Source organism: Streptomyces albofaciens JCM 4342 (genome assembly GCF_008634025.1).
Taxonomy (GTDB): Bacteria; Actinomycetota; Actinomycetes; order Streptomycetales; family Streptomycetaceae; genus Streptomyces; species Streptomyces albofaciens.
Window position 1 is genome coordinate 2,071,369 of sequence record NZ_PDCM01000002.1, and the last position, 57,671, is coordinate 2,129,039.

Here is a 57,671-nt window from a genome sequence, read left to right on the forward strand (position 1 = left end):
CCGGATCGGCGTGGCCAACTACTTCGCGGCGGCGCTGGTGCTGCCGTACGGGCCGTTCCACGCCGCGGCGGAGGAAGTGCGGTACGACATCGAGCGGCTGACCGACCGCTTCGGCCTCGGCTACGAGACGGTATGCCACCGGCTGAGCACCTTGCAGCGGCCGCGACGGCGCGGGGTGCCGTTCTCGTTCGTACGGGTCGACCGGGCGGGCAACATGTCCAAGCGGCAGTCCGCCACCGGCTTCCACTTCTCGCGGGCGGGCGGTACGTGCCCGCTGTGGAACGTCTACGAGGCGTTCACCGCGCCCAGCCGCATCCACGTGCAGATCGCGGCGATGCCGGACGGCCGCCGCTATCTGTGGACGGCGCGTACGGTCACCCGGCACCGGGGCGGCTGGGGCGATCCGGGCAAGACCTTCGCCATCGGCCTGGGCTGCGAGATCCGGCACGCGTCCCGGCTCGTCTACTCGGACGGGCTGGACCTGGACAACGCCGCCGCGGCCACCCCGATCGGCATGGGCTGCCGGGTCTGCGAACGGCTGGAGTGCCCGCAGCGGGCCGTGCCGCCGCTCGGCCGGGCGCTGCTCGTCGACGAGAACCGCAGCACGTTCGTGCCGTATCCGGTGCGGGAGGAGTGAGGCCGGCGGCCGGCCCGTACCGGAAGGGCCGACGGCCCGGACCCAACGGCCGACGCCTCGGACGACCGGCGGCCAACGCCTCGGACGACCGGCGGCCGACGGCCCGGACGCCCGGAAGACCGGCCGGCCGCTCTGGACTTACTAGGACGTCCAACTATATGTTCGTGGGCACGGCCCGCGGTGCAGGGAAGCCGGTGCGATTCCGGCGCGGTCCCGCCACTGTGACCGGGGAGTGCGACGCCGAGCAGGACGCCACTGACGCGAACGCGTCGGGAAGGCGGGCGGCGCGCGGTGATCCGGAAGCCAGGATACCGGCCGCGGGTGTTTCTTCCGTGTTGTCCACGAGGATGGAGCAGACACGCATGGCACCGGTGCGTACCCACGGCCCAGGTGATCCGGCCCGGCCCGCGGCGCCGCCCGCGGACTGACGGTTCCACGCCTTTCGCGTCCCACGGCCCCGCCGCCCGCCGCGCGCCAACCGCGCCGCTCGCGCGCCCGGCCGTGCCATCCCCGGGTCCCACCTGACGAGAGCAGGCTCCCCATGGTCCGAGAACTGACCCATTTCATCGGCGGCAGGCACACACCGGGAACATCGGGTGCTTACGGCGATGTGTACGACCCCAACACCGGCACCGTGCAGGCCCGCGTCCCCCTCGCGGACCGGGCCGAGACGACGGCCGCGGTCGCCGACGCGGCAGCGGCCCAGCCGGAGTGGGGCGAGTGGAACCCGCAGCGGCGCGCCCGGGTGCTGCTGAATTTCCTGCGCCTGGTCGAGGGCGAGCGGGAGTCGCTGGCCCGACTGCTGTCGAGCGAGCACGGCAAGACGGTTCCGGACGCGCACGGCGACCTCCAGCGCGGACTGGAGGTGGTGGAGTTCGCCGCCGGGATCCCGCATCTGCTCAAGGGCGAGTTCACCGACAACGCCGGGACCGGCATCGATGTGCACTCGCTGCGCCGCCCGATCGGCGTGATCGCCGGGATCACCCCGTTCAACTTCCCCGCGATGATCCCGCTGTGGATGGCCGCACCGGCCCTGGCCTGCGGCAACGCGTTCGTGCTCAAGCCGTCCGAGCGGGCGCCGTCGGTGCCGCTGCGGCTGGCCGAGCTGTTCCTGGAGGCGGGCCTGCCGCCGGGCGTCCTCAACGTCGTGCACGGCGGCAAGGAGTCGGTGGACACGCTGCTGGAGGACCCGCGCGTCGGGGCGCTGGGCTTCGTCGGCTCGACGCCGGTCGCCGCGCACGTCTACGCGACCGCCGCGGCGCACGGCAAGCGCGCCCAGTGCTTCGGCAGCGCCAAGAACCACCTGGTCGTGATGCCGGACGCCGACCTCGACCAGGCGGTGGACGCGCTGGTCGGCGCCGGGTACGGGTCGGCGGGCGAGCGCTGCATGGCGGTCTCGGTCGCCGTACCGGTGGGCGAGGAGACGGCCGAGGCGCTGGTGGCGCGGCTCAAGGAGCGGATCGGCGCGCTGCGCGTCGGCCGCAGCGACGACCCGCACGCCGACTTCGGGCCGCTGGTCGGCCGGGACGCGCTGGACCGGGTGCGCGCGTATGTCGATCTGGGTGTCGCGGAGGGCGCCGAACTGGTCGTGGACGGGCGGGACTTCACCCTGCCCGGCCACGAGGACGGCTTCTTCGCGGGCGCCTCGCTCTTCGACCGGGTCACCCCGGACATGCGCGTCTACCAGGAGGAGATCTTCGGCCCGGTGCTGTCGGTGGTCCGGGCGGCGGACTACGAGGAGGCGCTGCGGCTGCCCACGGAGCACCCGTACGGCAACGGCGTGGCGATCTTCACCCGGGACGGGGACACCGCGCGGGACTTCGGCCGCCGGGTGCACACCGGCATGGTCGGCGTCAACGTCCCGATCCCGGTGCCGGTCGCGTACCACACCTTCGGCGGCTGGAAGCGGTCCGGCTTCGGCGACCTGAACCAGCACGGCCCGGACGCGATCCGCTTCTGCACCCGTACCAAGACCATCACCTCGCGCTGGCCCTCCGGGGTCAAGGAGGGCGCGAGCTTCACCCTTCCGACGATGGGCTGAGCCGATGAGCGTCATGACCACCGCCACCACGGCCGCCGCGCTCACCCCGGACCAGCTCGCCATCGTGGAGACGACGCTGGACTTCGCGCAGGAGCACATCGCGCCGCACGCCGTGGCCTGGGACCGGGACAAGCACTTTCCCGTGGACGTGCTGCGCAGGGCCGCCGCGCTGGGGCTCGGCGGGATCCACGTACGGGAGGACGCCGGCGGCTCCGCGCTGAGCCGGGCGGACGGCGTGCTGGTCCTCGAAGTGCTGGCCACCGCCTGCCCGTCCATCGCGGGCTATCTGTCCATCCACAACATGGTCGCCTGGATGATCGACCGGTACGGCGACGAGGCGCAGCGCGCCCGCCGGCTGCCCGGCCTGTGCTCGATGGCGGACCTGGGCAGCTACTGCCTGACCGAGCCGGGCGCCGGGTCCGACGCGGCGGCGCTGCGCACCCGCGCGGTCCGCGACGGCGACGGCTATGTCCTCACCGGCGTCAAGCAGTTCATCTCCGGCGCCGGGACCTCGCGGGTGTACGTGGTGATGGCCCGTACCGGCGAGGAGGGTCCGGGCGGCATCTCCGCGTTCGTCGTCGAGCGGGACGATCCGGGGCTGTCGTTCGGCCCGGACGAGAAGAAGATGGGCTGGAACGCGCAGCCCACCCGGCAGGTGATCCTGGACGGGGTGCGGATTCCGGCGGACCGGCGGCTCGGCGCGGAGGGCGACGGCTTCCGGATCGCGATGAGCGGCCTGAACGGCGGCCGCCTCGGCATCGCCGCCTGCTCCCTCGGCGGCGGGCAGAGCGCCCTGCACGCGGCGCAGGCGTACCTCGCCGACCGGGAGGCGTTCGGCGGCCGGCTGCTGGACGCGCAGGCGCTCCAGTTCCGCCTCGCCGACATGGCCACGGAGCTGGCCGCCGCCCGCGCGCTGGTGCGGCAGGCGGCCGAGGCGCTGGACCGGGGCGATCCGCAGGCGCCGCAGCTGTGCGCGATGGCCAAGCGGTTCGCCACCGACACGGGCTACTCCGTCGCCGACCGCGCGCTGCAACTGCACGGCGGCTACGGCTACCTGAGTGAATACGGCATGGAGAAGATCGTCCGCGATCTTCGCGTCCATCAGATCCTGGAAGGGACGAACGAGATCATGCGCCTGATCGTGGCCCGCGGGCTGACCGGGGCGGGGGCCGCCCGATGACCGACGACTGCGTACTGCTGCGGACCGAGGGGCGGACGGCGTACGTCACCCTCAACCGGCCCAAGGCCCTCAACGCCCTCGACCACACCATGGTGCGCCGCATCGACGCGGCCCTGGCCGAGTGGGAGCACGACCCCGCCGTCGAGACCGTGGTGATCACCGGCGCGGGCGAGCGCGGGCTGTGCGCGGGCGGCGACATCCGTGCCATCCACGAGGACGCGCGGTCCGGCGGCGGCGCGGCGTCCGCGGCGTTCTGGCGCGACGAGTACCGGCTCAACGCCCGTATCGCCCGCTTCCCCAAGCCGTACGTCGCCGTCATGGACGGCATCGTGATGGGCGGCGGTGTCGGCGTCTCGGCGCACGGCAGCGTACGGATCGTCACCGAGCGGTCCGGGGTCGCCATGCCCGAGACCGGCATCGGCTTCGTACCGGACGTCGGCGGAACGTACCTGCTGGCGCTCGCGCCCGGGGAACTGGGCACCCACCTGGCGCTGACCGGCGCGGCGGTGGGGGCCGGGGACGCGCTGCTGTGCGGGCTCGCCGACCACTTCGTCCCGTCGGAGCGGGTGGCGGGGCTGGTGGCGGACCTCGCCGCCGCCCCGGTGCCCGAGGTGCTGCCCCGGTACGTACAGGAGGTGCCGGGAGGCGAGCTGGCGGCCCACCGGGAGTGGATCGATACCTGCTACGCGGCCGGCACCGTGGAGGAGATCGTGGACCGGCTGCTCGGCAGCGGCGTCCCGGAGGCCAAGGAGGCCGCCGAGACGATCCTCGCCAAGTCGCCGACCTCGCTGAAGGTGACCCTGGCCGCGCTGCGCCGGGCCCGCGGGCTGGGGCCGCTGGAACGCGTCCTGGACCAGGAGTACCGCGTCTCGTGCGCGGCGCTGTCCGCACCGGACCTGGTCGAGGGCATCCGCGCCCAGGTGATCGACAAGGACCGTACGCCGCGCTGGTCCCCCGCCACCCTCGCCGAGGTCACGGACGAGGACGTGGCCCGCTTCTTCGCGCCGCTCGGCGACGACGAGCTGGGGCTCGCCGGCGGCGCCGGTACGCAGGAGGTGCCGTGGTGAACGCGGAGGCACGTACCGGAAGCGACGCGCCCGTCACGGTCGGTTTCGTCGGCCTCGGCAACATGGGCGGGCCGATGGCGGCGAACCTGGTCAGGGCCGGTCACCGGGTGACCGGTTTCGATCTCGTGCCGGAGGCACTGGCGGCGGCCGCCGGGGCGGGCGTGGCGCCCGCCGATTCGGCGGCCGCGGCCGTGGCGGACGCGGACGTGGTGATCACCATGCTGCCCGCCGGACGCCATGTCCTGGCCCTCTACGAGGACGGCGGGCTGCTCGCGGCAGCCCGCCCCGGCACCCTGTTCGTCGACTGCTCCACCATCGACGTGGCCGACGCCCGCGCCGCCCACGAGGCCGTCGTACGCGCGGGTCACCAAGGGCTGGACGCACCGGTCTCGGGCGGCGTGGTGGGCGCCGAGGCCGGCACGCTGACGTTCATGGCGGGCGGCGGGGCTGCCGAGTTCGCGCGGGCCGAGCCGCTGCTCGCGGCGATGGGCAGGAAGGCGGTGCACTGCGGCGCGGCGGGCGCCGGACAGGCCGCGAAGATCTGCAACAACATGATCCTCGGCATCTCGATGATCGGGGTCAGCGAGGCCTTCGTCCTCGGCGAGAGCCTGGGCCTGTCCCATCAGGCCCTGTACGACGTGGCGTCCACGGCGAGCGGGCAGTGCTGGGCGCTCAGCGTCAACTGCCCCGTGCCGGGCCCGGTGCCGGCCAGCCCCGCCAACCGCGACTACCGGCCCGGCTTCGCCGCACCGCTGATGGCCAAGGACCTGGGCCTGGCCGCGAACGCGGTCCGCGCGGGCGGCGTACAGGCCGAACTCGGCCTGCGCGCCGCGGAACTGTACGCGGCGTTCGCCGAGGGCGAGGGCGCGGCCGAGGACTTCTCCGGCATCGTACGGGCCATCAGGAAGCGGTCCGACGGCACACCCGGAACCCGGCGAACCGAACAGAATGGAACGACCGCATGAACGACGGCATGAACGACCGCATGACCGCCACCGACCCGGCCGCCGCCGCCGCCGAGACCCAGCCGTACGAGACGATCCTCGTGGAACGCACCGGCCGCACCGCACTCCTCACCCTCAACCGCCCCAAGGCGCTCAACGCCCTCAACCTCCAGGTGATGAACGAGGTCGTGGCGGCGACCGCCGAGCTGGACCGCGACCCGGACATCGGCTGCATCGTCATCACCGGCTCGCCGAAGGCCTTCGCGGCCGGGGCCGACATCAAGGAGATGCGGCCGCGGTCGTACATGGACATGTACCTCGGCGACTGGTTCACCGCCTGGGACCGGCTGGGCGATCTGCGCACACCGACCGTCGCGGCGGTGGCCGGGCACGCCCTGGGCGGCGGCTGCGAGCTGGCCATGCTCTGCGACATCCTGCTCGCCGCCGACACCGCGGTCTTCGGCCAGCCCGAGATCAAGCTCGGCGTGATCCCCGGCATCGGCGGCTCCCAGCGGCTGACCCGCGCCGTCGGCAAGGCCAAGGCGATGGAACTCTGTCTGACCGGCCGCACCATGGACGCGGCGGAGGCCGAACGGGCCGGTCTGGTCTCCCGGATCGTGCCCGCCGCCGACCTGCTGACCGAGGCCCGCGCCGTCGCGCAGAAGGTGGCGGCGATGTCCGCGCCGGTCGCGATGATGGCCAAGGAGGCCGTCAACCGCGCCTTCGAAACCACCCTGGCCGAGGGCGTCCGCTTCGAGCGCCGCCTGTTCCACGCGGTGTTCGCCACCGAGGACCAGAAGGAGGGGATGACGGCGTTCGTGGAGAAGCGGGGGGCGGAGTTCCGGCACCGTTAGGCGCGCGGCCGGTCGCCGCCCGGCCGGAAGCCACTCGTCCCAGGTGCGGTCCGGCTAGGGTGATCCTCTCGAAAGCCCGGATGCGGTACCGCAGTTGGAGACAGGCGAGGGGCCGATGGAAGCGCGAGAGACGACGTTCGAGCGGCTGATCCAGGGGGACAACCAGTTCCAGATCCCCCTGTATCAGCGCACCTACAGCTGGGACGCGACGGACCACCAGCGGCTGTGGGACGACCTGTTGCAGCAGACCGTCGTGGGCGGCGACGACGCGCCGGCCGGACACTTCCTCGGGTCGCTGGTGCTCGACCCCCGCGCGCCCCTGCCGGACACGGTCCAGCGGTGGGTGGTCATCGACGGGCAGCAGCGGCTGACGACGCTGATGCTGCTGGCCTGCGCGATGCGCGATCACGTGCGTGCCTTCGACGCCGGGAAGGCGGATCTCGTCCACCGCCGGTACCTGGTCAACGAGGAGGACTACACCGGGCTCGACGCCTACCGGCTGCTGCCGACCCAGGCCGACCGGCCGTCGTACCTGGCCTGTGTGGACAGCGATCCCACCGCCGGCGGGGAGGACAGCATCGGTGCCGCCTACCGGTTCTTCCGGGCCGCACTCGCCGAGTACGACCCGGTCGGCGAGTGGGACGCCGTGCGCCACATCGACCAGGCGCTGCGCCACCGGCTGACCCTGGTGACGATCACGGCCGGGCCGCAGGACAACGCCTTCCGGATCTTCGAATCGCTCAACAACACCGGCAAGTCGCTCAGCCAGGCCGACCTGCTGCGCAACTACGTGTTCATGCAGCTGCCGACCCTCGGCGAGCAGGTGTACGACCGCGTATGGCTGCCTCTCCAGACCGAACTCGGCCCGGACCGGCTCACCACGCTCGCCTGGCTCGACCTGGTGCTGCAGGGGCAGCCACGGCTGACCAGCAGTGAGGTCTACGAAGGGCAGCGGCGCCGGATGGGCCGGATCGTGGCCGCGGAGGGCGAGGAGGGGCTGCGGGAGGACCTCGTCCGGCTGCGCCGTCTCGGTCATCTCCTGCTGCGGGTCTTCGAACCCGACCGGGAGACCTGCGCGGAGCTCCGGGCGGCTCTGACGCGGCTCGCGCAGTGGGGAGGCGAGGCGCACTACCCGCCCGCGCTGCACGTGCTGGACCAGGTGGACCGGGGCGAAACCGGGACCGCGCAGGCTGTCGAGGCCCTGACCTGCGTGGAGAGTTTCCTGGTCCGGCGCATGATCTGCCGTGAGCCCTCGCACAGTGTCCGGCAGCTGCTGGCCACCGTTCCGTCGGGCCTGGAACGGGACCGGCCCCTGCCCGAAGCGATACGCCGCTTCCTGTCCGGGCCGCGGCGGGGCTGGCCACGCGACGAGGAACTGCGCGAGGCGATCCGTACGCAGCCGTTCTACTGGCAGGGCAGCGGCCGCCACCGCTCCTACGTCCTGCGGCGGTTCGAGGAGGACTACGCCTCTCCGGAACCCGTGGACTTCTCCCGCGCCTGGGCATCGATCGAGCACGTCCTGCCGCAGCGGGCGGGACAGGAGTGGCTGGCCATGCTGGCCGAGGACGCCGAAGAGGGGGAGCGGGCGGAGGAGCTGCACGAGGCACTGGTGCACACCCTGGGCAACCTGACGCTCACCGGCGAGAACGGACGGCTGTCCAACCATCCGTACGAGCGCAAGCAGCAGATCCTCGACCGGAGCGCGCTGCGCATGAACCGGGAGATAGCCGCCGCCGGCCGCTGGGGGCGCCGCGAGATCCTGGACCGTGCCGAGCGCCTCGCCGACCGGGCGGTGCGGATCTGGCCGGGGCCGCTGGCCGCCGGCGACCCGCGCTCCGACGAGCGGTCGGAGTGGCAGCGGCTGCGGAAGGTGCTGGCAGGCGTTCCGGCCGGGAAGTGGACGGCCTACAAGGATCTCGCCACGGTCACCGGAGCGGGTTCGCCGCAGACCGTCGGCAGCTACCTGGCCAAGCACGCGGATGTGGCGAACGCGCACCGCGTACTGACGGCCGACGGCACGTCCTCCCCCGGGTTCGCCTGGTTCGACGGCCGTACGGAGTCGCAGCAGGAGGCGCTGGAACGCGAAGGCGTCCGGTTCAGCGGGACGGTGGCCGACGCGGGGCAGCGGCTGCTCCTGTCCGAGCTCGCCGCGCTCGCCGGGCTCGACGCTCCGGAAGGGAGCGCCGAGGAGTCGGCAGTGCGGCACCCCGATGCCCCTGCCGACCGGGCGGAGAACTTCGCCAGGCTGCTGCGTGCCCACCAGCCGGATGTCGCGGACGATTTGCTGACCTGGCTGGGCAAGTGGGAAGCACAGGGCGGCCGGCTCCAGTACGGTGCCGCCGCGGAGACCAGCTGTGCGCCCGCGCTGCGGGAGGGAAGGGGCCCGCAGGGCGGCATCTGGCCGGTGAGCGTGTACCCGCGTTCGGGAACCGTCGAGGTCGTCTTCGAATACCTTTCCGGCCGGGAGCCCTTCACCCGGATCGGGCTGCTGGCCGAACTGCGCGACCGGCTGCGGACGATCCCCGGCGTGGAGCTGGCCGTGCCCGACGAGGAACTGACCCGGCGACGGCCGAATTTCCCGCTGGGGGCGCTGCGCGGTGAGGGGCTCGTCATCTTCGCCGAGACACTGGAATGGTTCCGGCAGCAGAGCCTGTGACCTCCGCGGAACCGGTGACATCCGCGGGGGCGGTGGGCGTCCCGCTCACCGCCCCCGGTACAGCTCCTTCGCGATGATCGACCGCTGCACCTCCGTCGCCCCCTCGTAGATGCGCGGCGCGCGGACCTCGCGGTAGAGGTGTTCGAGGAGGTGGCCGCGGCGCAGGGCGCGGGCGCCGTGGATCTGGACGGCGGTGTCGACGGCCTGCTGGGCGGTCTCGGTGGCCAGGAGTTTGGCCATCGCGGAGCGCTTGGCGATGTCGGGGGCGCCGCTGTCGTACGCGGTGGCCGCGGCGTGGACGAGGAGGCGGGCGGCCTCGATGCGGGTGGCGGTCTCGGCGAGCTGGTGGGAGACGGCCTGGAGGTCCTTGAGGGGGCCGCCGAACGCGGTGCGGTCGGCGGCGTGGGCCAGGGCGGCGTCCAGGGCGGCCTGGGCCATGCCGACGGCGAAGGCGCCGACGCTCGGCCGGAAGAGGTTGAGCGTGCGCATCGCGACGCCGAAGCCGCGGTCCGGTTCGCCCACCATGTCGTCGCGGGTCACCGGCACGCCGTCGAAGACCAGGGTGCCGATCGGGTGCGGGCTGAGCATGTCCAGCGGGGTACCGGACAGGCCTGGGCGGTCGGCGGGGACCAGGAAGGCGGTGATGCCGCGGGACCCGGGGCCGCCGCCCGTGCGGGCGAAGACGGTGGCGAAGTCCGCCTCCGGCGCGTTGGAGATCCAGCACTTCTCGCCGGTCAGCCGCCAGCGTCCGGCGTCCGGCGGGCCGTCCGGCTCGGCGGCCAGGGCGAGCGCCCCGGCGTCCGAGCCCGCGTCCGGCTCGCTCAGCGCGAAGGCGGCCACCGCGCGGCCCGCGACCACCTCCGGCAGCCAGCGCGCCCGCTGCCGCTCCGTACCGGACTGGACGACGGGGTACGTGCCCAGGCCCTGGAGCGCGAGCGCGGTCTCGGCCTCGGTGGACTCCTGGGCCAGGGACTCCCGCAGCAGGCACAGGTCGAGGGCGCGTACCGGCCCCTCGACGGGGAACAGGCGGCGCAGCAGGCCGAGTTCGCCCAGGGCGGCGACCAGCGGGCGGTTCACGCGGCCCGGCTCGCCGCGGTCCGCCAGCGGGCGCAGCCGTTCGGCGGTCAGCGTGCGCAGTTCGGCGCACCACTTCTGCTCCTGGGGCCCCAGCGCGAATGCGGTCACGGGCGGCTCCCTCGTCTCGGGCCCGGGGGCTGCCGGGCGGTTCGCTCGGGTCCGTACGGCGCCGTCGGCCACCGTGCCGTGTACCGGCCGCGCCACCGGACCGTATTGCGCTCTGTTGACTGCCGTCACGAACACGTTACGCTGACGGCGGACCGGCACGGCAGTACCCGGGCAGCACCCGGACGGACTTTCCCGCGACTGACCGGCACTTCTTGTCCGGCGACTGGTTCCGTTCGTCCCCGCCGTCGTCCGCAAGGGGGCACACCGGCATGGAACTGACGCCGTCGGCGCACGTCGACACCTTCGCCCGCGACCACCTCCCCCCGGCCGGCCGGTGGCCGCGCCTCACGGACCTCGGCTACCCGGACCGCCTCAACTGCGGCGCCGAACTCCTCGACGCCACCGCCGAGCGGTGGGGTCACGGCCGCCCGGCCTTCCGGGACGCGGCCGGCACCGTGTGGACGTACGGGGAACTGCGCGCACGCGTCAACCGCATCGCACGCGTGCTCACCGACGACCTGGGCGTGCTCCCCGGCCACCGGGTGCTGCTGCGCGGTCCCACCACTCCTCTGCTGGCCGCCTGTTGGCTGGCCGTGATGAAGGCGGGCGCGGTGGCCGTGACCGTGCTGGCCACCCAGCGTCCGCGGGAGCTGGCCACCGTCTGCGGGCTGGCCCGGGTGGGGCACGCGCTGTGCGATGTGCGGGCGATGGACGACCTGGTGGCCGCGGGGGTGCCGGGGCTGCGCATCACCCCGTACGGCGGGGACGGGGCGGACGACCTGCTGCGGCGTGCCGAGGCCGGACCGGCCGCGTACGAGGCGGTGGCGACCGCGGCCGACGACGTGGCGCTGATCGCCTTCACCTCGGGGACCACCGGGCGGCCCAAGGGCTGTATGCACTTCCACCGCGATGTGCTGGCCATCGCCGACACCTTCTCCGCGCGGGTGCTGCGTCCCACGCCGGACGACGTGTTCGCCGGGAGCCCGCCGCTCGGCTTCACCTTCGGGCTCGGCGGGCTGGTGGTCTTCCCGCTGCGGGCCGGCGCCTCGGCGTACCTGGCCGACTGGGGCGGGCCCGGGCAACTGCTGGGCGACATCGCGCGGCACCGCGTCTCCGTGCTGTTCACCGCGCCGACCGCCTACCGGGTCATGCTGCCGAAGCTGGCCGCGCACGACGTGTCCTCGCTGCGGCGCTGTGTGTCGGCGGGCGAGAACCTGCCCGCGGCGACCTGGCGGGAGTGGGAGCGGGCCACCGGGCTGCGCATCATCAACGGCATCGGCGCCACGGAGCTGCTGCACATCTTCATCTCGGCCGCGGACGAGCAGGCCAGGCCGGGCACGACCGGGCTGCCGGTGCCGGGTTTCGAGGCGCGGGTGGTCGACGCGGACGGCCGGCCGGTGCCGGACGGGACGCCTGGGCTGCTCGCGGTGCGCGGCCCGACGGGCTGCCGCTACCTGGCGGACGAGCGGCAGCGGGAGTACGTGCGCGACGGCTGGAACCTGACCGGCGACACCTATGTCCGGGACGCGGACGGCTACTTCAGCTATGTGGCACGGGCGGACGACATGATCATCTCGGCCGGGTACAACATCGCCGGGCCGGAGGTCGAGGACGCCCTGCTGCGCCATCCCGATGTCGCCGAAGCGGCGGTGGTGGGGCGGCCCGACGCGGAGCGCGGCCAGGTGGTGGTGGCCCATCTCGTCCTGCGGCAGGGCGTTCCGCGCGGTCCGGAAGCGGTCGCGGAGCTGCGCGAGTTCACCAAGGCGGCCATAGCGCCGTACAAGTGCCCGCGCGAGATCGTCTTCCACGACGCGCTGCCCCGGACGGCGACCGGCAAGCTCCAGCGCTTCCGGCTGCGCGGCGGCGGCACGGGCAGCCCGGACCGTACGCCGTGACCGGCCCGGCCGGTGACAGCGGCCTGGGACACCGCCGTACCGCGCCCCGGCGGCTGCGGCTACGATCGCGCCCGGAGCGGCCACGGCCCGGCGGCCGTCCGTGCGCGCCCCCGTGCGCGGGGGCCGCGGACCGGAGCACGACAAGGCGGGAAACGACCACGTGAGCGACCAGCACGCGCAGCGCACGCCGCGGTCCCTGATCGTCACCTTCTACGGTGCGTACGGGCGCGACGGCGGTGGCGGCCCCGGCGAGGTGCCCGGCCCGGTGCCGGTCGCCGCGCTGATCCGGCTGCTCGGGGCGCTCGGCGTCGATCCGCCGTCGGTGCGCTCGGCGGTCTCCCGGCTCAAGCGGCGCGGCCTGCTCGTCGCCGCCCGTACGGAGGCGGGGGCCGCCGCGTACGGGCTCTCGGAGGCGGCGCACCAGCTGCTGGACGACGGTGACCGGCGGATCTACGGCCGGCCGGACCCCGGCCCTTCGGACGGCTGGGTCCTGGCCGTCTTCTCGGTGCCCGAACAGGAGCGGCACAAGCGGCATCTGCTGCGCTCCCGGCTGGCCCGGCTGGGCTTCGGCACCGCCGCGCCGGGGGTGTGGATCGCCCCGGCCCACCTGTACGACGAGACCCGGCACACCCTGGACCGGCTGCACCTCTCGGCGTACGTGGACCTGTTCACGGGCACGCATTCCGGTTTCGAGCCGACCGCCGACGCGGTGGCCCGCTGGTGGGACCTGGACGCGATCGCCGCGCGGCACCGCGCCTTCCTCGACGACCACGAACCGGTGCTGCGCCACTGGTCGAGCCGCCGTCCCGTACCGCCCGAGGCGGCGTACCGCGATTACCTGCTGGCGCTGGACGCCTGGCGCCGCCTCCCGTACGCGGACCCCGGTCTGCCCTCTCCCCTCCTGCCCGAGGGCTGGCCGGGCGGCCGCGCGGCGGACGTCTTCGGCCGGCTGCACACCGAACTGCGGGCGGCCGGCGCGCCGTTCGTGCGGGCCGCGGTGAACGGGGGCCGGGCGGCCGCCACCGCCTGAGGCCGGGGTTCAGCGCTTCCTCGGGTGGGCCGCGGCGGCGGCCATCGGGCGGGGCCGGGCAGCGGCGATGGTCGAGACGACGTCCTTGAAGGAGCCGCACATCCGGGTACCGGCCACCGCCGCCAACTCGCCGAAGCTGCCCACCCCGTACGTGACCGCGACCGGCTCCATCCGGGCGGTGACCGCCATCCGCATGTCGCCGACCGTGTCACCGACGTACGCGCTCTCCCAGGGCGCCACCCCGAGGTCGGCGGCGGCCCGCAGCACCATCTCCGGGTGCGGCTTGCCGCGCCGGACCATGTCCTGGGTGATGACCGGGCCGAGCAGATCGCGGATGCCGAGCACGTCGAGCAGGGCCTCGGCGCTGCGGGTGCCCTTCGAGGTGGCCACGGCCAGTTCGATGCCGTGCGCGCGCAGCGCCGACAGCCCGGCGGCCACCCCGGGGAAGAGCAGGCGGGGGCCCTCGCGCAGCACCTCGTACGCGAACAGCTCGCGGTAGCGGCCGATCGCGGCCACCACGGTGTCGTGGTCCTCCGGCATGCCGAGCAGCTTGCCGAAGGCCGGGCCCGGCGGCTTGCCGATGGCGGCGGCGGCCTGCCGGGGGGTGACCGGACGGCCGTGTTCGGAGGCGACCTTGACCAGCAGCCGGCTGATGGCGGGGAGCGTGTTGGCGAGGGTCCCGTCGAGGTCGAAGACGGCGGCCTTGATGGTCTCGCCGACCGTGGCCCGCGCGGCGCCCCCGGGACGTGGCACGGCTCCCGCTGAATCACGCATTGCTCGACACCTTCCGATTCCTGATGGGTCCTGTGCAGCTGTGGGTCCGGTCGGCGTCCGGGACGCCGACCGGACGCGGGAAGACGTGCCGGCCGCGACCGCGCGGACGGCGGGGATCGGGCCGTGGCACACCGGTGTCCGGAAGTGGCGTGCCGGCACCGGAGTGACGCCTCCGGAAGGAGCACGTTCCATGGTTCGCCTTCGCAGATTTAAAAACCGTCTGCGCTGTTTGTCAATGCGTCCCACCGGGGTGCACCCGGAGCACGACAACGTTCCATGTCGGCCCGGGGGCGGCGGAAATGACGGGGCGTTGTGCGATCAACAAACCCCCTGACCTCTTCTGCACCACAGAAATGCATGAGCACCACACGCCACTCATCAGTTCAGTTTTCGAACCGCATGGTTGGTTTTGTATGTAGACTGCGGCGCGTCCACAGCCGGACTAGAGACAGGACGGACACTGTGCCGACGCAGCATCGAGCGATACAAAGCCGCCAGGCCCTCATCCGGTCGGCCGCCCAGACGTTCATCGAGAAAGGCGTGCCCGCCGCGGGGATGACCGACATCAGCCGCCGCGCCCGGCTGAGCAAGGGAGCCCTCTACTTCCACTTCGCGTCCAAGGACGACCTCACCCTCGCGGTCCGCACCGAGGCCCTGAACGCCGTGGGCGAGCTGGAGGACGAACTGGCCCGCGCGCCGCACCCGGCGCCGGTCGCCGTGCGGGACTTCGCGATCGGGCTGCTGGGCCGGGTGGACACGGATGTCGTCGTACGGGCCGGGCTCCAGCTGCGTCCGGAGACCGCGCCGGGGATCGCCCGGCCGGAGCTGCGGCAACAGTGGTACGAACTGTTCCTGGAGAAGGCCACGGCCGACCGGGCGGCCGGGAAGCTGCCGCCCGGCGACGACCCCCGGCGCTCCGCGCAGCTGCTGACCGCGCTGGTCGTGGGCCTGCTGCACCTCGGCCAGGAGGACCGGACGTGGTGGGACAAGGACGTGATCACGGACATCTGGGCGCGGTTGCTGCCCGGCGGGACGGGGACGACGGAGGCGGGGACGGGCGGCGGACGCGGCGCGCCGGGCGCGGACGGCTCGGCGGGGACGGACGGTGCGGCGGGTACGGACGGTGCGGCAGCCGGGGATGCGGTCGCTTCGACGCCGGCCGGAGAGACCGCCCGGTAGCCCGTGCCCGAACTCCCCCATCCATTCCCGCGGCAGGTCCGAATGGCCGGAGAGGGAAACCTCGCGGAGCACCGCCTCGCCGCAGCCGGGCGGCGCTCAGCCGCTCGGCGGTCCGGCCAAGGCGGCCCGGCTGCGGGTCCGCGCGGCGCCCTATCACCAACCGCTTTTCAATACCGCATGGTTGGCTTTTTTAAGCTTTCGAAAATAGACTGACAGACCGGGCTCGTAAGGTTGCCCCCGGTACAGCAACTCCCCCCGAGAGCAAACGGAGGATGATCGGTGGTCAAGCAGGAACGCGCAGTGCGCACTCGACGCGCCGTCCTCGAAGCGGCGGCCCAGGTCATCGGCACACGCGGGTACGAAGCGGCCACGATGGCGGAGATCATCCAGCGGGCCGGCGTGACGAAGGGCGCCCTGTACTTTCACTTCGCCTCCAAGGACGCCCTGGCCCGGGCCGTCATCTCGGAACAGACCGATCCGTTCATTCCGCAGGTCAGCGACTCCCGGCTGCAGGACGCCATCGACTTCACGCACCAGGTGGCGGTGGCGCTGCGCGACGATCCGCTGCTCCAGGCGGGCACCCGCATCGCCGTCGAGACGACCTTCAGCGACGACCCGCTGGTCCCGTACCAGGCCTGGATCGACATCATCACGAAGATGTTCACCGACGCCCGGGAGAACGGGGAGCTGCTTCCGGCCATCGCGCCGGAGCGGGCCGCGGAGTTCTTCGTCTCGGCCTACATGGGCATCCAGCTCTTCTCGCACGCCGCCAGCAACCGTAACGACCTGCCCGAACGGGTCACGGCCCTGTGGAAGCACATCCTTCCCGGACTGGCCTCGCCGGGTGCGATGAGCCACCTCGATCCGCACGGCCGCGCGGTACGGACCGCGGCCTGACCGCAACTCCTCGCGCCCGGCCGCACGTTGACGTGCGTCCGGCGCGCCGCCATGCTTGCCGCGCACCCTCTCCGGGCGGACGGCGCCGCCCGGCGCACCGCCGCGCACCACCGGTGCCCCGCTTCGCGACCTCCGCACAAGAAATCCCGTGGAAGCACTGGAAAACAAACCATCCGGTTTGTATCTTAGTCCGCGTTGGTCCGCCGCCGAGGCTCATGCCGTCCGAGCGGAGTGAGCCGCCATATGGGAGGGAACTCGCATGGTCAGCGCCACGCTCACCGCGCCGTCCACCGCAGCAGACCGTCGTCCGCACACCGGGCGGGAGCACATCAGCCTGACCGATCTGCCGCCGCTGACGACGACCGTGCCCCGGCAGTATGTACACCGGACCGCGATTTCCGAGGTGTTCCTGACCGACTGGCGCCGCGCGGGGACCGATACCTGGGTGGTGAGCGCCCAGTGGCCGCGGGCCCACAGCTTCTACGGTCCGGTGGACGGTCTGCACGACCCGATGCTGCTGGTCGAGACGATGCGGCAGGCCAGCATCCTGCTCAGCCACGTGGCGCACGGCGTGCCCCTGGACCACCCGATCATCTGGCAGGACCTGCACTACTCACTGGTTCCCGAGGCCCTGCGCGTCGCCGGCACGCCCGCCGAGATAGAACTGCACATCACCGACCACGACTTGACGTACCGCGGCAAGCGGCTGGCCAGCGCCCGGCAGACGTACCGTGTCCTGCGCGACGGCACCGAACTGGCCGCCGCCGAGCTGACTTTCTCCTGCCACAGCCCTGCCGTCTACCGCCGCCTGCGCGGTGAATACAGCGACCTCCAGCGGGCCAACGACCGCAGGCTGGAGCCTGCCGAGCCGGTGGCGCCGCCCCTGGTGGCACGCGACCGTACCGCCGATGTGGTCCTCTCCCCCACCGCGCGCGCCGACCGCTGGCAGCTGCGGGTGAACACCGCGCACCCGGTGCTCTTCGACCACCCCGTGGACCACGCGCCCGGCATGCTGATGGTGGAGGCCGCCCGGCAGGCCGCGCACGCCGCCGCGGGCCCCGGCTTCTCGCTCCCCGCCGAGCTGGACTGTTCCTTCCACCGCTACGGCGAACTGGACGCGCCGTGCTGGGTCGAGGTGGCCACGGCGGGCCGTGACGCGCGGGGCCGCCTCCTCCTGGACATCGACATCCAGCAGAACGGCCGGTCCGTTTTCACCGCCCGTACGGCGAGCCAGTCCATCCGCTGAACCGACGCCCGGGGCGGCGCACGACGGGCTGCCCGGGGTTCCGCCCCTTCACTCAGGAGCTCCGCGCCGGAGGCTGTGCGACGCTGCCGTCCGTGCCTCACTTCCCCTTCAGGGAACGGAAGGGAAGCCGCCGCCCCGCCTGGTGATGAGCAAATGATGTGGAGCAGGGACGCGCCTGGCGCAACCGGCCAGGCGCGTCCCTGCGCGGGGGAACCGAGCGTGGTGCGGAATGCCGGGCCCAGGACGCGCCCTCCGCCACATCACCCCAGCGTGAGCCGCGGCTTGGGCGCATCCGTGCGGCCCGTGGGCGGCGTGCGGCTCCCTGCTCGGTACGGGAGGGGCCAGGGCGCGCCGGGGCCCGCGTAATCCTGTTCGGCGGCGGCGTGCAGGGTCCAGTGCGGGTCGTACAGGTGGGGGCGGGCCAGGGCGCACAGGTCGGCGCGGCCTGCCAGGACGAGGGAGTTGACGTCGTCCCAGGAGGAGACGGCGCCCACCGCGATCACCGGGACGCCGAGCCGGTTGCGGATGCGGTCGGCGAACGGGGTCTGGTAGGAGCGGCCGTACTCGGGTTGTTCGTGGGGGACGACCTGGCCGGTCGAGACGTCGATGGCGGCGGCGCCGTGGGCGGCGAAGGCGCGGGCGATCTCGACCGAGTCCTCGGCGGTGGTGCCGCCTTCGGCCCAGTCGGTGGCCGATATCCGTACGGTCATGGGCCGGTCGTCCGGCCAGACGGCGCGGACCGCGTCGAAGACCTCCAGCGGGAAGCGGAGCCGGGCCGCGAGGTCGCCGCCGTAGGCGTCGGTGCGGAGGTTGGTGAGCGGGGAGAGGAAGCCGGAGAGCAGGTAGCCGTGGGCGCAGTGCAATTCGAGGAGGTCGAAGCCGGCGCGGGCGGCGGAGCGGGCGGACGCGGCGAACTGATCGCGCACGGCGGCCAGTTCGGGCTCGGTCAGGGCGTGCGGGACCTGGTTGACGCCGGGGCGGTACGGGAGCGCGGAGGGGGCCACGACCGGCCAGTTGCCCTCCGGCAGCGGCTGGTCGATGCCTTCCCACATGAGGCGGGTGGAGCCCTTGCGGCCGGAGTGCCCGAGCTGGACGCCGATGGCGGTGCCGGGCGACCCGGCGTGCACGAAGTCGGTCACGCGGCGCCATGCCGTCTCGTGCTCCGGCGCGTACAGGCCGGTGCAGCCGGGGGTGATGCGGCCCTGGGGGCTGACGCAGACCATCTCGGTCATCACCAGCCCGGCGCCGCCGAGGGCGCGGGCGCCGAGGTGGACGAGGTGGAAGTCGCCCGGTGTGCCGTCGCCGTCGGCGCTGTACATGTCCATCGGGGAGACCACGACCCGGTTGCGCAGGGTCAGGCCGCCGAGCCGGAAGGGGGTGAACATGGGCGGGGTGCCGGGCGGGATGCCGGCCTCCTCCTCCACCGCCGCGACGAAGGCGGGATCGCGGAGCCGCAGGTTGGCGTGGGTGACCCGGCGGCTGCGGGTGAGCAGGTTGAAGGCGAAGCGGCGGGGCGGCTGGTCGACGTACTCCGCCAGTTCCTCGAACCAGGCGAGGCTGGCGCGGGCGGCCCGCTGGGTGGAGGCGACGACGGGCCGCCGCTCGGCCTCGTACGCGGCCAGCGCGTCCGGGAGGGCGGGGTTCTCCTCCAGGCACGCGGCCAGCGCGAGGGCGTCCTCGACGGCGAGTTTGGTGCCGGAGCCGATGGAGAAGTGGGCGGTGTGCGCGGCGTCGCCGAGCAGGACCGTGTTGCCGTGCGACCAGCGGTCGTTGACGACGGTGCGGAACGCGGTCCAGGCGGAGTTGTTGGAGCGCAGCGGGCGGCCGCTCAGCGCGTCGGAGAAGATCTTGGCGCACCATTCGGCGGACGCGCGCTCGTCGCAGCGGTCCAGTCCGGCGCGGCGCCAGACCTCCTCGCGCATCTCGACGATGACGGTGCTGGCGCCGTCCGGCTGCCCGGGGCCGGACTCCCCGCGGGCGTACGGATAGCCGTGCAGCTGGACGACGCCGTGCTCGGTCTCGGCGATCTCGAAGCGGAACGCGTCCAGGGCGAAGTCGGCGGCGAGCCAGATGTAGCGGCAGCGGTGGGTGGTCAGGCGCGGGCCGAAGACGTCGGCGTGCGCGGTACGGGTGCGGCTGTGCACGCCGTCGGCGGCGATGACCAGGTCGTGGCTCGCGGCGAGTGCGGCGGCGGGCGGGGCCTCGGTGCGGAAGTTCAGCCGTACGCCGAGGGAGCGGCAGCGCTCGTGCAGGATGCGCAGCAGCGTACGGCGGCCGAGGGCGGCGAAGCCGTGGCCGCCGGAGGTCAGGGTGCGGCCGCGGTGCACGATGTCGATGTCGTCCCAGCGCACGAACTCCCGCCGGAGGGCGCGGTAGACCTCCGGGTCGGCGTGTTCGATGCCGCCGAGGGTCTCGTCGGAGAGGACGACGCCGAAGCCGAAGGTGTCGTCGGGGGCGTTGCGCTCCCAGACGGTGATGTCGCGGGCCGGGCGGAGGCGCTTGAGGAGGACGGCCGCGTACAGGCCGCCGGGGCCGCCCCCGATGACGGCCACCTTTCCGGTACCCGCCGTCCGGGCGCCCGCCTTGGGGAGCCCCGCCTCTTGAGCGCCCGCCTTCGCAGAACCCGTCTCTCGGGCGCCCGCCCTCCAAGGATCCGTCCCTTGGGCGCCCACCGTCACTTCCCCTGCCACTTCGGGGTCCGCTTCTCGGTGAAGGCGGCGTGGAATTCGGCGTAGTCGGCGCTGTTCATCAGCAGGGCCTGGGTGGCGGCGTCCATCTCGACGGCGGCGCCCAGCGGCATGTCCAGTTCGGCGGTGAGCAGCGCCTTGGTCTGGGCGTGGGCGAGCGCGGGCCCGGCGTCGAGCCGCTGGGCCAGGACGTGCGCGGCGGTGTCCGCGCGGCCTTCCTCGGCCAGTTCGCTCAGCAGGCCGATGCGTTCCGCCTCGGGAGCGCGGACCGGTTCGCCGAGCATCAGCAGCCGGGTGGCGTGGCCGAGGCCGACGACGCGCGGCAGCAGATAGGCGGCGCCCATGTCGCCGCCGGAGAGGCCGACCTTGGTGAAGAGGAAGGCGAAGCGGGCCGAGGGGTCGGCGACGCGGAAGTCGGCGGCCAGGGCGAGCACCGCGCCGGCGCCCGCCGCGACACCGTGCACGGCGGCGATCACCGGGAACGGGCACTCCCGCAGGGCCCGGACGACCTGGCCGGTCATCCGGTTGAAGTCCAGGAGCTGGCCGGTGTCCATGGCGAGCGTGGCGCCGATGATCTCCTCGACGTCGCCGCCGGAGCAGAAGCCGCGGCCCTCGCCGCCGAGGACGAGGGCGCGTACGGACCGTTCCCTGGACAGCTCGGCGAGCAGGTCGCGCAGGTCGGCGTACGCCTCGAAGGTCAGCGCGTTGAGCCGGTCCGGGCGTGCGAGGGTGACGGTGGCGATGCCGTCTTCCCTGGTCACGCGGATGTGCTGCCATGCGTCGGTGGTGCGGGCGGAACCTGTGAACGGGCTCATCGGGCCACTGCCCCCTTCAGCCGGACGGCTGGTGCCGGAACGCGATCGCGCTTCGAAGTTATCACCGTTACGTGACCGTCGTCACGAGTACGCGATACGCACGACGCGCGACGCACCGCGGCCTCCGGCGGGCGGTTGCCGCCGGAGGCCGCGCCTGTCCGGGATCGCTCACACCGTCGCGGGAGCCTCGGAGCCGGCCGCGACCGCGCCGTCCGGTTCCGTACCGCCCTGCCCCAGCCGCGAGTTCCGCCGCCCGTACAGCGCGTAGACGACCGCGCCGACCGCGAGGAACGCGGCGAACTGGAGCCAGGTCGCCGGGCCCGTGCCGTAGATCAGATAGCCGCAGAAGGCGATGCCGAGCAGCGGGCAGAGCGGGAAGAGCGGCACCCGGAAGCGGCGCGGCAGGTCCGGGCGGGTGCGGCGCAGCACCATGACGCTGACGTTGACGACGGCCATCACGGCCAGCGTGCCGATGGTCGTCAGGTTCATCACGACGTCCAGCGGGACCACCGCGGCCGGGACCGCGAAGACCACCGCCACGATCCAGGTGCCCGCCACCGGGGTGGCGGTCCTCGGCGAGATCCGCTCGAAGACGCGCGGGACCAGCCCGTCGCGGGACATCGACATCAGGATGCGGGTCTGCCCGTACATGACCGCGAGGACCACGGAGGCGATGGCGACGACCGCGCCGAAGGCGATCACACCGCCGCCGGCCGCGGAGTGGGTGACCTGGTTGACGACGAGGGACAGCGCGGCGGGCTGGTCGCCCACCTGGTCGGCGGAGAGCGCGCCGATGGCGGACAGCGCGACCACGCCGTACAGCACGGTGACCACACCGATGCAGATCATGATCGCGACGGGGACGTTCCGGCGCGGGTTCTTCACCTCCTCGCCCGCCGTGGTGATCGCGTCGAAGCCGATGTACGAGAAGAAGGCGACCGAGGCGCCGGAGGTGATGCCGGCGACGCCCTCCGGGGCGAACGGCGTGAGGTTGCCGTCCTCGAAGGCGGTGAAGGCGATGGCGCAGAACAGGACGAGGACCGCCAGTTTGAGCACGGCCATCGCGGCGGTCGCGCGGGCGCTCTCGCGGATGCCGCGCACCAGCAGCACCGCGGCGAGCAGCATCACGACCACGGCCGGGACATTGACGATGCCGCCGTCGCCGGGCGGATTCGACAGCGCGGCGGGCAGCTGCCAGCCGGTCAGGCTGTTCAGCAGTTCGTTCAGGTACTGCCCCCAGCCGACCGCGACCGCGGAGACCGAGACGCCGTACTCCAGCAGCAGGCACCAGCCGACGAGGAAGGCGGCGCGCTCGCCGAGGGTGGCGTAGGCGTAGGAGTACGAGCTGCCGGACACCGGGATCGCGCCGCCCAGCTCCGCGAAGGAGAAGGCGGTGAAGACGCAGGTCACGGCGGCGAGCACGAAGGAGACGACGACGGCGGGGCCGGACTGGGCGACGGTGTCGGACAGGCCGACGAAGATGCCGGTGCCGACGATGGCGCCGATGCCGAAGCACACGAGCTGGAAGAGCCCCATGGTGCGCTTGAGGCCGTGGCCTTCGAGGTCCGTGCCGGATTCGGCGACGAGGAGGTCGGGGGACTTGACGCGCAGTCCAGAACCTGACGGACGCATGGGGTGGTTCTCATCTCTGATGGTGCGGTGGTGCGGTGCGCGCGGCGGGCGGGCCGGGCACGGGGCGGGGTCCGGACCGGTGGGCCGGACCCCGTACGCCGGTTCGATGGTAGCCGCTATGTCTGCATGATCGCCCATTGGGTCGTATAGCCATGCAATGCGGGCGTATGAATCCGCCCGGAGGCCCCGGCCACGGGCGTACGGAACCCGCGCGAAGGCCGCGGCCACGGGCGTACGGAACCCCGCGCGACGCCCGGCCGCGCGGGTCACGGCAGCGGAACGCTATCCGGCCATCGTGGCGACCAGCACCGCCTTGATCGTGTGCAGCCGGTTCTCCGCCTCGTCGAAGACGACCGAGTGCGGCGACTCGAAGACCTCGTCCGTGACCTCCAGGGAGGTCAGGCCGTGCCGCTCGTGGATCTCACGGCCGACGGCGGTGCCGAGGTCGTGGAACGCGGGCAGGCAGTGCAGGAACTTCACGTCCGGATTGCCGGTGGCACGCAGCACGTCCATCGTGACGGCGTACCCGCCGAGCAGCGCGATGCGCTCGTCCCAGACCTCCTTGGGCTCCCCCATCGAGACCCAGACGTCGGTGGCGACGAAGTCCGCGCCGCGCACACCCTCCGCCACGTCCGCGGTGATCGTGACCCGGGCGCCGCTGTGCGCGGCCAGCTCCTTGGCCCGGCCGACGATCTCCTCGTCCGGCCACAGGCCCTCGGGCGCGACGATCCGTACGTCCATGCCGAGCAGCGCGCCGGTGATCAGATAGGAGTTGCCCATGTTGTACCGGGCGTCGCCGAGGTAGGCGAAGGCGATCTCCGGCAGCGGGCGGCCGGGCAGGTGCTCGCGCATGGTCAGCACGTCGGCGAGCATCTGGGTCGGGTGCCAGCGGTCGGTCAGGCCGTTGAGGACCGGTACGCCGGCGTACCGCGCCAGCTCCTCGACGGCCTCCTGGGAGCTGCCGCGGTACTCGATCGCGTCGTACATCCGGCCGAGCACCCGGGCGGTGTCCTTGACCGACTCCTTGTGCCCGATCTGGGACGCGGTCGGGTCGAGGTAGGTGGTCGAGGCACCCTGGTCGGCGGCGGCGACCTCGAAGGCGCAGCGCGTACGGGTGGAGGTCTTCTCGAAGATCAGGGCGATGTTGCGGCCCCGCAGGCGCGCGACCTCCTCGCCCGCGCGCTTGGCGGCCTTCAGCTCGGCCGCCAGGTCGACGAGCCGGCCGAATTCCGCCGCGGTGAAATCCAGCTCCTTGAGGAAGTGGCGGCCCTTGAGGTCCGTGGCCATGGTGGCTCCTAGGTCGCGGCAATCGATATGAGTGGAAGTGTATACGACGCACCGTATCCCTATACAGGCCGTCCGGGCGCCCGTCCTCCCCATCCTTCCCGCACAGGGGCCGGTGCCCGCCCCGAGGCTCAGACGCGTTTCCCGGGGCCTATACGGGGTCGCGTTCCACCGGGCAGCTCATGCAGCGCGGGCCGCCCCGGCCCCGGCCCAGCTCACTGCCCGGAATGGTAATGACCTCCACGCCGCGCTTGCGCAGGAACGTGTTGGTGGTGACGTTGCGCTCGTAGGCGACCACCACGCCCGGCTCGACGGCCAGCACGTTGCACCCGTCGTCCCACTGCTCGCGCTCGGCCGAGTGCACGTCCTGCGTCGCGGTCAGCACCCGGATGTCGTCCAGGCCCAGCGCCGCCGCCATGGCGCGGTGCATGTGCTCCGGCGGGTGGTCGGTGACCTTCAGCTCCCGGTCGCCGGCGCCCGGCTCGATCGTGTACGAGCGCAGCATGCCCAGCCCCTCGTACTGGGTGAAGGTCCCGCCGTCGACCATCGTCATGACCGTGTCCAGGTGCATGAACGCCCGCCGCTTGGGCATGTCCAGCGCCACGATGGTGCGCGCCGACCCGGCCGCGAACAGGCCGCGCGCCAGCATCTCGACCGCCTGCGGGGTGGTCCGCTCGCTCATGCCGATCAGTACGGCGCCGTTGCCGAGCACCAGCACGTCGCCGCCTTCGATGGTCGACGGATAGGCCCCCTGCCCCTCCGACCAGACGTTGAAGCCGCCGCCCCGGAACAGCTTGTGGTGCCGGTAGATCGCCTCGTAGTGCACCGTCTCGCGCTGCCGGGCCGGCCAGCGCATGGCGTTGATCGACACCCCGTCGTACACCCACGCCGAGGTGTCGCGGGTGAACAGATGGTTGGGCAGCGGGCGCAGCACGAAGTCGTCGAGGTCCATCACGTGGAAGCGCACCGAGGTCGGCTCCGGGTGCGCCGCCAGGTACTCCCGCTTGGTCATCCCGCCGACCAGTGCCTCCACCAGCTCCGGTACGGGCAGCGCGTCGAACACGGCCCGCAGGTGGTCGGTGGCCAGCGGCCCGTACTCCTTCTCGTGGAAGACCCGGTCCAGTACGAGCTCGCGCGCCTCGGGAAGGTGGAGGGTCTCGGCCAGCAGGTCGCCGAACAGGTGCACCGCGACGCCCCGGTCCCGGAGGATGTCCGCGAAGGCGTCGTGCTCGGCGCGCGCCCGGCGCACCCACAGCACGTCGTCGAAGAGCAGCGCGTCCTTGTTGGTCGGGGTGAGTCGTTTCAGCTCCAGATCGGGGCGGTGCAGGATGACGCGGCGCAGCCGCCCGGCCTCGGAGTCGACGTGGAATCCCATGGGCACATCTTCGCGGTTCGGGGGCCGCGGCGGAGGGCTCCGGACGCACCGCGACACGGAGATTCCGCGGCCGCGGGGGTACGGCCCGCTGATCGGCGCCGGGCCCGTACGCACGGCCTAGGACCCCGCCAGAGCGATGACCGCGATCAGAACCACGGCGACGGCGAACAGCATGAGCAGCGCGCCGACCCAGAGCCGGCCTGCGGCGTCCTCCGTATGGTCGTAGGGGGTGTCCGGGGGGCGGCTTTCGCGGGGGCGGCGGGCGGGGAGGTGGAAGCCGCGGCCGGGGGTGCGGCCGGGCCGGGGCTCCTTCCGCGGCACCGCCGTCCGGGTCGCGGCGTCGAACAGCGCCTTCCAGCCCTGGTCGCCGAAGCCGGTGGGTCCGCCGCCGTCGAGCAGCTGCCGCAGCACCGCGCGGCCCCGGCCGCCGTGGCCGTTCCACAGTTCCGGCAGGAAGCGCGGCAACAGGCCGGGGGTGCTGCCCTGTCCGGCGTACGGAAGCACCAGTTCGCCGTAGAGGAGCACGGCGGTGCGGATCCGCGTCCGGCCGTCCGGGCCGGTGACCGGGTCCTCGTCGCGGTCTCCGCCGTCCGGGCCGAGGAACAGGTGGGACAGCAGGAGGCGTTCGCAGACGGCGCGGGCGGCGGGGACGGACCGCTGCGGGGCGCGGTCGACGAGGACACGGGCCGCGCGGTCGGCCTGTGCCGCGGGGAGGCCGCTTTCGAGCACTTCGAGGAGCACGTCGTCGGTGCTGTTGTGCAGATAGCGCGCGGCGTCGTCGCCGTTCTGGCGGAGGGCTCGGCGCAGGACGTCCGCGGTCACGTCCCGGGGGAAGCCGGTGCCGGCCCGGACGGCCTGGCGGGGGTCGTAGGACTGCCCGCCGCGCTCCTCGTACGGCGGGTCGTCCGGCGGGTCGTACCGCTGGGCCCGGCTCTCGCGGGGCGGGTCGTACACCTCCCGGTCGTACACCTCCCGGTCGTACGCGCGGCGGTCCTGGCTCCCGTACGCCCGCCGGTACGGCTGTTGTTCCTGGTCCTGCCGCATGTGGTCGAAGACCCGGTCGTCGTACACCTCCGCGCGGGCCGGGCCGTCCGCCCGGTCCGTACGGGAGCGGCGGTGGTCCACGGCGTGGCTGAGCCACTTCAGCGCCTCGTGCACCAGGCGCACGCGCTCGTCGAGGCGTTCCTGTTCGAAGACGCGGCGCTCGGCCAGCGCGCGGCGCGTCTCGCGCAGGGCTTCGGGGTCGTAGCGGTGTTCCAGGTAGTGCTCGACCAGCCGCTCCGCGGCGTCCCTGGCCTGGTCGCCGTGGTCGGGCGGGCCGTCGTCCGGGCCGTCGCCGCCGGATGCGCCGTGCCCCGCCCGTGCCGGGTCCAGACGGGTCAGCTGCTGGTCCTGGGTGGCCGACTTGTGCCAGCGCGTCACGAAGACGTAGCGGAACGGCCCGCCGTCCCGGGTGTCGTGGGTGGCGAAGGACCAGGAGTCGGGCAGTGACGTTCCCAGCAGCTGGCGCAGCCCCCACAGGACGGGGACCGGGCCTTCGCCGCCCGTGTGGTCCAGGACGGACAGGCGCCTGCGCGGGCGGCGCAGGCGCTCGGCGAGCACCGCGGTCAGCTCCTCGGGGAACCGGCCGGTCCGTTCGGTGAGCGCCGGTGCCGTGCGGTCGGCCGCCGTCCACAGCACCCGGGCCGGTACGCAGTCCAGGGTCCGGCCCTCGACCTCCCGCAGGTCGATGCCGCTGCCCTCCCAGCGCCAGTCGTGCAGGCCCAGGCAGCGGCCGGGCGTCAGCACCGAGGCGCTGCCCAGCAGCGCGTGCGAACAGGTGCTGGGGCGGCCGCCGCGGTCCCGGTCGGGAATCCGCCGGAGCAGCAGGACCGACCGCTCGGCGCCCGCCTCGGCGGGCAGTTCCACCCGGGCCAGGCTCTCGCGTGCCGTTTCGTCGGGGACGCGCAGCAGCGGGGCGATCCTGCGGTAGATCGGCTTGAGCCCGTCCCGGTTGCCCGACCAGGCGACCGGTCCCACGCCCGCGCCGCCGACGGCGTGGTCCGCGTCCCAGCGGAAGACGATCTGGTGCACCGCTTCGGTCGCGTTCACAGTCCCACCTCCTGGGGGTCGGCTCCCGGCAGGAGCCCGCACATCGCGAAGACCGACAGCAGCGGGGTGAGCACCCGCCGCGGCCGGACGCCCTGCGGGAAGCCGCCCGCGTCCTCCTGGCCGCCGGTGGCGGACGCGAAGTGCAGGGTGCACCGCGCGCAGTCGGCGAACGGCTTGAGCCAGGCGGGCCCGCCGTGGTGCCGCAGGAAGGCGTAGACGTCACGGCTCTCCGCGCGAAGGGCCCGGGCCGACGGCCGGGCGCTCTCGGGGGCGGTCAGCCAGCGCGCCACCGCCGGCTCGAAGCGGATCAGGTCGCTCTTGCCCACCACGATCGCGGCCGCCGCGTCCACGTACGGGCCGTCGTGGCGCACCCGGTCCAGCACGGTGCCGAACGAGCGGTCGCCGAGGTCGTCGGCGCGCTGCTTGGTGCGTTCGCGCACCGCGTCCAGATACGGCAGCGGCAGCGCGCGCAGCGGGTCGACGACGAAGATGAACGCGCTGACGGCGGCCAGGAAGCGGGTGACCCGGCCGGTGCGCTCCAGGTCCTCGCCGGACAGGTCGAAGAAGACCACGGGCCGGGTGGTGCCGCCCCGGCTGACCAGCAGCCCGTCGGCGAACTCGGCGAAGTCGGTCTGCTCGGTGTGCGCCAGCGTCTCGCCGGCCCGCAGCTTGAGCACCCGGTCGTCGAGGTAGGCGCGGTGGGAGTCGGCGTGCAGCGGGACGGCCTTGAGCCCGTGCGCGTCCAGCGCGCCCCGCTCCACCTCGCCGATCATCGAGGCGAGCAGGTGGGTCTTGCCCGCGCGGGAGCTGCCGACCAGGGCCACCGTCAGCGGTTCGCCGTTGGTGAGGTAGGGGGCGGGCAGGTAGTGCTCGGGCATCCCGGCCGTGTTGCCGCAGACCTGGAACGCCTCGCGCAGCGCGTCCTGGCGGCGCAGCGGGTTGTGCTCGCCCGTGAGGTCCAGGCGGACGAAGGTGCTGGTCTCGTCGCGTACGTACAGCCGGTCCTCGTCGAAGGCGATCGGGTCGAGGCAGTACGGGCACACCACGGGGCGGGGTCCCGGGCCCATCGGGTACGTGCTCACCGGCGGCCTCCCATGCCCGTACGGCCGGAGCCGAAGAGCGCGCGCAGTCCGCGGCCCGGTGTCCGGCCGGGCCCGGTGTCCGCCACCGGATCGTCGTCCAGCCCCAACGCGGCGCGTTTGCGGGCCAGTTCCTCGTCGAAGGCGCGGCGCCCGGGATCCAGGGGATCGGCCGGGAGCGGGCGCCCCTGGAGCGGGTCCTGCCGGTTGAGCATCCGCAGCACCTCGACGGGGTGGCGGCGCTCCTGCGCCGTGGACGCGAACGCGGTGGACAGCACGCCGAGCGCGGGCAGCCGGGCCAGGTCCCGCGGCGGCCCGTCCGGCTCCCCTTCGCGGCCGGTGGCCAGGTGGTACATCACCTGGGCCACGCTCCACAGGTCGTCGCGCGGGTCGGCGGTGCCGTGTCCGGCGCGCTGTTCCGGCGCGGCCCAGGGCGCCTCGCCGAGCGCCTCGCGGGGGTGGCCGGCGCGGGTGGCGAGGCACGGCTCGGGCAGCCGGACGTGCCGGCCGTCCCACCGTACGGTGTGCGGCGTCAGCCCGCGGTGCACGACCTCGACGGCCTGCAACAGCCGTACCGCCAGGACCAGTTCGCTGCGGATGCGCTCCTGTTCCCTGACCGTGGCCCGGCCCGCGAGCGCCGCCAGCGGGCGTCCGCGGGCGGGCTCGTAGAAGACGAACGGCTCCCGTACGTCCAGGTGGTAGCCGCCGAACCGGGCGAACAGCTGGTGGTACGGCGCGTCGCCGAACGCCCGGCGCACGGCGAGGCCGACGCCCACCTCCGCCTCCAGCCGGTCGCGGGCCCGGTGGTCGGCGCGCGCGGTGTGCGCGAGGCGGTACTGCATCACCCGCCAGTCCTCGCCCAGCGTCACGGGCCTGGCGCGCAGCGGGTGCCGCTGCGGCCCGGCGGGCAGCTCGTCCCAGTAGGCCGCCGGCAGTCGCGCGAGCGTGCCCTCGTCCGTGAAGAAGGCCAGCTCCGTGCGGTCACGCGCCGGGCGGCCGCCGTTCCGCGCGGCGGCGTTCCCGGGCGCGGCACCGCCCTCCGGCGCGCGGCCGGACGTCCGTACCGTCTCCTGCCGGTCCGCCCACTCGTTCATGACGTCCTCTCATTCGTTCGCGTTGGCGGACAGTTCCGGCCCGGTGGCGCCGTCGTCACCGCGCAGCCGGACGGTGCGCACCGATCCGGTGCGCACCGGCAGCAGCCGGAAGACCCCCGCGTACCGGCCGGCCGGGGTCCACACCAGGTCGTCGGTGCCCGGACCGTGCCCGTCGGCGGGCGGCGGGCCGTCGCCGTGCCGGGTCACGTCCGGGGCGAAGCGCACCCCGCGGGCGGCGTGCCGGTCGCGGGAGAGCACCCGGCGGTGCTCGGCGGCGCACAGCGGGACGGTGCCGGTGCCGTCGCCGTGCGCCTGGAGGACGCGGGTGACCCGGTCGGGGGCGAGGCCGAGCAGCACCGCCGGGTCCGGCCGGGACGCGGGGTCCCGGGCGAAGGCGGGGGCCGCGGCGACGCCGTCCCGGGCCAGCCGGGCGCTCTCGTCGTCGATCAGGGCCCGTACCTCCCGGTCGACGGGGAGTGTGGTGGCCGCGCCGGGGTCGCGTTCGATGGCGCCCCAGTACGGGTCGAGGAGCCCGGCGATGCCGTCGGCGAGGTCGCCGACGAGGGTGGCGACCAACTCGGGCCCGCCGTCGCCCGCTTCGCGCTCCAGCCAGGGGACGGGCACGTCGTCGGGCGGGGTGGCGGCCGCCGCGGGCGCGGGGCCGTCCGCCGTCCGCCGGGGCGGCGGGACGGTGTCGGCGAGCGGGTCCTGCCAGGGGGTGCCGTGCGCGGTGTCCGGGTCCGCCGCGCCGGCGCCGTCCCGTCCGCCGGGCTCCGGTTCGCGGTCCCAGTCGTCCCAGTCGTCCCAGCCCTGCGCGGTGTCGTCGTACCGGGGATCGACGGTCTCGAAGGAGTCGTACGACGGCTGCGGCTCGGTGTGCCGGTCGTACGACGGGCCGAACCAGTCGTCCTCCAGGAGGCCGGCCGACGGTGCCCGCGCGCCCGCCTGTACTGCGCCGCCGTCGCGGCCCGGCGCGGGCGCCGGTTCGCGGCCCTCGGCGGCGTCCGCCGCGCGGCGGATCATCCCGGCCACCGCCCGCGCCCCGTCGGCGCAGTACAGGCGGGCGTCCGCCAGCAGCCAGTCGTGGACGACGGCGTCCGCCAGCAGCCCGTCGAGGGAGTGCAGCACCTCCCGCCCTTCGGGGCCGCCGCCCGCCGCCCACCAGGTGTCCAGGGCCGCGGTCCACCGGCGTACGGCCAGCAGCGGCAGCGCGATCAGCGCCACCAGCAGCACGCTCAGGCCGAGCCAGGCGGGAACCGCGAGGGTGTGGCCGAGGGTGCTGCCGATGGCCGCGCCGACCAGCCCGGCGCACAACTGTGCCAGGGCGCCCGACCGGCCGCCGCCGTCCAGGTGCCCGTCCCCGGCGCGGCCGGGGCGGCGGGCCAGGGCGAGCGTGGTCAGCCCGGCGGCGGCCAGCGCCGTGAGCGGGCCCAGTGCCCAGCCGGGGCCCGGCCACAGGCCCGCCGCCGCGGCGACGGCACAGCCGCCCGCCAACTCCCCGTAGGCCGCGCCGCGCACCTCGAACGGCCGTGGCCCGGCCAGTTGCCGCGGCAGGTCGGGCGGGCACAGCTCGTCGAGCCGGCCGAGGCGGGCCGCGCTGCCGGTCGGCGTGGCCAGGTCGGCCAGCACGCCGAGCCGGGCCGCCGTCGAGCGCAGCGGCAGCCGGCGCGCCAGCAGGTTCTGGGCGAAGCCGCGCAGTCCGGGGCCGATCCGGTCGCGGGCGGCCTCCGGCACCCGCGGCAGGTCGATGCCGTGCTCGTGCAGCCGACGGCGCTGTTCCGGGGGCAGCCCGACGCCGTCGCCGTCGCGGAGGATCTCGGCGACGGTCTCGCGGTAGGCGGCCAGTTCGGCAGCGGCGGCGTCCAGACTCTCGGCGAGGTCGGCGTCCCCGCCCCCGCCGCGCAGCAGGCCGCCCGCGCCGCGCTGCCGTTCGTACGCCTCCTCGGCCTCGTCCAGCGCCGCTTCGCAGGCCCGGAACCGCTCGTCGGCCTCGCCGCCGGCGCGCCGCCACTCCGCGCGTTCCACGCTCCGCGGCATCCCGGTGCCGATCAACGGCGCCAGCGCGGCGGGCACGCCGCCCGCCTCCGGGTCGGCGACCGTGATACGGCCGCCGGGGTCGTCCTGGCCGACCAGGTCGGCCAGCGCCTGCCGCCAGACGCGGGCGCGTGCGGTGGGCGAGAGGTCGTGCTCCAGGACGCGCAGGGCGGGCACGGCCACGCCGTCGGGAAGCTCCGAGACGGCGTGCAGCACGGCGTCGAACACGGCGGGCGCCGCGAGGAGTTCGAGGAGCGGGCGGAGCGCGCCCGCGTCCTCCCACGGCGCGGGGTCGGCGGCCGTGCCGCCGTGCGGGTCGAGGACCCACAGCACGCCCACGGCGGGCGGGCGCAGCGGCGAGGGCCGGTTCAGGGCCCAGGGGGTCGGCGCGGGCGGTACGGCGATGCCGTCGCCCGGTTCCGCGGGCGGGGCGCCGACCGCGACGCACAGCGCGTGACCGGGCCCGTAGGCGAGGACCTGTTCGTGGATCCGCTGGTGGCGGGCGAGGCCGTCGGCGGTGTCCACCAGCAGGAAACGGTCGGCCGTCCGGCCCGGGGTGCCGTCCAGCGCGGCGCGGACGGCGCGGTGCAGCCCGTCCGCGCCGGCCAGTTCCCCGGGGCCGTCCCGCAGGTCGAGGGTGACGACCGGAGCGGTGGTACGGGAGCTCACAGCAGGCCCTCCTCCCTCGGCTCCTCGTCCCACGGGTCGGCCCACAGGCCGTCCTCGGCACGGTCCCCGGGGCGCGCCGTCCCCTCGGGCTCCGGCCGCGGCTCGTGCGGTCCGCCCGTCTTGCGGGGCGGCGGTTCGTACGGGTCGGCCGCGTACCGTTCGGGCCCGTGCCGTCCGGGCCCGTGCCGTCCGGGTCCGTACGCATCGGTCGGGTGCGTGTCGGTCGGGTGCGTGTCCGTCACGTGTGCGTCGGCCGCGTACGGATCGGTCGCGTACGGCCGGGTCTCGCGCGCCCGCTCCTCCCCGGCCGGCTGGTGTCCGTTGGCCCGGTGTAGCCGGGGCGGGGAGCCGCCGCCCTTGCGCGGCTGTGCCTGCGCCTGCGCCAGGGCGCGCAACGAGGGCCGGTTGGCCCGCAGGCTCCGGGGGAAGCGCAGGTCCAGCGCGCCGTCCAGGGTCGTGGTCCAGAAGTGGCGCAGCGGCTCGATCCAGTCCTGGTCCTCCGCGTCCAGGTCACGGGCGCGCTGCCGCAGCCGGGCGGCCTGCGCCGGGGCGACCTCGCGCAGGAAGGTCCAGAACAGCGGGTCCGGTTCCCTCGGCGTGGTGCTCAGCCCCTCCGGCAGGGCCTCCATCAGCACCGAGCAGAAGTCCTTGACCGCCGACCCGGCGTCCAGCAGCGCCCAGCGCTCGTAGGCCCGCAGCAGGTCGGACCAGCTGGAGACGTCCCGGTCGTACGGCTGGAGGGCCAGCGTCATGGTGGCCGAGTCGCCGCCGCGCAGCCGGAAGCAGACGCTGTCCGGGGAGAGCGGGTCGCCGACGGCCTCGACCCGGCCGTTCCACATCGCGCACAGCATGCGCTGGAGCACCCGCTGCCGGTCGCTCTCCGTGCTGGCCAGCCAGGAGTCGCGGTAGCCGGTGCGCTGGCGCCACTGGAGGTGGTCCTCGCGGCCCTCCCGCTCCCTGGCCCGGCCCCACAGGCGCAGCACCTGCCGCACCTCGGAGATGTCGGTCAGGCTCATCTCGCTGCGGAACAGCACGACGGTGATGGATTCGGTGGGCACGGCGCGGAATTCGGTGGGCAGCCGGTTCTCGTCGCGCGGCAGCAGCAGCGACTGCTCCAGGAAACGGTCCACGCTGCCCTTGGCCTTGGTCTGCGGGCGCACGATGAGCGTCTTCAGCTTCCCGGTGCCGTCCGGCGTGAACCCGGCCGGCAGCAGGCCCGCGAGCTGGGAGCGGAACTGGTCGAGCCACTTCTCGTCCACCGCCTCGGCGGACTCCTCGTCGCCGGACGCCGCCGCGAGCAGATCGCCCAGGGACGGCAGCAGCGGCCGCTCCTGGTGGACGCCGGCCTCCCCGAACAGCTTCTTGATGCGGGCCTCCAGGACCTGCTTCACCTCCTTGACGACGGCGCGCGGCGAGCGCTGCACGGCCTCCAGGGCGTGCTCCCAGTGCTGCGGTTCGACGATGCGGACGAGCAGCGCGGCCTCGTCCTGGTTGTCCGGGATGCCCTCGCGCTGGAGGAGACGGGTCAGGACGTCGTCGTAGAAGGCGTCGAGGGTGTTCTGCGGCGGCAGGAGGTAGGACACACCCGTGCGGTCCTCGCGGTACAGCTCCCGGCGCCGCTCGCGGAACAGGCCGTTCTCCTCCTCCTCGTGGTCGCGGAAGGCCCGTACCAGCGCGGTCAGTTCCTTCATGGCCCGGTCGGCGAGCGGGCGCCAGCGGGGCTCCTGCTCCTTCCAGCGGGCGTGCCAGACCCGGCAGGCCGCCCAGCGGTACCAGGCGTCCTGCTCCTGGAGGGCGGCCTCCACCTCGGGGTCGCCCCAGCGCGCGGGCACCACGCCGCCCATCCGGCGGCCGATGCGCGGCACCTGCGGCGGGCTGGTGTCCACGCCCTCGGGGCGCTGCGGGCGGTTGCGCCGGTTGTCGAGCATGCCGGAGAAGCCGGCCTGCGCGACCCGGTCGCGGTCGCCCGGGTTGCCGGTGAACACCCGCTCCAGGCGGAACGGGTCGTGCTTCTTGAGCAAGGTGAGCAGGCCGCGGCGCGGGTTGAAGCGCTCCGCCAGCTCCACCGAGCGGCGGTCCAGCTGCCGGTCGAGCTGGGCGAGCTGGTCCTCCATGTCGCCGACCCGGTCGCGCAGTGCCTGGCTGATGGCCTTGGCTCCCTTGGGCACCGGGTCCGGCGCCTCCACCTTCAGCGCGTCCCGGACCCACACGTCCTCGATGCCGGACTCCTTGAACGCCTCGGCGACCAGGCCGCGCTGGTCGGCGCCGCCCTGGCGCGCCCGGTCCACCAGGCCGCGTACGGCGCAGGCGAGCATCCGGGCGGCGACGATCTCGGCGAGTTCGTCGACGGGCACGGTCATGGAGGCGGCCAGCGCGGTGGACATGCCCTGGAGGCCGATGCCGGTGGCGGCGGCGGCCGACCGGCTGGTGCCGCGGTTGACGAAGCTGGCGGCGAAGGACTGGTAGGCGTCGTCGGCCCGGCCGCGGGAGTTCTCCTCGCCCAGGTCGGTGCCGATCAGCGAGGTGACCATGGCGGTGATGGAGCGGCGCAGGTCGTCGGGGCGCATCCCCGCGGTACGGCTGAAGAGGAACGCCGTCTGGACGGTGGAGGTGCGCAGGCTGACCGGCACCATCTCCGGGTACTTCACGCTCAGCGAGCCGCGCTGTTCGACGTCGCCGAGGTCGGCGGTGGCGTCCGCCGCGTTCTGGTCGTCGACCAGGTGCGAGAGGTCCACCAGCGCGCGGGCGGCGTTCAGTTCGGCCTCCCGGCCGCCGCCGGACTCCGGCGGGAACGCCGAGGGCATCACGACCAGCGGGTAGATCTTGGCGCCCGGCAGGTTCACCGAGTGGAAGGCGTGCCCGAGCAGGTGCAGGAAGTCGTAGAAGATTCCCGCGCCCGTCCCGCCCGCGACGGAGAACGCCACGAACACGTCGTAGCCGCGGATCTGCCCGCCGCCCAGTTCCTGGAGGTCGCCGGCCGACTTGCTGAGCGCGTCGATCGCCGCGCGCAGCGGGCCGAGCACCTGGTCGGGGCCGTTGCGCATGGTGGCGAACAGCGCGGCCCGGCCGACGGTGGGCAGCTGCCCGGCGCCGGTGTGCAGCGGGGAGACGCGGGGTTCGTCCACTCTCGGCGGCAGCCAGCCGGCGGTCTCGTCGTGCTGCGCGATGCGCAGCATGCGGGTCATCTCGGGCGAGTTGTCGTAGGTGGGCAGCAGGTTGTGCACGGCCCGGGAGGTACGGGCGAACGCCGCCGCCTCGGGCCCGCGGGTGCTCAGGTGCGGCAGCCGGTCCAGCTCGGCCTCGCTGAAGTCCGCGTAGACGAACTGCAGGCAGTCCGGCAGCTGGAAGGGGACCCGCTGCTTGCCGCGGCCGACCAGGTCGGTGCCGTCCGGCCCGCACAGCTCGCGGCGCAGGTTCCGCTCCAGCTCGGCGCCGATCCGGGCGCCGGTGCCGCCCAGCCCCACGAACAGCATGGGCTGGTAGATCTTCATGGTGTCGCTCCCCTCGTCCGCCCGTCGGGGGCGGCCTGTGCTGCGAGATGTGGTGCTGCCGGGGGTCCGGGCGGCGGTGTGCGCGGGCCGCCGCCCGGTGGCGCGGGCGCCTCAGAACGCGGAGTCATATCCGGCCGATCCGCTCCCGCCGCCCGGTCCGCCCGCCCCGGTGGGGCCGGACGGCCTGCCGCCGCCGTTGGCGGACGGGCCGCGCCCGCCCGGGGCGGCGCCCCGCCCGGACCGCCCGGTGGACCGGCCCGCCGTGCTCCGGTCGCCGGCCGCCCGGCCCGGCCGGCGTCCCGGGCCGGTGCGCTCCCGGCCCGGCCCGCGCCCGCCGCGCACGAACAGTTCCAGGTCGTGGTCGAGGGAGACGGGCGCGCCGCGCGGCACCGGCTGTTCGCCGCCCCTGGGGGTGCGCAGCCGCAGCCCGTCGCCCCGGCGCTGGAGCCGGTACGCCTGTGCCGCGCCCGCGTCCCGGCGGCGCAGGCCGGGGCGCGGCGAGGACGGGTGGTCCACCGCGAAGCAGAACGTCCGCGTCCGGGCGCCGCGCACCTTCAGTTCGCCCAGCGTGGTGCCGTCCCGGCGCAGTTCGAGGACGAGCCCTTGCAGCGAGCCCTGGGCGAGGCGGTACCAGATGTGGATGCCGATGACCACGGCCGCCGCGAGCAGCAGCCCGGCACCGCCGACGACCGCCCACCACCAGCGGTCCCACCAGGTGGGCGCCGGGGTGACGGTGACGGTCAGGAAGGCGGCGCCGACCTCCCGGCCGCCGTCGGTGCGGTCGGTGACGGTGATCCGGCCGCCGGCGTCCCCCGGCGGGGCGCCGGAGCCGAAGGAGACGGTGAAGGGCACCGGCTGCTGGGCGCCGGGCGCGACGGTGACGGTGGCCGGGCTGATGCGCAGGGCCGCCGCCGTGGACTGGTCGGCCAGTCCCAGCCGCAGGGTGTGCGGCCGGCTGTCGTTGTTGCGGGCGACGAGCTTGCCGCCGACCGTACCGCCGGGGTGCACGTCGTGGCCCTCCAGCGTCACCCCCGCCACCACCGGCGCGGGCCCCGAGGAGACGCGGGTGTCGTACGGCCGCCGGTCACCGGTGACGCCGGGCGCCGCGATCGCGCCGGTCAGCCGCAGCGCGCCGGTGGCCGTCCTCGGCACCGTGACCGAGGCGCCGAACAGCACGTCACCGGCCTTGCCGTCGGGCCCCCGGCCGTCGTCGCGCAGCGGCACGTCCACCGGCTCGAAGCCGTCGCCGGACAGCTGGGCCGCGGCCCGCACCCCGGCGAGCTGCCCGGGGTCGGTGATCACCACGCCGCGCCGGGTCTGCAGCCGCATCCGTACGACGACGTTCTCGCCGGGGCGGGGCGCGGACGGCTCCAGGGTGACCGACGAGCGCAGCACGCCCTGCCAGATGGCCCGTACGGTCGCGGGCTGGTCGCGGTGCCCCTCGGGCGCGGACAGCTTCACCCGCCACCTGCCCGGCAGCGGGTCCTTGACCCGCAGCGCCTCGACCGGCCCGTCCTGGCCGCTGACCTCGAAGCGGGAGCCGTCGAACTCCCCTTGCAGGGGCACCTTGCGGCCCTTGGGGTCGTAGTAGGTGGCGGTCACCCGCGGATCGCGCTTGGTGACGGTGATCGAGCCGTCGGTGGCGATCGGCGGGATGGTCACCTCCAGCTCGCCGGGCGGTTTGCCGCTGGTGCCCTGCTCGACGCGGGCGCAGCGGGCGGCGGCGAACGCGCCCTGGAGCGCCCGGTCCACGTCCGCCGCGCCGTCCACGACCTCCGGCCGCGGCCGGGCGCCGGGCAGGTCGGCGCAGCCGTCGCGGTAGCCGCCGTCGGCCATCTGCTGGAGGGCCTTCCTGTCGATGCCCTTGCCGAAGCCCAGCGGCCAGATCTGCACGTGTTCGCGGCGCGCCTGGTCGAGCACCTCACGCAGCCGCTTCTCGCCCTCCTGGCGCCGGGCGGCGGGGTCGGCCCCGTAGGCGGGGCTGTCCTCGACGTTCAGCTTGCCGTCGGTGAGCAGGAAGATGACCTTGGCGGCGCCTTCGGTGCCGTTCTCGCGCAGCCGGGTCAGGGCCTGGGTCAGGGCGGCGGGGAAGTCCGTGCCGGGGCCGAGGCCGGCGCCCGCGCGGTCGGTGAGGCGGCGGGCGCAGTCGCTGATGCGCTGGCGGCCCGCGGCATCCACGACGGTGGGCGGGCACACTTCCCGTACGGGCTGCTGGCCCTCCTTCTCCGCGCTGCCGAAGCCGATGACGCCGGCCCGGGAGCGTTCGGAGATCTCGCCCTGGCCGATCAGCGCGGCGGCCTCGGCCTCGCGGGCCAGCGCGTCCTTGTCGATGCTGGCCGAGGCGTCCACGACGACGGAGAAGTCGACGGGCGCCGGGCCCGCCGTCGGGGCGGTGGGCGTGGGCGCGGCCCAGGCGGGCGGCGGGCCGAGCGGCACGGTCGCGCAGAGTGCGGTCAGGGCCGCCACGAGGGCGCGGCGCACCCCGCGCCGCGTCCGTACGGCGGCCGGCCGGGTCCGGTGCGTCGCGTTCACCACAGTCCTCCGGCCAGTGCGCAGGAGCCCCCGGCGGCCAGACAGCCGACGCCCCAGCGCAGCCAGCGGTACTTGGCGCCGAGGATGCGGCCGAGGGCGCACGCCTGCTCGACGGCCCACTGCCCGGTGTCTAGGCCCGCTAGGGCGACCCGCGGCAGCAGGGTCTCGGCGGACGCGCCCCGGGTCAGCTGCGGCACGAAGGTCAGACAGCCGTCCGCGGCCGTACGGGTGCGGGGCAGTACCGCCGCCACGAACATCGCTATGCCCAGCGTCCAGAGCACCGTGCCGGTGACGAGCAGGGCGGCGCGGACGGCGGGCATCGCCAGGACCTGCCCGTCCCGGCCGAAGACCAGGACGAGCGCCGCCATGGCGCCGGTCATCATGACGGACGCCTTGGTGTCGGCCCGGCTGATCTCTTCGCGTACGACCTTCAGCAGGCGCTCGGCCACGAAGTCGGGGCCGGTGCCCGCTGAGGGGCCGGAGGCGGCGCAGTGGCAGGCCCCGTGGGCAGGTGTGGGTGCGGATACGGGGGCGGGCGGAGCGCCGGTGGTCATACGTCCCCCCAGTCCAGTCCCCGGCCGCGGCGCGGCGTGGGCTCGTCACGGTGGTCGTCGCGGCGGTCGTCGCGTTCGGCGGCGGGCTGGACGCGGTCGGGCTCGTAGACCCGGCCGCGGTCGTCCTGGTCGTACGGGGTGTCGCCGCGGCCCTCGGCGGCATACCCGCCGTCGGTGGCGTACCGGCCGTCGGTGGTGTACCGGCCGTCGCTGGGGTACCGGCTCCCGGCGGCGTACCGGCCGTCGTCGTCCCCCGGCTCCCCTTCCGCGAGCCCCCGTCCGGAGTCCTCTCCGGGGTCCGGATCGGGTTCGTGCGCCCAGTCCATCCGCTGCCGCTCGCGGACCCGTTCGCGCTCGGCGCCGTGTTCGCCGTCCTCCAGCGCGCGCCGCCGCGGCGGTTCCAGGAAGGAGTCGGCAGCCCGCCCGACCACCCCGCTCGTCGTCGAGCGGAGGAAGTCGATGGCGGCCAGGGTCTGGTCGTTGAGGTCGTGCCGTTCGATCAGGCCGCCGTCGACGAAACGGAACACCGTCTCGATGGACAGGGCCCGTTCCTCGCGGCGCTCCTGGAGGATCGCCTGGTGGATGTCCCAGGCGTGGGCCTTGTCCCGGGCCATGAACCACGCGATCCGGCTGTCGTCGCTGCCGCTGAGCACCTCCTGGAGCTCAGCGGCCCGCATCCGGGTCAATTCCTGTTCCCGCCGTTCCTTCTTCAGTTCTTCCGCGTGCTGCCGCCGCGCGAGGTCGCCCTCGTGGTCGATCTCGGTGCGCTGCCGCTCCGCGCTGATGCCGCGTTCGCTCAGGTCGATCCGTACGAACACCTCGGTCTGCAGGCCCAGTTCCTCGCCCAGCCGCAGGTCGGCCAGCTCGGCCTCCACCGCCCGGTCGGCCCGTTCCGCCTCGCTGATGCGGTAGCGCCTGGTCACCCCGCGCAGCGCCTTGAGCAGCACGGGCGAGAAGTACCCGGCGAGGTCCCAGACGTTGGCGCACACCGTCGCGTAGGCGTCCACGACGCGCCAGCGCACCTCCACGGACGCGCGGAAGGACTCCGCGTCGCCCGCCGCGGGCAGTTCGGTGCGGAACTCGGTCACGTGCCAGCCCATCCGCACCTCCATGACCCTGAACGGGCCGCGGAAGAGCGGTTTGTTGACATCCTCGCGGCGGTCCGGCCACACCACGCTGTAGCCGCCGTTCTCGTACCGGAGCACCGCGGCCACCTGCATGCTGGGCCGCCGGAACCGCCCGGCCGACTCGTACTCCTGGACCAGCGGCCCCCGCACCGCAGCTCCGCCCCCCGGCCCCTGCCCCGCGGGCGCGCCCGGCGCCGGCCCCTGGCCGTGCCGCCCGCCGTTCCGGCCGTCTTGCGTCATCGTCGTCCCTCTCCTTCCAGCACCGCCCGCATCCGCGCGGCCGCCCGGGGGGCGAGCGGTTCGTCACTGTCCCGCTCCAGCCGGGCGACGAGCAGCAGCAACCGGTCCCGGTCGCGCCGCTCCTCCACCAGCCGTGGCAGGAATGCGCACAGCACGTCGAGCTGCCGCTGGTCCTTGGCCGCCCGCCGCATCCAGCGGCCCGTCTCCTCCTGCGCCGCGGCGCCCGACCGCGCCGTGCCGAGCGCGGTGTGCACCAGGTCCGCCAGCCAGGGCGCCCGCTCCGGGTGCGCCGCCAGCAGCGCCGCCACCAGCGGCCAGGCCCCGTACGGCTCCAGCGCGGGCCGGTCCTTGAGCCCCCACAGGTGGGAGGTGCGGGTGGCCAGCGCACGCAGCACCACCATCAGCGCGAGGTTCTGCCGGGCCTGCCGCCGGTCGCCGAGCCAGCGGGCCAGCCGCCTGAGCACGACGTCCGGTTCGGGGCCCGCCAGCAGCCGTACGACGCTGTACGAGGCGGCGTCCACGGACTTGCCGTCGTTCTCCCGGGAGCCGATCCGGCCCAGTTCGTCCAGCGAGGCGGCGACCGAGCCGGCGGCGAGGCCGTACCCATGGGCGAAGGCGGCCGTCTCGCGGGCGGCCCGGTCGTCGCCGCGCGCCCAGTCGCGCAGCAGGCCGCGCACGGCGGGCTGCACCTCCGGGGCGCGGGACGCCTCCGCCAGCGCGGTGGCCGCGGCCATCTGCTGCACCGGGCTGTCGGCGCGGGCGAGCGGCAGCAGCAGTTCGGAGAATCCGTAGAGGTAGTCCCGGGCGCACAGCGCCCCCGCGGCGATCGCGGCGCGCACCCACATCTGGGGGCGCTGGTCGTCGCACAGGGACCGCAGCCAGCGGGTCAGCGGGCCGCGCGCGTTGTGGTAGCCGTCCCACGCCTCGTACAGGACGGCGGTGGCCAGCCTGCGCCCCTGGAAGCGCGCCACCCGCACGGGGATGGCCGCGTCGCCCAGGTCCTCGACGCCGCGGCCCGGTACGGCGCGGGCCGCGGCCAGCCGGGCGGCGGTCTGCGCGGTGAACAGCGAGCGGCCCGGCGCGTACTGGGGGTCGAGGGTGACCGCCAGCTCCCAGGCGAGCAGTTCGCCGGCCTCGGTCACCAGGCTCTCCGCGGAGCCGTTGAAGACCGCGAGCGACAGCCGCAGGGCCGCGGCGCGCAGGGCGGGCAGCGCCTCGGGCAGGGTGCCGGGCCGGTCGGCCCCGGCGAACCACTCCTGTGCCTGGTGCGGCGCGAACCAGGCGCACTCACGCAGGAGCCGGGCGTCGTCGGTGTCGCCCCTGGCGTGCGCGGCGAGGTGGGTGGCGAGCCGGGCCGCCTCGCCGGGCCGCAGCTCGTCCAGGCCCAGTGCCTGCCGTACGTCGGGGCGCCGGGCGTTGGCGTGGGCCAGGTGCCGCAGTTCCAGCGGCGCGTCGGCGAGCAGGTCGGCCACATGGCGTTCCAGGACGTCGTCGGCGGGCGGGGGCACGCACAGCGCGCCGTAGCGGCCGCGCACCAGCCGGTCGGCGAAGTCGCCGCTGCCCACGACCAGGACGCCGTACGCGCCGCGCCCGGCGAGCAGCGCGCTGAGCCGGTCCAGGTGCAGTTCGGAGGGCCGGTGGCCGGTGCCGTCGCCCCGGTCGGCGCCGGGTGCCGCGCCGGACACCGCGGCGTCCTCGGCGGGCAGTTCGAGCAGATAGCCCCGGCCGGCCTCGAACTTCTCCTGGTCGACGCTGCCGAGCGCGGTGGCCGGGTCCAGGCGGGACACCCCGGAGGCGGTGTCCTTGAGGAGGGCGAGGCCGGTGGTCGTCCGGCCGGTGCCGGGCTCGCCGCACAGCGCCAGCAGGTGCGTGCGCTCCAGCCGGGTCCGCATCGCGTCGTAGCCGGGGGCCGGGCAGTAGACCCGGGCCAGGCGCTCCAGTTCCTCGTCCGGCACCGGCCCGTCGACGAAGACGGTGTCGGCGCCGACACCGACGCGGATCTGGGTCTGGTAGAAGGTGTTGCCGTCGTAGATCTGGCTGTCGCCCTCGACGTGCAGGTTGGTGCGGGCCTCGCGGGCGGTGCGGGCGCCGCCCGCCTCCCCCGCGCCGCCCAGCGGACTGCCCTTGGGGGCGTCCAGCCGCGGCTTCTCCTCGGGCTGTTCGGGGCTGTCGGCCCGGCCGTCCTTGGGGCCCTTCGCGGCGTCGTCGTCCTTGGCGGGCCGGCCCTCGGGCTGCGGCGGGGGCTGCTCACCGGCGGGTGCGGCCCCGTCGTCGGCATCGGTCACCGGGCACCGCCTTCGGGTCCGGTGCCGTTCTCGGCGGCGTCCTGGGTGCCGTCCACTGCGGCCTGTTGCGGTGCGGTCCGCTGCGGTGCGGTGTCTCCCCGCGCCGTTACGGTCTCGCCCTGCGTCGCGACGGCGTCGGGGTGCCGTACGCCGGTGAAGTCCCCGTTGAACGTGTTGCCGTCGTAGATCTGGTTGCTGCCGCCGATGTGGCCGAAGTGGTACTTGGTGGCGTACGCGGCGGGCCGCGGAGCGGGCGCCGGGGCCGTACCGGCGGCCGGTCCGGGCCCGGAAGCGGGCGGCGGGACCGTACCCCCATGCCCCGCCCCGCCGCCCTGCTCCGGCACCGGGCCCTGGGCCGCGCGCACCCCCGTCGCGCACGGCCGCTCCGGCGCCCGCACCGCCGTGTCCGGCGGCGCCTCCTGTGCGGTCTCGTCCGGCAGCGGCGGCGACGGCAGCCGGGGAACGTGGAACCACGCCTCCTCCTCCGTCTCCTTCTCCGACACCCGTGCCCGGCGGTAGTGCTCGGGCTCGATGCAGGTGCCGCCTTCCGCCACCACGTCGCGGTACAGCGAGTCGGACACGACGAACAGCAGCGGCGCCCGGTCCGCGAGCCGCATGACGCTCCTGGCCGTGTCGCTGTCGCACAGCCGGCAGGCGAGGTCCACCGCGCGGCCCGCCAGGCCCTTCTCGTCCCGGGCGACCGGCCCGGCGTGCATGGCGACGCGCAGCCGCAGCGGCTCCGCGCGCCCTTCGTTGACCTGCCGCAGCCGCTGGTAGACCCCTTCGAGCCAGGGGCCGACCAGTTGGGCGGAGGGTACGCGCGGGTCGAGCGCGACGAGGACGCCGTCCCCGCGGTCCTCCAGGTGGAAGGACTCCTCGGTGACGCCGACGGCGGCGAACCCCGCCTCGAAGACGTCGTACATCGCCTCGCGCATCCGCAGCTTGGCACGCAGCCCCAGCCGTCCGGATCCGCAGACGTCTCCGCTGACGACGAGTCGGTGCAAGGCTTCCGTGCTCACTGGACCTCCTGGTTCGTGCCGACGTGCAGCAGCATGGCCGGGGCGGGAGAAGGTGGCTGTAGCCGTTTACACAGCCGGCGGGGATTCCTCGGGACGCAGGGGGGCGGGCCCGCCCGCCGTCCGTCCGCCGACCGGCCGCCCGCCGGCCGCGCGCCCCTCGGCGAGCAGCCGCAGCAGCGCGAGGTCGAGCACGGCCAGCCGCCGCGGACCGGTCCGTACGACGCCCTGCTCGCGCAGCAGCCGCAGCGCCTTGGCCACCGCTTCGCGGGTGGAGCCGACGGCCGCCGCCAGGTCGTGCTGCGGCAGCGGCAGATCGACGTCCACACCGTTCTCCCCGGGGTGTCCGGTGCGCTCGGCCAGCTCCACCAGGCGCGCGGCCAGCCGTTGCAGCACCTTCTCCGAGGCCAGCGACCGCCGTTCGCCGTCCGAGCTGCGCAGCCGGGAGCTGAACTGCCGCATGATCAGTACGGTCGCCACGGGCCGGGCCGCGAGATAGCCGCGGAACCGGTCGCCGGGCACGACCACCCCGTCCAGCGGACCGAGCGCGGTGACGGTGGCGCTGCGCGGGCGGTGGTCTACGGCGGCCTGGTCACCGACGACCTCGCCGCTGCCGCGCAGCGCGAGGATGAGCCGTACGCCCCGCTCGGTCTCCAGGGACACGCTCGCCCAGCCGCCGACGATCGCCACGACGAAGGTGGTGGTGTCGTTCTCCCTGAGGACGACCTCGCCCGGCGCGTAACCACGGGCCCGGCCGAGCGCGAGCAGCGCCCGCCGGTCCTGCGCCGGCAGTGCCCGCAGAAAGGGTCTGCCGTCCTCGAAGAGACTCATCCGTCCCCTCCCCCGATGTTGCGCTCACCTCGTCCCCGGACGCCCGGGGCCCCTGGGTGTTCCGCCTTTGTGCATGTGGTCGCCCTGGGGCCCCGCCCCGGTTCCTCAGCGTGGCGGAGAAATGGGCACGGCTCTGATTTCTTTCGGTACCGGCGAGGTTCTTGCGTGAATTGATCGAGCTGCGCTCGGTTGAGTTACAGAACAGTAGGGACCCGACCAGGCTCCGTCAACGCTCCCCGGCACCTCAACTCGACATATTCACAAGGGCGTTGACCTCCCCGAACACATGTGCCTCGACGCGTCCGGGAGCGCGGCGGCGGCACATACCGCGAGTGCCGCCGCGATTACGGTGAGGGTTCGCTTTGGCAGCAACTCACTTACAAATGCAGCTGGTTAGCGCACCCGAATGACGAACTAATGTCCAAAACAATGCATTTGCCGTCAACGCCCGCCCATTCCGTCAGCCGTCCTGCTGATTGCCTCGCCTTCCGGGCGCCCGGCTGCGGCCGGCCGAAGCTCGGCACTCGCACCCTGGTCGATTTCAGCGCTTTCATGTACGGATCACCCCGGGGCATCGAGGCGCGGATGGCCGAATACGGTCGGGCAGGCGTGGCCGAAGTTGTCGTCGATACCGCCGACGTGTATTCCCAGCATGGTCATCCGGACGCCGTGGGCGACCTCCAGGTCATCCGCGCGGCGTGCCGGAGGCAGCCACCGGCACCGGCCCCGTTCCCCGACGGGCCCACGGCCCCGCCGGAACGCCCGCAGACACGCAGACACGCAGACAGGAGAAGCACGACGGTGCCCGACGACCTCGCGCGCTGGCTCACCGAGCACGCCAGACCACTCGACGCGCTGGAACCGGGCACGCCCCACGGGGACCTCGGACCGCTGGGCGACGCCTTGCGCGGCGTACGCATCGTCGGCCTCGGCGAGTCCACCCACGGCACGCACGAGTTCTTCCGGCTCAAGCACCGGCTGGTGGAGTTCCTGGTGCGCGAGGAGGGATTCACCGTCCTCGCCATGGAGGCCAGCGCTTCCGCGGCCCGCGCCCTGGACACGTACGTACGCCACGGCACCGGGGACCCCGCGCGCCTGATCGGCCGGCTGGGCTTCTGGACCTGGCGCACCGCGGAGATGCTCGACCTGGTCGAGTGGCTGCGGGCCCACAACGAGGGCCTGCCCGAGGAGCGGCGGGTGCGTTTCGTCGGTACGGACCCGCAGCGCTGCGCCGATTCGGTCGCGGCGGTCACCGCCTTCCTGGACCGGGCGGCACCCGAGCGGGCGGCACAGGTACGCGACCTGACGGTGCTCGCCCAGGCCCGCCCCGCCTCCCGGCCGGACCTGCGGCAGACCCTCGTACCCCGCGCCGAAGCCCTCGCCGACTTCATCGCCGGCCACCGGCAGACGTGCGCCGAGCGGATCGCGGCGGCCGGTGAGGACGGCGGCCGGAAGCCGGCGGCGACGGTCGACGACGCGCTGGAACACGCGCGCATCCTCGTCCGCGCCGCCGACCTGGTGACCCGCTCCCCCGGCCGGCCCACGGGGGAGGACAGCGTGTTCGCCGTACGCGACCGCTACATGGCCGACGCCGTGGCGCGCCTGGTGGACACCAACCCCCGGGCCCGCGTCATCGTCTGGGCGCACAACGGGCACATCGCGAAGGGTACGTACGGCGCGGGGGTGCCCGCGCTCGGCAGCAGGCTCCGCGCGCGCTACGGCGACGCCTACTACGCGCTGGCCCTCCTCTTCGGCAAGGGCTCCTTCCTCGCCCGCCGTGGCACCGACGTCCACGGCCCGCCGCTCCGGCACCGGATCGGCACCGGGACCCGGACGGTCGAGGCCCGGTTCGCCCAGGCCGTGCCCGGCGACTTCTACGTCGGCCTGACCACGGGCGGCTCGCCGCCGGAAGCCGCGCGGTGGCTGCGGTCGGCCCTGGCCCAGCGCAGCTTCGGCGCCAACGTGCCGCGCTTCGCCTACCGGTTCCACGTGGCGCCGCTGGTACCGGCGGAGGACTACGACGGCATCGCGTTCGTCGCCCGCTCGACGTGCTCGCGGGTGCTGCCGGTTGCGGAGCGGTGAGCCGCGGTACGCGATGAGCCCTGGCGGCCGCGCCCGGGATGGGCCCGGCCGCGCCCGAACCGGGCCCGGCCGCATCCGACCGGGCCCGCCCCCCGCGGCCCAGACAGCCGCGGGTCCACCGGGCCCGCCCCCGCCCCTACAGCCGCGGATCCACCGGCTCCGACTCCAGCGCCAGCACGGCGAACACCGCCTCGTGCACCCGCCACAGGGGCTCGCCGTCGGCCAGGCGGTCCAGTGCCTCCAGGCCGAGGGCGTACTCGCGCAGGGCGAGGGAGCGCTTGTGGCCGAGGTGGCGGACGCGCAGCCGCTCCAGGTTCTCCGGGCGGGTGTACTCCGGGCCGTAGATGATGCGCAGGTACTCCCGGCCGCGGCACTTGACGCCGGGCTGCACCAGCCGCCCGTCGCCCTTGCGCACCAGCGCGCCCAGCGGCTTGACGACCATGCCCTCGCCACCGGCGGCGGTCAGATCCAGCCACCACCAGATGCCCGCCGCGACCGACGCCTCGTCCTCCGTGTCGACGACGAGGCGGCCGGTGCGACGCAACAGGCCCGTTCCGTCGTGCTCGACCAGCCGGTCCAGCCAGGCCAGCTGCTCGTCGTGCGGTACGGCCGCGAGATTGCGGCCCGGCGCGGCCAGGATCTGGAACGGTGCGAGCCGTACGCCCTCCAGGCCGTCCACCGGCCAGCAGTACCGCCGGTACGCCTCGGTGAACGCGGCGGCGTCGGCGGCCCGTTCGCGCTGGCGCGCCAGCAGGTCCGGCACCTCCACGCCACGGGCCGCGGCGGCCTCCAGCGCGTCCAGCGCCCCGGGGAAGGCCGCGCCGGACGCCGCGCCGACCGCCGCGTACTGTCCGCGCAGCAGCCCGGCCGCCTTCAGCGACCACGGCAGCAGTTCGGCGTCGAGCAGCAGCCAGTGCCCGGAGCCGGAGGAACCGGACGCGGCGGCAGCCGTTGGAGCGGGGGCGGCCGTTGGAGCGGGGGCGGCCAGCTCCTCCCACAGGCCCGCGCCCTCGACGGCCTCCCGTACGGACTTCAGCACCTGCTCGGTCACGGCCGGGTCGTCGAAGAACGGACGGCCGGTACGGGTGTAGACCGCGCCGCTGACGCCCTCCGCGGCACCGAACCGCTCCCGCGCGACCGCCTCGTCGCGGCACACCAGGACCACGGCCCGCGAGCCCATGTGCTTCTCCTCGCACACGACCTCCCGCACGCCGTCCGCCCGGTACGCCGCGAAGGCCTCGGCCGGGTGCTCCAGGTAGCCGTCCTCCTTGGAGGTCGCGCAGGGCGCCATCGTCGGCGGGAGGTACGGCAGCAGGCGCGGATCGGCCGCGAACCGGCTCATGACCTCCAGGGCCGCCGCCGCGTTCTCCTCCTTGACGGCGACCCGGCCCATGTGGCGCGTCTCCACGACCCGCCGCCCGGCGACGTCGGCCAGGTCCAGCGGCCGCCCGTCCGCGCCGCCCGGCGCCTCGCTGGCCAGCGGCTTGGCCGGCTCGTACCAGACCCGCTCGGCCGGTACGTCGACCAGCTCCCGCTCGGGCCAGCGCAGCGCCGTCATCCGGCCGCCGAAGACGCAGCCGGTGTCCAGGCAGATGGTGTTGTTCAGCCAGCTCGCGCGCGGGGCGGGGGTGTGCCCGTAGACCACGGCGGCGCGGCCCCGGTACTCCTCGGCCCACGGGTAGCGCACCGGCAGTCCGAACGCGTCGGTCTCGCCGGTCGTGTCGCCGTACAGCGCGAAGGACCGCACCCGGCCGGAGGTGCGCCCGTGGTACTTCTCCGGCAGTCCGGCGTGGCAGACCACCAGCGCACCGCCGTCAAGGACGTAGTGGCTGACCAGGCCCTCGATGAAGGCGCCGACCGCACTGCGGAACGCCTCGTCCTCGCGCTCCAGCTGCGCCACGGTCTCGGCGAGGCCGTGGCTGTGCTGCACCTTGCGGCCCTTGAGGTAGCGGCCGAGCTTGTTCTCGTGGTTGCCCGGTACACACAGCGCGTGCCCGGCGGCGACCATGCCCATCACCAGGCGCAGCACACCGGGGCTGTCCGGACCGCGGTCGACCAGGTCGCCGACGAACACGGCGGTGCGGCCCTGCGGGTGCCGGGCGTCCACGGGGCGGCCGAGCGCGTCCCGCTCGATGTCGTACCCCAGGCGCCCGAGCAGCGTCTCCAGCTCGGAGCGGCAGCCGTGGATGTCGCCGACGATGTCGAACGGGCCGGTCAGGTGCCGCAGGTCGTTGAAGCGCCGCTCGGTGACGAGCTCCGCGGCCTCGATCTGCTCCACGCCCTTGAGCACGTGCACCTTGCGGAAGCCCTCGCGCTCCAACTGCCGCAGCGAGCGCCGCAGTTCGCGCTGGTGGCGCTGGATGACGCGGCGCGGCAGCCCGGCCCGGTCGGCACGGGCCGCGTTGCGCCGCGCGCACACCTCCTCCGGCACGTCCAGGACGATGGCCACCGGCAGCACGTCGTGCTCGCGGGCCAGCCGGACCAGCTCGGCGCGCGCCTCGTGCTGCACGTTCGTGGCGTCGACGACGGTCCGCCGGCCGGCCGCGAGCCGCTTGCCCGCGATGTAGTGCAGCACGTCGAAGGCGTCGCCGCTGGCGCTCTGGTCGTTCTCGTCGTCGCTGACCAGCCCGCGGCAGAAGTCCGAGGAGAGGACCTCGGTGGGCTTGAAGTGCCGGGCGGCGAACGTGGACTTGCCGGAGCCGGTGGCGCCGACGAGCGCCACCAGGCACAGGTCGGGGACGCCCAGCGGGCGGCGGTCCGTACGGCCGCCGCCGTCGGGGGAGTCGCTTCCGCCCGCGCCGGGGCGGTGGGCAGGGGTGGTGCCGGTCATGCCTGGGCCTCCTTCGCGGGGGCGGGTGCGGTGGACGGGGTGGGCGCGGAGGCGGGGTGGGCGGGCGCGGGCACGGGCATCCGCTCCGCCGTCAGGCGGAAGTGCGCCAGTTGGGTCGGCGGCCCCACCTCGGGGTCGTCCGGGCCCACGGGCCGGAACTCCACCTCGTACCCGTGCCGCCGCGCCACCTCCCGGGACCACGCCCGGAACTCCTCCCGCGTCCACTCGAAGCGGTGGTCCCGGTGGCGTACGTGCCCGGCGGGCAGCGACTCCCAGCGCACGTTGTACTCGACGTTCGGCGTCGTCACCACGACCGAACGGGGCCGGGCCGCGCCGAAGACCGCGTACTCCAGCGCGGACAGCCGCGGCGGGTCGACGTGCTCGACGACCTCGCTCAGCACGGCCGCGTCGTACCCCTTCAGCCGGGCGTCGGTGTACGCGAGCGAGCCCTGCACCAGGCGCAGCCGCTCGGACTGCCGCTCGGGCATCCGGTCCAGCCGCAGCCGGCGCCGCGCTTCCTGGAGCGCGCGCATCGACACGTCCAGGCCGACGATGTCGGTGAACCGCGGCTCCTTGAGCAGTTCGGCCAGCAACTGGCCCTGCCCGCAGCCCAGGTCGAGCACCCGCGCCGCCTTCGCCTCCCGCAGCACGCCGAGGATCGCGGCCCGCCGCTGCACGGCCAGGGGGACGGCCCGCTCCTCGCCGTCGGCCGCCTGCTCCGCCGTGGCCTCGGCCGGCTCCGCCGCGTCCGCCGCGTCGGTGCCGGGCGTCTCCTCCGCCCCGGATTCCGTGGGCTCCTCCACCGCGTTGTCGATCTCCTCCGCGGCCGTGTCGTCCGCCTCGGCGAGCCGGGCCAGCTCCAGCCGCTCCAGCGCGTCGCGCGTCAGCGACCAGCGGCGGGCCAGGTAACGGCCGGTGATCAGCTTCTGTTCGGGGTGGTCCGCCAGCCAGCCGTCACCGGCCCGCAGCAGCTTGTCGACCTCGTCGGGCGCGACCCAGTAGTGCTTGGCGTCGTCCAGCACCGGCAGCAGCACATACAGATGCCGCAGCGCCTCGGCGACCGTGTGCTCGCCCTCCAGTCCGAGACGTACGTACCGCGAGTCGCCCCATTCCGGGAACGTCGCGTCCAGCGGCACCGGCTCGGCCCGCACCGTCCACCCCAGCGGCTCGAACAGGCGGCGCACCAGGTCGGCGCCGCCGCGCGCGGGCACCGCCGGCAGGTCCAGGCGCAGCGGCAGCGGCTGCGCGGGCAGTTCGGGGCGCGCCTTGCACTGCCCCTTGAGCGCGCTGGCGAAGACCGTGCTCAGGGCCACGGCCAGCAGCGAAGAGGCCGCGTAGGGACGGTCGTTGACGTACTGCGCGAGCGCCGAGTCGGGGGCGCCGCCGCGGCCCTTCCCCCGGCCGCGCCGCACCAGCGCGACCGGGTCCACCTCCAGGAGCAGCGCGGCCGTGCACCGGCCGTCGTCCGCTTCCGGGTAGAACACATGGGCCGTGCCGTACGCCGTCGAGAACGCCTGCGCCTTGCCGGGGTGCTTGTGCAGCAGGAATCCGAGGTCGGTCGCGGGGCGCCCGTCGCTGCCGGTGGTGCTTATCGTCAGGAACACGCGTACGAGTATCGCGCGGCGCGGAGGCCCGGGACAAAGTCATTTCGCAGGTGGGAACGGGTGGGGGCGAGTGGGGGCGGGGGTGCGGGCGAGGGCGGCGGGCCGGGGCCGCCCGCATCCGCGTTCGCCGGCGACCCCGGTGCCGTGCCTGTTCCCGCCACCCGGCGGGTGCAGGGCAAGATGGTCGGCATGGAACTCCGGATCTTCACCGAGCCCCAGCAGGGGGCCACCTACGACACCCTTCTCCGCGTCGCCCGGGCCGCCGAGGACCTGAACTACGGCGCCTTCTTCCGCTCCGACCACTACCTGCACATGGGCAGCACCGACGGCCTGCCCGGCCCGACGGACGCCTGGATCACCCTGGCCGGCCTGGCCCGGGAGACCCGCCGCATCCGGCTGGGCACCCTGATGACGGCCGGCACCTTCCGCCTCCCCGGCGTGCTCGCCATCCAGGTCGCCCAGGTCGACCAGATGTCGGGCGGCCGGATCGACTTCGGCCTGGGCTCCGGCTGGTACGAGGACGAGCACAGGGCGTACGGCATCCCCTTCCCCAAGGAGAAGTTCGGCCGCCTGGAGGAGCAGCTCGCGATCATCACGGGGCTGTGGAAGACGCCGACCGGTGAACGCTTCAGCTTCGACGGGAAGTTCTACCGGCTGACCGACTCCCCCGCGCTGCCGAAGCCGGCCCAGCCGAAGGTGCCGGTGCTCATCGGCGGGCACGGTGTCAAGCGCACACCCGCGCTCGCCGCCGAGTACGCGGACGAATTCAACATCCCCTTCGCCTCGTTGGACGACACCGAGCAGCAGTTCAAGCGGGTACGGGCAGCCGCCGAGCAGCGCGGCCGCGACGCCGGCGAGCTCGTCTACTCCAACGCCCTGGTCGCCTGCGTCGGCAAGAACGACGCGGAGGTCAAGCGCCGCGCGGACGCCATCGGCCGCGAGGTCGAGGAGCTGAAGGCCAACGGACTGGCCGGCTCCCCCGCCGAGGTCGTCGAACGCCTCGGCCGCTTCCAGGCCGTGGGCTCGCAGCGGGTGTATCTCCAGATGCTCGACCTGGCCGACCTCGACCAGCTGGAACTGATCGCTTCCGAGGTCATGCCGCAGGTGGGGTGAGCCCTCGGAGTTCCGGAATCCTTGGGGGTCCCTGGAGTACCCCGGGCATGGCGCTCACCCGGCGGGCACGTCCCCGCCCGGCCCCCAAGGGCCCGGGAGCCACTCCACGAGCAGCAGGGTCGCGTCGTCACGCAACTCGTTGCCCTCGTCGCCGACGATGTAGTGGATCAGACGGCGCAGCGTCTCGAAGGCCAGCTCGCCGCCCGCCGTGGCCCGGATGATCATGTCCGTGAAGCGGTCCAGGCCGAAGAGCCTGCCCTGCGAGTCGCGCGCCTCGGTTACGCCGTCGGTGTACAGCAGTACCCGGTCACCGGGCTCCAGATCCGCCACATGGACGGTACGGGGGTCCGGCGACAGCGCGGCGGGCAGGCCCAGCGGCAGCTGGCCGGGGCGCTCCAGCGCGTTGTCGAGGACGGTGTGCCGGCGGATGAGCAGCGGCGGCGGGTGGCCGCAGTTGACCCAGCGCAGCCGCCCGTCGTCCAGGTCCAGCTGGAGGAAGACACCGGTGGCGAACCGGTCGGGCAGCCATTCGGACAGCGCCTGGTCGACGGTGTCCACCGTCTCGCGGAGGTCCGCCCCGGCACGCCGGCCGCTGCGGCAGCCCGCCAGGGCGACCGAGGTGGCCAGCCCGGCGGCCAGGTCGTGGCCCATCGAGTCGATGATGGCGGCGTGCAGCGTGTTCTGCGTCACGGAGTGGTCGAACGCGTCGCCGCCCAGCTCGTACGCGGGCTCCAGCACCGCGGTGGACACCGCCTGCTCGTTGCCGATCGTGCGCGGCGGCAGGAAGGCCCGTACCATCTCCGCGGGCAGCTGCATCGGCTGCGTACGCGCCTGCCGTACGAACGTGTCGCTGTAGGCCCGCTTCGAGGTGATGATGGGGGCCAGCAACGCCGCCAGCGTACGGCAGCGGCGCAGGCGCTCACTGTCCAGCAGGTCGGTGTGCGCCTCCAGTACGCCCAGCCGCTCCACCCCGTCCACCAGCGGCAGCCACACCCGGATGCCGCCCTCGAAGCCCTCCACGTCCTCCACGCGCATGGCCAGCGTGCGGTAGGTCCATCCGGCGTGCGAGCCGTCCACGGCCAGTGGCGCCTGCCCGCTGCCCAGCGGGCACAGCCGCCGCTGCTGGATGTCGACCAGATAGAGGCACACGTGCCGCAGGCCGAGGGCCGCGGCATGCCGGTTCACCAGGTCGGGCATGTCCGTCGGCGCCGCGCGCTGGGCGTGCTCCAGCAGCGTTTCGAGCATTCCGTAGCCCTCGGCGCCCGGATAGGCGTCCGCAAAGGCTTCCCCGGCCATGGTGCTCACCTCCTCCGGCAGTCTCGCACCGCGCCTGCGGGGCCGCCGTCCGGAGGATTCCCGGCGGGCGTCCGTCACCGCTGCCGGGTTCGCCACCGGTGGTCGGGCAGGAAGCGCACGTCGTACCGCTGCGGTACGGTCGCGAACTTCTCCGCCTCCGGTACGACGGGCTCCCGCGGCAGCCCGAGCTGTTCCGTCGGCGCGCCGAGGTTCTCGAAGAACCGCTCGAAGGTGCCGCCGGGCCCGGCTGCCACGCCGACGATCCGGCTGTGGTGGCGCTCCATGCGGTAGGCGTGCGGACAGTTCGCGGGCACGAAGCCGAAGTCGCCGGGGGTCAGCAGCTTCTCCTGCTGATGCCCCTCGGTGTCCTCGACGAACAGCCGGACCGCGCCCTGGGGGACGTAGAAGACCTCGTACGTATCGGAGTGCAGGTGGGCCGGGATGAGGTCGCCCTTGGGCCCCTCGCAGGTGAAGAAGTTGAAGGTGTTCCCGGTCTGCTCACCGCCCGCGTAGACGGTGAACAGGTCGCCGAACAGCTGGGCCCGGTCCCCCTCGCCCTTCTCGATGAAGTACGGCTTGCCCGGCTCGGCGGGTATCCGCGAGGCCCGGCGGTACCGCGTGGCGTACTCGATGGTCACAAATCCTCCCAGGACGGAACGGGGATCCGACGCCAGGCACCCCGACGACCGAGGTGTCAGGCACCCTGACGTGCAGCATGTCAGGTACCCTGACACGTATCGCTCTTCACGAGCAACCCCACCCCCAAGCCGGGCCGCCGCCCCCGATGAGACCCGCCCATGGACCCAGCCATGCCGCACATGGAGCCAGCCATGCCGCACCACCCACCGCGCCGCAACCTCCCCCAGCTGCTCGGCGACGCGCGGCGCTGGTTCGAGGAGGCGCTTCTGGCGGCCATGGACGCGGCCGGCGGCCCCCCGGTGACCTCCACCCAGGTCCAGCTCTTCGCCGTACTGGACGCGGAGGGCACCACCGTCGCCGCGCTGGCCCGGCGGATGGGCGTGACCCGGCAGACCGCGCACCAGGCCGTGCACGGCCTGGTCGCCGCGGGCCTGCTGGAGCAGGTCCCCGACCCCGCCTCCGCCCGGCAACGGCTGATCCGCCGCACCGCGAAAGGCGAAAGCGCCCACCGGCAAGCCGAATGCTTTCTTCAGGACCTGGAACGCCGACTCGCCGAACGCATCGGCCAGGAAGCGGTCAACACCCTCCGCAAAACCCTGGAAACCCCCTGGGGCCCGCCTCCGCGCCCATAAACGCACTTCGGGCCCACATCGCCCCAACACCGCGTCTCACTCTTTCGGCTCAACCGGCCGGTATTGCACACCCTCGGCGACATCCTGACGTTGATCGGTAAGTCGGAGTTACGACTTACCGAAAGAGGTATGACGTGGAATATCCCGCCACCCGTACAGCCGCCATCTCCACCACGGCGCTGACGCTGGCCAGCGCCCTCACCGTCACCGCCGCCTCCGCCCTGGACCACCGGGACCGCCACACCGCCCCCGAGCGCCTGCACGCGGCAGCCCGTTCCGGCTCCTTCGACATCCTGACGCGGCAGGCCAGCGGCCTGAAGGCACGATTCACCGAGCCGGACGGCACCCCGGTGGCGGGCCTGCCGGTCAAGTTCACCGTCTCCGGCGAGAAAACCCTGCTGTGCGAGGCCACCACCGACACCGACGGCTACGCCGAGTGCGAAACCCCCGCCCTCCCGCCCCTTTCCGCGTCCGCCGTGAAACTCCTCACCAGCGGCTACGACGCCACCACCCACGGCACCCTCCGTTACACCCCCACCACCGCCCACAACACCATCGGCCTCACCACACCCTGAAGTCCGCCGCACCCCGGGAACCGTCACTCATCAGACCCGAAAAACTAAAACCACAACCATCCAATCCCACAAACAATCCGACCGCCCCTTCCTCCGCTCCGTCTCTTCCCGTTCCCACCCCCGCCTCCCTTGGCCCTCTGCGTGCATTCCCCGGACCACCGGCGCAGAATTCCGCCCTCCTCCGCGAACAAACAGAGCCCCCGAGAGCCAACGTCTCGGGGGCCTCCCCTTTCCGGGCTGCCGTGGCTCAGCCCGGAGCCTCCATCAGGGCCGTGACATAGGCATCCAACCGCTCCTCCACGGTCCGCGTCGTCAGCTCCGCCCTCCCTGCCTTGCGCCATGCCTGCGCCACCTGCTGCACTTCTTCCGAGGCGGCCAGTCCGTCCCGCACCTGCCAGTACCGCCGCTCGCTCGCGGCCGCGGCCGGCACCCCGCCGGCCTCCTCGTACGCCTCGGCGAACCGCAGGCCCCACGCCGGTCCGTGCAACAGCGCGAGAACGGTAGAGCAGTGCGCCACATCGAGATCCGCCGGCCCCCAGGAGGGCTGGGCCCAGTCGACGACGCCGGTGATCCGGGCGTCGGCCGCGCCCGTGGGCGGCACCTCGAACAGCACGTTGCCGGGCTGGAAGTCCCGGTGCAGAAAGCGCCCTTCGTACGGAGGCGCGGGCCGGCGGATCACATCGATCGCCGCGGCCCATACCGCCGCGTCGGCGCCCTTCGGGGTCACGACGGTGTCGGCGGTCGTCAACGCCACATACTCCCGGGGCCGCTCGACGGGCCGCACCGCGTGGATGGCCACGAGTTGGCGGGCCAGCAGAGGAAGGCGCGTCTCCAAGCCCTCGTCCTCAAGGACCGTCCGGCCCTCCAGATGCGTCATCAGGAGCGACGGATACTCGCAATGCGCGGCGGCCGGATCGACCGCGACCAGTCCAGGAGCCGGTACGCCGGTCCCCGACAGCAGGGTCAGGGCGTCGGCCTCCCTGTGCAGCCAGTCCTCGGCGTGCCCCACGTAGTACGGGTCGACGAAGGTCCGCAGCACCAGATCACGGGTGCCTCCGCCGCGCCTGCCAATGGTCAGCCTCCGCGTTTCCGCAGTGATCCCGCCATGCAGCACCTCGGCCCCGACGACCCGTTCACCGGCCTCCAGATGCCGATTCACCCAAGCCAGTGTCGACGGCCGGACTGCCGCCACCTCGTCGCGGTTGGTCATCGCGCCACCTCATCATCCGGGCGGCGGCACGCGCAAAGAGTTTCCTTGCGGCTGATGACAACGACGCGACACTGCCCTGTGCCTCTCGCATCGGCCGCGGACACCGTTCAGGCACGCGCATCGAGCCGTGACCACAGCCCGGGAAGCCCCGATTCAGCGGAGCCGGTCATTGATCCGATGCTCACGGCAGCCGTCACGACCGGCCACCGGCGCCCGAGGAGGCGGCGCCTCCCGTTCTTCTCGACGCGAGGCACGGCACCTGCGGTGCCGCCCGGGGTGCGATGTGGGCCGAGATGCGGTGCGGGCCGAGATGCGGTGCGGGCCGAGGCGCGGTGCAGGCCGGGACCGGCGCGCAGCCGGCGCCCCCGCGGCGCCAGCACCGGCGCGTGCCCCGTCAGCCCAGGTCGCGGTGGCGTACGGCGAGGTGTTTCAGTATCCCGGTCACCCGGTCCCGGGACTCGTCGGCGACGTCCATGGCCTCGACGCAGGTCCAGTACATCCCTTCCTCGTCCGCCGCGCAGACCACTCCCACCAGCGCCTCGCACACCTCGCCGAGCAGCCAGGACAGGCCGCGCAGCGCCTCCTGGGTGTCCCGCACCTCGGACAGCTGGGCCGCCCGTGGCCCGCCGATCCGCGGGGCCGGGATCAGCAGGGCCGCGCTCGTCCGCCCTCCCGCGTCGCCCAACCCCCGTGCCCGGGACCGCACTTCGTGCGGACCGGATATCGCGAGATGGCTGCCCACTGCCTCGGCCAGGGCCTGCGCCTGCCACGCCTCGACGACGATCTCCTCGACCGTCCGCGCCTGCGCCAGACCGCGCCGACTGGCCGCGATGATGCGCACCGCGTCCATCCGCGACCCCCTCCCTCAGACCACGTCAGCTTCGCCGCACCTACCTGCCACTACCCAGCGTGAACTTGAAAGGCCAAAAAGGCCAGAGGAATTCGCAAATCTGTGGACAACCAAGACGATGTGGAAAGATCCTTCACTCCATAGAGTGACGATTGGCTCGTTCGGTCCCCTTCACCGGGAAGCGTGTCTCGTTCCGCTCGATCTTCGCGGCCAGCGCCCGCAGCACATCGATGCCCAGGACGTCGCAGAACTGCAGCAGGTAGGCCAGCACGTCGGCGACCTCGTCCTCGACCCGGCCGGCCGCCGTCGCGTCGGTCATGACCTTCGCCGACTCCTCCGGCGTCAACCACTGAAAAATCTCGACCAGTTCGGAGGCTTCGACGCTGAGCGCCGCCGCCAAGTTCTTCGGGGTGTGGTAC

41 protein-coding genes and 1 riboswitch (2 of these 42 only partly in view) are annotated in these 57,671 nt (G+C 74.0%); of the genes, 16 read left to right on the forward strand and 25 right to left on the reverse strand.

Annotation, left to right across the window (positions count from 1 at the left end; all coding sequences use genetic code 11):
• The 7 genes from CP973_RS29275 to CP973_RS29305 form a co-directional block, all read left to right on the forward strand.
• Positions 1-637 carry the 3' end of a short-chain fatty acyl-CoA regulator family protein gene (locus CP973_RS29275; RefSeq protein ID WP_150246899.1) on the forward strand. The gene continues 770 nt to the left of window position 1, outside the view, so only the last 637 of its 1,407 coding nucleotides appear in the window; its start codon lies off the left edge, out of view; the stop codon is at positions 635-637.
• Positions 638-785: 148 nt separating this feature from the next.
• A riboswitch (cobalamin riboswitch) is annotated at positions 786-971 on the forward strand.
• A 207-nt stretch (positions 972-1,178) separates the two neighbouring features.
• Positions 1,179-2,678: a CoA-acylating methylmalonate-semialdehyde dehydrogenase gene (locus tag CP973_RS29280; protein ID WP_150246900.1), complete on the forward strand. Its 1,500-nt coding sequence runs from the start codon at positions 1,179-1,181 to the stop codon at positions 2,676-2,678.
• 13 nt (positions 2,679-2,691) lie between these two features.
• Positions 2,692-3,858, forward strand: coding sequence for an acyl-CoA dehydrogenase family protein (locus CP973_RS29285; protein WP_150246901.1), 1,167 nt, complete (start codon positions 2,692-2,694; stop codon positions 3,856-3,858).
• Positions 3,855-4,925: an enoyl-CoA hydratase/isomerase family protein gene (locus CP973_RS29290; RefSeq protein ID WP_150246902.1), complete on the forward strand. Its 1,071-nt coding sequence runs from the start codon at positions 3,855-3,857 to the stop codon at positions 4,923-4,925. The genes CP973_RS29285 and CP973_RS29290 overlap by 4 nt, the downstream gene beginning before the upstream one ends.
• Complete coding sequence (gene mmsB / locus CP973_RS29295; protein WP_280119040.1) at positions 4,922-5,890, forward strand: 3-hydroxyisobutyrate dehydrogenase; 969 nt, start codon at positions 4,922-4,924, stop codon at positions 5,888-5,890. The genes CP973_RS29290 and mmsB overlap by 4 nt, the downstream gene beginning before the upstream one ends.
• Before the next feature lie 20 nt (positions 5,891-5,910).
• Positions 5,911-6,723: an enoyl-CoA hydratase gene (locus CP973_RS29300; RefSeq protein ID WP_150250446.1), complete on the forward strand. Its 813-nt coding sequence runs from the start codon at positions 5,911-5,913 to the stop codon at positions 6,721-6,723.
• 115 nt (positions 6,724-6,838) lie between these two features.
• On the forward strand, positions 6,839-9,379 hold the full coding sequence (locus tag CP973_RS29305) for a GmrSD restriction endonuclease domain-containing protein (protein WP_150246903.1): 2,541 nt from the start codon (positions 6,839-6,841) through the stop codon (positions 9,377-9,379).
• A 45-nt stretch (positions 9,380-9,424) separates the two neighbouring features.
• On the opposite strand, the gene CP973_RS29310 is transcribed toward CP973_RS29305, so the two are convergent.
• On the reverse strand, positions 9,425-10,564 hold the full coding sequence (locus CP973_RS29310; RefSeq protein ID WP_150246904.1) for an acyl-CoA dehydrogenase family protein: 1,140 nt from the start codon (positions 10,562-10,564) through the stop codon (positions 9,425-9,427).
• Positions 10,565-10,833: 269 nt separating this feature from the next.
• Between CP973_RS29310 and CP973_RS29315 the strand changes: the two genes are divergently transcribed.
• Both CP973_RS29315 and CP973_RS29320 read left to right on the forward strand, forming a co-directional pair.
• Positions 10,834-12,459: an AMP-binding protein gene (locus CP973_RS29315; protein WP_150246905.1), complete on the forward strand. Its 1,626-nt coding sequence runs from the start codon at positions 10,834-10,836 to the stop codon at positions 12,457-12,459.
• Positions 12,460-12,619: 160 nt separating this feature from the next.
• Positions 12,620-13,489, forward strand: coding sequence for a PaaX family transcriptional regulator (locus CP973_RS29320; RefSeq protein WP_150246906.1), 870 nt, complete (start codon positions 12,620-12,622; stop codon positions 13,487-13,489).
• A 9-nt stretch (positions 13,490-13,498) separates the two neighbouring features.
• Here the strand turns inward: CP973_RS29320 and CP973_RS29325 are convergent, their stop codons facing one another.
• The gene (locus tag CP973_RS29325; RefSeq protein WP_150246907.1) at positions 13,499-14,263 is read right to left on the reverse strand and encodes an HAD family hydrolase; all 765 of its coding nucleotides are present in this window, start codon (positions 14,261-14,263) and stop codon (positions 13,499-13,501) included.
• Positions 14,264-14,662: 399 nt separating this feature from the next.
• On the opposite strand from CP973_RS29325, the gene CP973_RS41490 reads away from it, so the two are divergent.
• From CP973_RS41490 to CP973_RS29340, 3 genes are all read left to right on the forward strand, one after another.
• Positions 14,663-15,442 (forward strand): TetR family transcriptional regulator, encoded by a 780-nt coding sequence (locus CP973_RS41490; protein WP_425282075.1) that lies wholly within the window; start codon positions 14,663-14,665, stop codon positions 15,440-15,442.
• A 300-nt stretch (positions 15,443-15,742) separates the two neighbouring features.
• Positions 15,743-16,339, forward strand: coding sequence for a ScbR family autoregulator-binding transcription factor (locus tag CP973_RS29335; RefSeq protein WP_244410064.1), 597 nt, complete (start codon positions 15,743-15,745; stop codon positions 16,337-16,339).
• A 259-nt stretch (positions 16,340-16,598) separates the two neighbouring features.
• Positions 16,599-17,585: a ScbA/BarX family gamma-butyrolactone biosynthesis protein gene (locus CP973_RS29340; RefSeq protein WP_150246909.1), complete on the forward strand. Its 987-nt coding sequence runs from the start codon at positions 16,599-16,601 to the stop codon at positions 17,583-17,585.
• Between the two features lie 260 nt (positions 17,586-17,845).
• On the opposite strand, the gene CP973_RS29345 is transcribed toward CP973_RS29340, so the two are convergent.
• From CP973_RS29345 to CP973_RS29430, 16 genes are all read right to left on the reverse strand, one after another.
• A complete protein-coding gene (locus CP973_RS29345; RefSeq protein WP_150246910.1) occupies positions 17,846-20,137 on the reverse strand; it encodes a bifunctional salicylyl-CoA 5-hydroxylase/oxidoreductase in 2,292 nt (763 codons plus the stop codon).
• 122 nt (positions 20,138-20,259) lie between these two features.
• On the reverse strand, positions 20,260-21,087 hold the full coding sequence (locus CP973_RS29350) for an enoyl-CoA hydratase family protein (protein WP_150246911.1): 828 nt from the start codon (positions 21,085-21,087) through the stop codon (positions 20,260-20,262).
• A 168-nt stretch (positions 21,088-21,255) separates the two neighbouring features.
• On the reverse strand, positions 21,256-22,719 hold the full coding sequence (locus CP973_RS29355) for an amino acid permease (RefSeq protein WP_150246912.1): 1,464 nt from the start codon (positions 22,717-22,719) through the stop codon (positions 21,256-21,258).
• 282 nt (positions 22,720-23,001) lie between these two features.
• Complete coding sequence (gene argF / locus CP973_RS29360; RefSeq protein WP_150246913.1) at positions 23,002-24,006, reverse strand: ornithine carbamoyltransferase; 1,005 nt, start codon at positions 24,004-24,006, stop codon at positions 23,002-23,004.
• Positions 24,007-24,154: 148 nt separating this feature from the next.
• Entirely contained in the window at positions 24,155-25,378 is a 1,224-nt protein-coding gene (locus CP973_RS29365; protein WP_150246914.1) for an arginine deiminase, read from the reverse strand.
• Between the two features lie 117 nt (positions 25,379-25,495).
• Entirely contained in the window at positions 25,496-27,469 is a 1,974-nt protein-coding gene (locus CP973_RS29370; RefSeq protein ID WP_150246915.1) for a hypothetical protein, read from the reverse strand.
• Positions 27,466-28,551 carry a TRAFAC clade GTPase domain-containing protein gene (locus CP973_RS29375; RefSeq protein ID WP_150246916.1) on the reverse strand — a complete coding sequence of 362 codons (1,086 nt, stop codon included), beginning with the start codon at positions 28,549-28,551 and terminating at the stop codon, positions 27,466-27,468. Before CP973_RS29375 ends, CP973_RS29370 begins: the two co-directional genes overlap by 4 nt.
• Positions 28,548-29,642: a serine/threonine-protein kinase gene (locus tag CP973_RS29380; RefSeq protein ID WP_150246917.1), complete on the reverse strand. Its 1,095-nt coding sequence runs from the start codon at positions 29,640-29,642 to the stop codon at positions 28,548-28,550. Before CP973_RS29380 ends, CP973_RS29375 begins: the two co-directional genes overlap by 4 nt.
• A 9-nt stretch (positions 29,643-29,651) precedes the next feature.
• Positions 29,652-32,345, reverse strand: coding sequence for a hypothetical protein (locus CP973_RS29385; RefSeq protein WP_150246918.1), 2,694 nt, complete (start codon positions 32,343-32,345; stop codon positions 29,652-29,654).
• The gene (locus CP973_RS29390; RefSeq protein WP_150246919.1) at positions 32,342-35,836 is read right to left on the reverse strand and encodes a tubulin-like doman-containing protein; all 3,495 of its coding nucleotides are present in this window, start codon (positions 35,834-35,836) and stop codon (positions 32,342-32,344) included. The genes CP973_RS29385 and CP973_RS29390 overlap by 4 nt, the downstream gene beginning before the upstream one ends.
• A gap of 111 nt (positions 35,837-35,947) precedes the next feature.
• Positions 35,948-38,368, reverse strand: coding sequence for a vWA domain-containing protein (locus CP973_RS29395; RefSeq protein WP_150246920.1), 2,421 nt, complete (start codon positions 38,366-38,368; stop codon positions 35,948-35,950).
• The gene (locus CP973_RS29400; RefSeq protein ID WP_244410066.1) at positions 38,365-38,922 is read right to left on the reverse strand and encodes a Pycsar system effector family protein; all 558 of its coding nucleotides are present in this window, start codon (positions 38,920-38,922) and stop codon (positions 38,365-38,367) included. The genes CP973_RS29395 and CP973_RS29400 overlap by 4 nt, the downstream gene beginning before the upstream one ends.
• Positions 38,919-40,289 (reverse strand): hypothetical protein, encoded by a 1,371-nt coding sequence (locus tag CP973_RS40515; protein ID WP_208853327.1) that lies wholly within the window; start codon positions 40,287-40,289, stop codon positions 38,919-38,921. Before CP973_RS40515 ends, CP973_RS29400 begins: the two co-directional genes overlap by 4 nt.
• Complete coding sequence (locus CP973_RS29420) at positions 40,286-42,574, reverse strand: hypothetical protein (RefSeq protein ID WP_150246921.1); 2,289 nt, start codon at positions 42,572-42,574, stop codon at positions 40,286-40,288. The genes CP973_RS40515 and CP973_RS29420 overlap by 4 nt, the downstream gene beginning before the upstream one ends.
• A complete protein-coding gene (locus CP973_RS29425) occupies positions 42,571-43,593 on the reverse strand; it encodes a hypothetical protein (RefSeq protein WP_208853328.1) in 1,023 nt (340 codons plus the stop codon). The genes CP973_RS29420 and CP973_RS29425 overlap by 4 nt, the downstream gene beginning before the upstream one ends.
• Positions 43,594-43,659: 66 nt before the next feature.
• Positions 43,660-44,421: a Crp/Fnr family transcriptional regulator gene (locus CP973_RS29430; protein ID WP_150246922.1), complete on the reverse strand. Its 762-nt coding sequence runs from the start codon at positions 44,419-44,421 to the stop codon at positions 43,660-43,662.
• 801 nt (positions 44,422-45,222) lie between these two features.
• Here CP973_RS29430 and CP973_RS29435 point away from each other — a divergent pair.
• A complete protein-coding gene (locus tag CP973_RS29435) occupies positions 45,223-46,503 on the forward strand; it encodes an erythromycin esterase family protein (RefSeq protein WP_150246923.1) in 1,281 nt (426 codons plus the stop codon).
• A gap of 136 nt (positions 46,504-46,639) precedes the next feature.
• Here the strand turns inward: CP973_RS29435 and CP973_RS29440 are convergent, their stop codons facing one another.
• The gene (locus tag CP973_RS29440) at positions 46,640-49,333 is read right to left on the reverse strand and encodes a polynucleotide kinase-phosphatase (RefSeq protein ID WP_167538537.1); all 2,694 of its coding nucleotides are present in this window, start codon (positions 49,331-49,333) and stop codon (positions 46,640-46,642) included.
• A complete protein-coding gene (locus CP973_RS29445; protein ID WP_150246924.1) occupies positions 49,330-50,937 on the reverse strand; it encodes a 3' terminal RNA ribose 2'-O-methyltransferase Hen1 in 1,608 nt (535 codons plus the stop codon). The genes CP973_RS29440 and CP973_RS29445 overlap by 4 nt, the downstream gene beginning before the upstream one ends.
• Before the next feature lie 189 nt (positions 50,938-51,126).
• Here CP973_RS29445 and CP973_RS29450 point away from each other — a divergent pair, with 189 nt between their 5' ends.
• Positions 51,127-52,050 (forward strand): LLM class F420-dependent oxidoreductase, encoded by a 924-nt coding sequence (locus CP973_RS29450; protein WP_150250452.1) that lies wholly within the window; start codon positions 51,127-51,129, stop codon positions 52,048-52,050.
• 54 nt (positions 52,051-52,104) lie between these two features.
• On the opposite strand, the gene CP973_RS29455 is transcribed toward CP973_RS29450, so the two are convergent.
• Both CP973_RS29455 and CP973_RS29460 read right to left on the reverse strand, forming a co-directional pair.
• Positions 52,105-53,346 carry a PP2C family protein-serine/threonine phosphatase gene (locus CP973_RS29455; RefSeq protein WP_150246925.1) on the reverse strand — a complete coding sequence of 414 codons (1,242 nt, stop codon included), beginning with the start codon at positions 53,344-53,346 and terminating at the stop codon, positions 52,105-52,107.
• 74 nt (positions 53,347-53,420) lie between these two features.
• Complete coding sequence (locus CP973_RS29460) at positions 53,421-53,984, reverse strand: quercetin 2,3-dioxygenase (protein WP_150246926.1); 564 nt, start codon at positions 53,982-53,984, stop codon at positions 53,421-53,423.
• Between the two features lie 192 nt (positions 53,985-54,176).
• Here CP973_RS29460 and CP973_RS29465 point away from each other — a divergent pair, with 192 nt between their 5' ends.
• Together CP973_RS29465 and CP973_RS29470 are read left to right on the forward strand one after the other, a co-directional pair.
• Entirely contained in the window at positions 54,177-54,617 is a 441-nt protein-coding gene (locus CP973_RS29465; protein WP_150246927.1) for a MarR family winged helix-turn-helix transcriptional regulator, read from the forward strand.
• A 134-nt stretch (positions 54,618-54,751) separates the two neighbouring features.
• The gene (locus CP973_RS29470; RefSeq protein WP_150246928.1) at positions 54,752-55,192 is read left to right on the forward strand and encodes a hypothetical protein; all 441 of its coding nucleotides are present in this window, start codon (positions 54,752-54,754) and stop codon (positions 55,190-55,192) included.
• A gap of 247 nt (positions 55,193-55,439) precedes the next feature.
• On the opposite strand, the gene CP973_RS29475 is transcribed toward CP973_RS29470, so the two are convergent.
• From CP973_RS29475 to CP973_RS29485, 3 genes are all read right to left on the reverse strand, one after another.
• Positions 55,440-56,402 carry a phosphotransferase family protein gene (locus CP973_RS29475; RefSeq protein WP_150246929.1) on the reverse strand — a complete coding sequence of 321 codons (963 nt, stop codon included), beginning with the start codon at positions 56,400-56,402 and terminating at the stop codon, positions 55,440-55,442.
• Positions 56,403-56,796: 394 nt separating this feature from the next.
• Positions 56,797-57,252 carry a DUF6099 family protein gene (locus tag CP973_RS29480; protein WP_150246930.1) on the reverse strand — a complete coding sequence of 152 codons (456 nt, stop codon included), beginning with the start codon at positions 57,250-57,252 and terminating at the stop codon, positions 56,797-56,799.
• A gap of 133 nt (positions 57,253-57,385) precedes the next feature.
• Positions 57,386-57,671 carry the 3' portion of a nucleotide pyrophosphohydrolase gene (locus CP973_RS29485; RefSeq protein ID WP_030596859.1) on the reverse strand. 68 nt of this gene lie beyond the right edge of the window, so only the last 286 of its 354 coding nucleotides appear in the window; the start codon falls outside the window, past its right edge; its stop codon occupies positions 57,386-57,388.

Excerpts from the sequence above, each read along its gene's own strand:
- CP973_RS29280 (WP_150246900.1), top strand. The coding sequence starts at position 1,179 with ATGGTCCGAGAACTGACCCATTTCATCGGCGGCAGGCACACACCGGGA.
- CP973_RS29285 (WP_150246901.1), top strand. The coding sequence starts at position 2,692 with ATGACCACCGCCACCACGGCCGCCGCGCTCACCCCGGACCAGCTCGCC.
- CP973_RS29290 (WP_150246902.1), top strand. The coding sequence starts at position 3,855 with ATGACCGACGACTGCGTACTGCTGCGGACCGAGGGGCGGACGGCGTAC.
- CP973_RS29300 (WP_150250446.1), top strand. The coding sequence starts at position 5,911 with ATGACCGCCACCGACCCGGCCGCCGCCGCCGCCGAGACCCAGCCGTAC.
- CP973_RS29305 (WP_150246903.1), top strand. The coding sequence starts at position 6,839 with ATGGAAGCGCGAGAGACGACGTTCGAGCGGCTGATCCAGGGGGACAAC.
- CP973_RS29315 (WP_150246905.1), top strand. The coding sequence starts at position 10,834 with ATGGAACTGACGCCGTCGGCGCACGTCGACACCTTCGCCCGCGACCAC.
- CP973_RS29325 (WP_150246907.1), bottom strand. The coding sequence starts at position 14,263 with ATGCGTGATTCAGCGGGAGCCGTGCCACGTCCCGGGGGCGCCGCGCGG.
- CP973_RS41490 (WP_425282075.1), top strand. The coding sequence starts at position 14,663 with ATGGTTGGTTTTGTATGTAGACTGCGGCGCGTCCACAGCCGGACTAGA.
- CP973_RS29340 (WP_150246909.1), top strand. The coding sequence starts at position 16,599 with ATGGTCAGCGCCACGCTCACCGCGCCGTCCACCGCAGCAGACCGTCGT.
- CP973_RS29350 (WP_150246911.1), bottom strand. The coding sequence starts at position 21,087 with ATGAGCCCGTTCACAGGTTCCGCCCGCACCACCGACGCATGGCAGCAC.
- CP973_RS29355 (WP_150246912.1), bottom strand. The coding sequence starts at position 22,719 with ATGCGTCCGTCAGGTTCTGGACTGCGCGTCAAGTCCCCCGACCTCCTC.
- argF (WP_150246913.1), bottom strand. The coding sequence starts at position 24,006 with ATGGCCACGGACCTCAAGGGCCGCCACTTCCTCAAGGAGCTGGATTTC.
- CP973_RS29365 (WP_150246914.1), bottom strand. The coding sequence starts at position 25,378 with ATGGGATTCCACGTCGACTCCGAGGCCGGGCGGCTGCGCCGCGTCATC.
- CP973_RS29380 (WP_150246917.1), bottom strand. The coding sequence starts at position 29,642 with ATGAACGAGTGGGCGGACCGGCAGGAGACGGTACGGACGTCCGGCCGC.
- CP973_RS29390 (WP_150246919.1), bottom strand. The coding sequence starts at position 35,836 with ATGAAGATCTACCAGCCCATGCTGTTCGTGGGGCTGGGCGGCACCGGC.
- CP973_RS29400 (WP_244410066.1), bottom strand. The coding sequence starts at position 38,922 with ATGACCACCGGCGCTCCGCCCGCCCCCGTATCCGCACCCACACCTGCC.
- CP973_RS40515 (WP_208853327.1), bottom strand. The coding sequence starts at position 40,289 with ATGACGCAAGACGGCCGGAACGGCGGGCGGCACGGCCAGGGGCCGGCG.
- CP973_RS29430 (WP_150246922.1), bottom strand. The coding sequence starts at position 44,421 with ATGAGTCTCTTCGAGGACGGCAGACCCTTTCTGCGGGCACTGCCGGCG.
- CP973_RS29440 (WP_167538537.1), bottom strand. The coding sequence starts at position 49,333 with ATGACCGGCACCACCCCTGCCCACCGCCCCGGCGCGGGCGGAAGCGAC.
- CP973_RS29450 (WP_150250452.1), top strand. The coding sequence starts at position 51,127 with ATGGAACTCCGGATCTTCACCGAGCCCCAGCAGGGGGCCACCTACGAC.
- CP973_RS29455 (WP_150246925.1), bottom strand. The coding sequence starts at position 53,346 with ATGGCCGGGGAAGCCTTTGCGGACGCCTATCCGGGCGCCGAGGGCTAC.
- CP973_RS29465 (WP_150246927.1), top strand. The coding sequence starts at position 54,177 with ATGCCGCACCACCCACCGCGCCGCAACCTCCCCCAGCTGCTCGGCGAC.
- CP973_RS29475 (WP_150246929.1), bottom strand. The coding sequence starts at position 56,402 with ATGACCAACCGCGACGAGGTGGCGGCAGTCCGGCCGTCGACACTGGCT.
- CP973_RS29480 (WP_150246930.1), bottom strand. The coding sequence starts at position 57,252 with ATGGACGCGGTGCGCATCATCGCGGCCAGTCGGCGCGGTCTGGCGCAG.